At 68.2% G+C, this 56,416-nt stretch carries 52 protein-coding genes and 1 pseudogene (1 of these 53 cut by a window edge); 23 read left to right on the forward strand and 30 right to left on the reverse strand.

Features of this window, described 5'->3' with window-relative positions; genetic code table 11:
- Window positions 1–59 precede the first annotated feature (59 nt).
- On the forward strand, window positions 60–245 hold the full coding sequence (locus KUG41_RS09465) for a hypothetical protein (protein WP_216903530.1): 186 nt from the start codon (window positions 60–62) through the stop codon (window positions 243–245).
- Between the two features lie 17 nt (window positions 246–262).
- Here the strand turns inward: KUG41_RS09465 and KUG41_RS09470 are convergent, their stop codons facing one another.
- Window positions 263–982, reverse strand: a complete 720-nt coding sequence (locus tag KUG41_RS09470; RefSeq protein WP_216903532.1) for a chitin deacetylase family protein — start codon at window positions 980–982, stop codon at window positions 263–265.
- Window positions 983–1,219: 237 nt separating this feature from the next.
- Between KUG41_RS09470 and KUG41_RS09475 the strand changes: the two genes are divergently transcribed.
- From KUG41_RS09475 to KUG41_RS09485, 3 genes are all read left to right on the forward strand, one after another.
- Window positions 1,220–3,595: a S8 family peptidase gene (locus tag KUG41_RS09475; protein WP_216903534.1), complete on the forward strand. Its 2,376-nt coding sequence runs from the start codon at window positions 1,220–1,222 to the stop codon at window positions 3,593–3,595.
- Between the two features lie 711 nt (window positions 3,596–4,306).
- Window positions 4,307–4,654: a hypothetical protein gene (locus tag KUG41_RS09480; RefSeq protein WP_216903536.1), complete on the forward strand. Its 348-nt coding sequence runs from the start codon at window positions 4,307–4,309 to the stop codon at window positions 4,652–4,654.
- Window positions 4,655–4,713: 59 nt separating this feature from the next.
- Window positions 4,714–5,772: a PfkB family carbohydrate kinase gene (locus KUG41_RS09485; RefSeq protein WP_216903538.1), complete on the forward strand. Its 1,059-nt coding sequence runs from the start codon at window positions 4,714–4,716 to the stop codon at window positions 5,770–5,772.
- 98 nt (window positions 5,773–5,870) lie between these two features.
- On the opposite strand, the gene proB is transcribed toward KUG41_RS09485, so the two are convergent.
- The 6 genes from proB to KUG41_RS09515 all read right to left on the reverse strand — a co-directional run bounded on the left by proB (window position 5,871) and on the right by KUG41_RS09515 (window position 10,958).
- A complete protein-coding gene (proB, locus tag KUG41_RS09490; RefSeq protein ID WP_216903540.1) occupies window positions 5,871–7,010 on the reverse strand; it encodes a glutamate 5-kinase in 1,140 nt (379 codons plus the stop codon).
- Window positions 7,010–7,519, reverse strand: a complete 510-nt coding sequence (locus KUG41_RS09495; protein WP_216903542.1) for a YqeG family HAD IIIA-type phosphatase — start codon at window positions 7,517–7,519, stop codon at window positions 7,010–7,012. The genes proB and KUG41_RS09495 overlap by 1 nt, the downstream gene beginning before the upstream one ends.
- Window positions 7,519–8,067, reverse strand: coding sequence for a DUF3727 domain-containing protein (locus tag KUG41_RS09500; RefSeq protein ID WP_216903544.1), 549 nt, complete (start codon window positions 8,065–8,067; stop codon window positions 7,519–7,521). Before KUG41_RS09500 ends, KUG41_RS09495 begins: the two co-directional genes overlap by 1 nt.
- Window positions 8,068–8,086: 19 nt before the next feature.
- Entirely contained in the window at window positions 8,087–8,605 is a 519-nt protein-coding gene (ruvX, locus tag KUG41_RS09505) for a Holliday junction resolvase RuvX (protein WP_216903546.1), read from the reverse strand.
- On the reverse strand, window positions 8,606–9,703 hold the full coding sequence (locus KUG41_RS09510; RefSeq protein ID WP_371734101.1) for a hypothetical protein: 1,098 nt from the start codon (window positions 9,701–9,703) through the stop codon (window positions 8,606–8,608).
- A gap of 76 nt (window positions 9,704–9,779) precedes the next feature.
- Complete coding sequence (locus tag KUG41_RS09515; protein ID WP_216903548.1) at window positions 9,780–10,958, reverse strand: F420-0:Gamma-glutamyl ligase; 1,179 nt, start codon at window positions 10,956–10,958, stop codon at window positions 9,780–9,782.
- Between the two features lie 86 nt (window positions 10,959–11,044).
- On the opposite strand from KUG41_RS09515, the gene KUG41_RS09520 reads away from it, so the two are divergent.
- A complete protein-coding gene (locus KUG41_RS09520; RefSeq protein WP_216903550.1) occupies window positions 11,045–12,427 on the forward strand; it encodes a PhoH family protein in 1,383 nt (460 codons plus the stop codon).
- A 9-nt stretch (window positions 12,428–12,436) separates the two neighbouring features.
- Here the strand turns inward: KUG41_RS09520 and KUG41_RS09525 are convergent, their stop codons facing one another.
- The 7 genes from KUG41_RS09525 to hisA form a co-directional block, all read right to left on the reverse strand.
- Window positions 12,437–12,847 (reverse strand): type IV pilin protein, encoded by a 411-nt coding sequence (locus KUG41_RS09525; protein WP_371734102.1) that lies wholly within the window; start codon window positions 12,845–12,847, stop codon window positions 12,437–12,439.
- An 8-nt stretch (window positions 12,848–12,855) separates the two neighbouring features.
- Window positions 12,856–13,314, reverse strand: a complete 459-nt coding sequence (locus KUG41_RS15945; RefSeq protein WP_371734103.1) for a type IV pilin protein — start codon at window positions 13,312–13,314, stop codon at window positions 12,856–12,858.
- A 194-nt stretch (window positions 13,315–13,508) separates the two neighbouring features.
- Window positions 13,509–14,891, reverse strand: a complete 1,383-nt coding sequence (fumC, locus tag KUG41_RS09535) for a class II fumarate hydratase (protein ID WP_216903656.1) — start codon at window positions 14,889–14,891, stop codon at window positions 13,509–13,511.
- Window positions 14,888–15,481, reverse strand: a complete 594-nt coding sequence (locus KUG41_RS09540) for a thylakoid membrane photosystem I accumulation factor (protein WP_216903554.1) — start codon at window positions 15,479–15,481, stop codon at window positions 14,888–14,890. The genes fumC and KUG41_RS09540 overlap by 4 nt, the downstream gene beginning before the upstream one ends.
- A 22-nt stretch (window positions 15,482–15,503) precedes the next feature.
- Window positions 15,504–17,156, reverse strand: coding sequence for a DUF3685 domain-containing protein (locus tag KUG41_RS09545; protein WP_216903556.1), 1,653 nt, complete (start codon window positions 17,154–17,156; stop codon window positions 15,504–15,506).
- Window positions 17,157–17,246: 90 nt separating this feature from the next.
- A complete protein-coding gene (locus KUG41_RS09550; RefSeq protein ID WP_216903658.1) occupies window positions 17,247–17,612 on the reverse strand; it encodes a Fur family transcriptional regulator in 366 nt (121 codons plus the stop codon).
- A 175-nt stretch (window positions 17,613–17,787) separates the two neighbouring features.
- The gene (gene hisA, locus KUG41_RS09555) at window positions 17,788–18,549 is read right to left on the reverse strand and encodes a 1-(5-phosphoribosyl)-5-[(5-phosphoribosylamino)methylideneamino]imidazole-4-carboxamide isomerase (protein WP_216903558.1); all 762 of its coding nucleotides are present in this window, start codon (window positions 18,547–18,549) and stop codon (window positions 17,788–17,790) included.
- Between the two features lie 60 nt (window positions 18,550–18,609).
- On the opposite strand from hisA, the gene KUG41_RS09560 reads away from it, so the two are divergent.
- From KUG41_RS09560 to KUG41_RS09575, 4 genes are all read left to right on the forward strand, one after another.
- Complete coding sequence (locus KUG41_RS09560; protein ID WP_216903560.1) at window positions 18,610–18,807, forward strand: hypothetical protein; 198 nt, start codon at window positions 18,610–18,612, stop codon at window positions 18,805–18,807.
- A 91-nt stretch (window positions 18,808–18,898) separates the two neighbouring features.
- Window positions 18,899–19,582, forward strand: a complete 684-nt coding sequence (locus KUG41_RS09565) for a hypothetical protein (RefSeq protein ID WP_216903562.1) — start codon at window positions 18,899–18,901, stop codon at window positions 19,580–19,582.
- 44 nt (window positions 19,583–19,626) lie between these two features.
- Window positions 19,627–20,544, forward strand: coding sequence for an NAD-dependent epimerase/dehydratase family protein (locus KUG41_RS09570; protein ID WP_216903564.1), 918 nt, complete (start codon window positions 19,627–19,629; stop codon window positions 20,542–20,544).
- Window positions 20,545–20,595: 51 nt separating this feature from the next.
- Entirely contained in the window at window positions 20,596–21,345 is a 750-nt protein-coding gene (locus KUG41_RS09575) for a VanW family protein (RefSeq protein WP_216903566.1), read from the forward strand.
- A 5-nt stretch (window positions 21,346–21,350) separates the two neighbouring features.
- Here the strand turns inward: KUG41_RS09575 and KUG41_RS09580 are convergent.
- The 4 genes and pseudogenes from KUG41_RS09580 to KUG41_RS09595 form a co-directional block, all read right to left on the reverse strand.
- Window positions 21,351–21,500: pseudogene (locus KUG41_RS09580) on the reverse strand (CDP-diacylglycerol--glycerol-3-phosphate 3-phosphatidyltransferase); the annotation flags it as partial.
- Window positions 21,501–21,899: 399 nt separating this feature from the next.
- Window positions 21,900–23,468 carry a hypothetical protein gene (locus tag KUG41_RS09585; RefSeq protein ID WP_216903568.1) on the reverse strand — a complete coding sequence of 523 codons (1,569 nt, stop codon included), beginning with the start codon at window positions 23,466–23,468 and terminating at the stop codon, window positions 21,900–21,902.
- A 519-nt stretch (window positions 23,469–23,987) separates the two neighbouring features.
- Window positions 23,988–24,233, reverse strand: coding sequence for an integrase core domain-containing protein (locus tag KUG41_RS15830; RefSeq protein WP_216903660.1), 246 nt, complete (start codon window positions 24,231–24,233; stop codon window positions 23,988–23,990).
- Between the two features lie 33 nt (window positions 24,234–24,266).
- On the reverse strand, window positions 24,267–24,800 hold the full coding sequence (locus tag KUG41_RS09595; RefSeq protein WP_216903570.1) for a CDP-alcohol phosphatidyltransferase family protein: 534 nt from the start codon (window positions 24,798–24,800) through the stop codon (window positions 24,267–24,269).
- A gap of 50 nt (window positions 24,801–24,850) precedes the next feature.
- Here KUG41_RS09595 and KUG41_RS09600 point away from each other — a divergent pair, with 50 nt between their 5' ends.
- On the forward strand, window positions 24,851–25,318 hold the full coding sequence (locus KUG41_RS09600) for a CBS domain-containing protein (protein ID WP_216903572.1): 468 nt from the start codon (window positions 24,851–24,853) through the stop codon (window positions 25,316–25,318).
- Window positions 25,319–25,324: 6 nt separating this feature from the next.
- Here KUG41_RS09600 and KUG41_RS09605 read toward each other — a convergent pair whose 3' ends face one another.
- Window positions 25,325–25,729: a hypothetical protein gene (locus KUG41_RS09605; protein ID WP_216903574.1), complete on the reverse strand. Its 405-nt coding sequence runs from the start codon at window positions 25,727–25,729 to the stop codon at window positions 25,325–25,327.
- Window positions 25,726–26,433: a ligase-associated DNA damage response endonuclease PdeM gene (pdeM, locus tag KUG41_RS09610; RefSeq protein WP_216903576.1), complete on the reverse strand. Its 708-nt coding sequence runs from the start codon at window positions 26,431–26,433 to the stop codon at window positions 25,726–25,728. Before pdeM ends, KUG41_RS09605 begins: the two co-directional genes overlap by 4 nt.
- A gap of 101 nt (window positions 26,434–26,534) precedes the next feature.
- Here pdeM and KUG41_RS09615 point away from each other — a divergent pair, with 101 nt between their 5' ends.
- Entirely contained in the window at window positions 26,535–28,661 is a 2,127-nt protein-coding gene (locus tag KUG41_RS09615; RefSeq protein ID WP_216903578.1) for a 4Fe-4S binding protein, read from the forward strand.
- Here the strand turns inward: KUG41_RS09615 and KUG41_RS09620 are convergent.
- Window positions 28,579–29,013, reverse strand: a complete 435-nt coding sequence (locus tag KUG41_RS09620; RefSeq protein ID WP_216903580.1) for a gamma-glutamylcyclotransferase family protein — start codon at window positions 29,011–29,013, stop codon at window positions 28,579–28,581. The genes KUG41_RS09615 and KUG41_RS09620 overlap by 83 nt on opposite strands.
- A 173-nt stretch (window positions 29,014–29,186) precedes the next feature.
- Here KUG41_RS09620 and KUG41_RS09625 point away from each other — a divergent pair, with 173 nt between their 5' ends.
- Entirely contained in the window at window positions 29,187–29,825 is a 639-nt protein-coding gene (locus KUG41_RS09625; RefSeq protein ID WP_216903582.1) for a hypothetical protein, read from the forward strand.
- Window positions 29,826–29,834: 9 nt separating this feature from the next.
- Window positions 29,835–30,782 carry a bifunctional lysylphosphatidylglycerol flippase/synthetase MprF gene (locus tag KUG41_RS09630; protein WP_216903584.1) on the forward strand — a complete coding sequence of 316 codons (948 nt, stop codon included), beginning with the start codon at window positions 29,835–29,837 and terminating at the stop codon, window positions 30,780–30,782.
- Here the strand turns inward: KUG41_RS09630 and KUG41_RS09635 are convergent.
- Genes KUG41_RS09635 through KUG41_RS09650 form a run of 4 tightly spaced genes read right to left on the reverse strand, consistent with a single transcriptional unit; the run spans window position 30,759 to window position 34,236 of the window.
- On the reverse strand, window positions 30,759–31,598 hold the full coding sequence (locus tag KUG41_RS09635; RefSeq protein WP_371734104.1) for an alpha/beta fold hydrolase: 840 nt from the start codon (window positions 31,596–31,598) through the stop codon (window positions 30,759–30,761). The genes KUG41_RS09630 and KUG41_RS09635 overlap by 24 nt on opposite strands.
- A complete protein-coding gene (locus tag KUG41_RS09640) occupies window positions 31,595–32,428 on the reverse strand; it encodes a PhzF family phenazine biosynthesis protein (RefSeq protein WP_216903585.1) in 834 nt (277 codons plus the stop codon). Before KUG41_RS09640 ends, KUG41_RS09635 begins: the two co-directional genes overlap by 4 nt.
- Before the next feature lie 14 nt (window positions 32,429–32,442).
- Window positions 32,443–33,417 (reverse strand): magnesium transporter, encoded by a 975-nt coding sequence (locus tag KUG41_RS09645; RefSeq protein ID WP_216903587.1) that lies wholly within the window; start codon window positions 33,415–33,417, stop codon window positions 32,443–32,445.
- A 9-nt stretch (window positions 33,418–33,426) separates the two neighbouring features.
- Window positions 33,427–34,236, reverse strand: coding sequence for an NYN domain-containing protein (locus KUG41_RS09650; RefSeq protein WP_254217069.1), 810 nt, complete (start codon window positions 34,234–34,236; stop codon window positions 33,427–33,429).
- Window positions 34,237–34,327: 91 nt separating this feature from the next.
- Between KUG41_RS09650 and KUG41_RS09655 the strand changes: the two genes are divergently transcribed.
- The gene (locus KUG41_RS09655) at window positions 34,328–35,335 is read left to right on the forward strand and encodes an esterase-like activity of phytase family protein (RefSeq protein ID WP_216903589.1); all 1,008 of its coding nucleotides are present in this window, start codon (window positions 34,328–34,330) and stop codon (window positions 35,333–35,335) included.
- Window positions 35,332–37,503, forward strand: coding sequence for a PhoX family phosphatase (locus tag KUG41_RS09660; protein ID WP_216903591.1), 2,172 nt, complete (start codon window positions 35,332–35,334; stop codon window positions 37,501–37,503). The genes KUG41_RS09655 and KUG41_RS09660 overlap by 4 nt, the downstream gene beginning before the upstream one ends.
- A 17-nt stretch (window positions 37,504–37,520) precedes the next feature.
- On the opposite strand, the gene KUG41_RS09665 is transcribed toward KUG41_RS09660, so the two are convergent.
- Together KUG41_RS09665 and KUG41_RS09670 are read right to left on the reverse strand one after the other, a co-directional pair.
- Window positions 37,521–38,291 (reverse strand): hypothetical protein, encoded by a 771-nt coding sequence (locus tag KUG41_RS09665; protein ID WP_216903593.1) that lies wholly within the window; start codon window positions 38,289–38,291, stop codon window positions 37,521–37,523.
- Window positions 38,291–39,976, reverse strand: a complete 1,686-nt coding sequence (locus KUG41_RS09670; RefSeq protein WP_216903594.1) for a VWA domain-containing protein — start codon at window positions 39,974–39,976, stop codon at window positions 38,291–38,293. The genes KUG41_RS09665 and KUG41_RS09670 overlap by 1 nt, the downstream gene beginning before the upstream one ends.
- A gap of 113 nt (window positions 39,977–40,089) precedes the next feature.
- On the opposite strand from KUG41_RS09670, the gene KUG41_RS09675 reads away from it, so the two are divergent.
- From KUG41_RS09675 to KUG41_RS09690, 4 genes are all read left to right on the forward strand, one after another.
- Complete coding sequence (locus tag KUG41_RS09675; RefSeq protein ID WP_216903596.1) at window positions 40,090–41,106, forward strand: substrate-binding domain-containing protein; 1,017 nt, start codon at window positions 40,090–40,092, stop codon at window positions 41,104–41,106.
- A gap of 167 nt (window positions 41,107–41,273) precedes the next feature.
- On the forward strand, window positions 41,274–42,413 hold the full coding sequence (locus KUG41_RS09680; RefSeq protein ID WP_216903597.1) for a UDP-2,3-diacylglucosamine diphosphatase: 1,140 nt from the start codon (window positions 41,274–41,276) through the stop codon (window positions 42,411–42,413).
- Between the two features lie 532 nt (window positions 42,414–42,945).
- The gene (gene gghA, locus KUG41_RS09685) at window positions 42,946–45,483 is read left to right on the forward strand and encodes a glucosylglycerol hydrolase (RefSeq protein ID WP_216903599.1); all 2,538 of its coding nucleotides are present in this window, start codon (window positions 42,946–42,948) and stop codon (window positions 45,481–45,483) included.
- 240 nt (window positions 45,484–45,723) lie between these two features.
- Window positions 45,724–46,248, forward strand: a complete 525-nt coding sequence (locus KUG41_RS09690; RefSeq protein WP_216903601.1) for a mechanosensitive ion channel domain-containing protein — start codon at window positions 45,724–45,726, stop codon at window positions 46,246–46,248.
- A gap of 96 nt (window positions 46,249–46,344) precedes the next feature.
- Here the strand turns inward: KUG41_RS09690 and KUG41_RS09695 are convergent, their stop codons facing one another.
- Window positions 46,345–46,533 (reverse strand): hypothetical protein, encoded by a 189-nt coding sequence (locus KUG41_RS09695; RefSeq protein WP_216903603.1) that lies wholly within the window; start codon window positions 46,531–46,533, stop codon window positions 46,345–46,347.
- 254 nt (window positions 46,534–46,787) lie between these two features.
- On the opposite strand from KUG41_RS09695, the gene KUG41_RS09700 reads away from it, so the two are divergent.
- Entirely contained in the window at window positions 46,788–47,129 is a 342-nt protein-coding gene (locus KUG41_RS09700; protein WP_216903605.1) for an SCP2 sterol-binding domain-containing protein, read from the forward strand.
- Between the two features lie 76 nt (window positions 47,130–47,205).
- Window positions 47,206–48,429, forward strand: a complete 1,224-nt coding sequence (locus tag KUG41_RS09705) for a sodium:proton antiporter (protein ID WP_216903607.1) — start codon at window positions 47,206–47,208, stop codon at window positions 48,427–48,429.
- A gap of 32 nt (window positions 48,430–48,461) precedes the next feature.
- Here the strand turns inward: KUG41_RS09705 and KUG41_RS09710 are convergent, their stop codons facing one another.
- Window positions 48,462–49,973: a hypothetical protein gene (locus tag KUG41_RS09710; protein ID WP_216903666.1), complete on the reverse strand. Its 1,512-nt coding sequence runs from the start codon at window positions 49,971–49,973 to the stop codon at window positions 48,462–48,464.
- A gap of 289 nt (window positions 49,974–50,262) precedes the next feature.
- On the opposite strand from KUG41_RS09710, the gene KUG41_RS09715 reads away from it, so the two are divergent.
- Both KUG41_RS09715 and KUG41_RS09720 read left to right on the forward strand, forming a co-directional pair.
- Window positions 50,263–50,712, forward strand: a complete 450-nt coding sequence (locus tag KUG41_RS09715; protein ID WP_216903609.1) for a hypothetical protein — start codon at window positions 50,263–50,265, stop codon at window positions 50,710–50,712.
- 296 nt (window positions 50,713–51,008) lie between these two features.
- Entirely contained in the window at window positions 51,009–52,262 is a 1,254-nt protein-coding gene (locus tag KUG41_RS09720) for an EAL domain-containing protein (protein ID WP_216903611.1), read from the forward strand.
- 185 nt (window positions 52,263–52,447) lie between these two features.
- Here KUG41_RS09720 and KUG41_RS09725 read toward each other — a convergent pair whose 3' ends face one another.
- Window positions 52,448–56,416: the 3' portion of a magnesium chelatase subunit H gene (locus tag KUG41_RS09725; protein ID WP_216903613.1), read on the reverse strand. 51 nt of this gene lie beyond the right edge of the window; 3,969 of the gene's 4,020 nt are visible here — the last part of the coding sequence; the start codon falls outside the window, past its right edge; its stop codon occupies window positions 52,448–52,450.

Consider the following 56,416-nt stretch of genomic DNA (forward strand, 5'->3'; position numbering starts at 1 on the left):
GGCCCGGATCGTAGGTCGTGCCGGCCATGGTGGGAGCGTTCCTGCGGCGGCCCCAGGCGATGCCCCTTCCCCCGCAACCGATCGTGATCCTGGGCGGCTTCCTGATCGGCCCGGAGGCCCATGCCCCCATGGCGGCCCGGCTGGGGAAGCAGACCGGGCAGCCGGTGCGGCTGGTGCCGGTGGGCAAGCCCGGGTGGCTGCCGCGGTGGCCGAGCTGGCGCGGGACTAGCCCACCGGGAAGGTGACGCTGGTGGGCACAGGCTCAGGCGCCGGGATCGAGCAGCTCGGCCAGCGGCACGAAGCGGTAACCACGACGGCGCAGGTCGGGAACGATGCGGCGCAGGATCCGGTCGGTGCGGCCGCTGAGAGCGGGGGTGTCGTGCAGCACCAGGATGCCCCCGGGGTGGGCGTTGAGTCGCACGAACAGGGTCACGAACCACAGGGGCGGCCGCAGGGTGTCCCAGGGAAAGATGGAGCCCAGCACCAGGCGGTAGGGGCCGCCGGCGAGCCAGGCCAGCATGGGCCGGTGGAACCAGCCGCCACCGGGCCGGAACCAGCGCCAGGCCACCGCCTGCGGGGCAGCCGACGCCTCGATCGCTCGGGCGGTTCCTCCCAGCTGCTCCACGAACTCCGAACGGCAGAGGGCGGCGGCGGGCTCATCGCGCCAGAGGTGGTTGCCCAGGGTGTGGCCCTGCTGCAGGGCCCGGCGGGCGAAGCGGTGATCCAGCCCCAGGTGGGAGCCGATCAGGAAGAAGGTGGCCGGCACCTCCAGCTGCCGCAGCAGGGTGAGCAGGGCTTCGGAGCCGGGGCCGCTGGGGCCGTCGTCGATGGTGAGAGCCAGCCGCTTCTCTCCGCCCGGTACACAGAAGATCACTCCGGGGTTGAGGGGGGCGAGCAGGCCGCGGACCAGCAGGGAGGGCAGCAGCACCACAAGCGCTGGTGGCACCAGGATGAACGCCCCTAGGGCCAGCGGCAGGCTCATGGCAGGAACCGGCAGGGCCGGTCTGGGCAACAGCCTGTTTCGAGGCCGGATTCGCTGCGCTTCTGCTGCATCTGGACCCAGGGCAGGGCACAGGACACCCGGCGCAAGTCGTACGGGGGAAACGTCATGAACAGGCTGAAGAAAGATGTCCCCACCAGAGGGCCGTGGCCCCCATCCTGCCGGGCTGGCTATGGCTGAAACGGCGCCCGCGGCCATCCACCCCCCGACGGAACCTCCATGACCGCCCCCAAGAAGCCGTCCAGCCGAAGCCGCGCCTCGACGGCCGCCAGGACCGCCATGGCCACGGGGATCCCCACCGCCCGGACCGTGATCTACTGCCACGGCATCTCCAACATGCCCCCCGAGGGGGTGCTGCGCTCGGAGTGGGACCGGGCCCTGTTCGGCGCCGACCAGGGGGAACGCACCCGCATGGCCTACTGGGTCGACCGGGAGCGCTACCCGGAGGCGGCAGGAATCTCCACCCGGGCCATCGGCCAGGACCGGGCCAGCCTGCAACCGGCGGCGGAGGCCCTGCTGGCGGCGTCGATCCGGGACAGCGACGACCGGGAGGCATCGTCGGCCTTCGTGGCCGCCATGACGCAACAGCTGGAAGGGGCCGCCCAGACCGCCGCCCAGCGGGGGGCGGTGATGGGCGGTCCGGCGGCGCAATCGGTGGAGGCCAAGGGGTTGTGGAGCCCGGTGACGGCCCTGTTCACCAAGGCCTTCATGGCCGATGTGAACGACTTCCTGTTCAACAGGAGCAAGCGGGAGCGGATGGTCCAGACCGTGAAGGACCGGGTGACCACGGGCGGTGGTCCCTTCGTGGTGATCGGCCACAGCCAGGGGAGCATGGTCACCTATCAGGCGCTGATGGAACTGGGCGACCAGCTGGAGGTGGATCTGTACGTCACGATCGGCTCCCCCCTGGGCCTGCCCCAGGTGACCGACGTGCTGCGCAAATGGCACGGGAAGAGGCTGCCGATCCCCGCGGGAGTGAAGCGCTGGGTGAACATCGCCCAGGACGGCGACATCGTCTGCCTGGATCAGACCCTGGCCGATGACTACAGCGCCACCGGCAAGCCGCCGATCCGGGATGAACGGGTGGCGGGCGTCGTCTGGCCGCCCAGCAAGGCCCACTCCGCCAGCCGCTACCTCTCGCGCCAGTCCACCCAGGAGACCGTGATGGGGGCCGTGGACCGCTCCCGCTTCCAGCCGGTGAGCCCGGTGACGGTGGCCCGCAACCTGGCGGAGTCCCTCGACGAGGATGCGACGGCGCGGGTGCCTGTGCTGATCGAACTGATGGACCGCAACCCCGCGGCGCAGCCGGGACTGGCGGGGGATTCCCTCCAGGACGCCAGGGAGAAGGTGCTGGCCTGGATCCAGGACAAGGTGCTGACCGCTCCGATCACGGCCGACACGGTCTACCTGGAGGACCAGCTGGACCGCTACGTGGCGGTGAACCTGACCCGGGCCGAGGTGGAAACCCTGGCCAGCGCGATGAGCCAGCACTACGGCGCTGCATCCCCGTCGGTGTACCGGATGTTCAGCAACAGCAGGAAGAAGGCCCTGATCAGGGACTCCATCCACGCCGTGCAGGCCCGCACCGCCCAGCTGGGATACAACGCCTACGGCCAGGGGATCACCTGGGCCGTGCTGGACACGGGCATCGACAGCCGCCATCCCCACTTCCACAACCCGGCCTTCGCCCCTGGCGGCACGATCGCCGCCGAGTGGGACTGCACCACCCGAGGTCCTGTGCTCGCCGGCAGCGACGACGATGCCAACGGCCACGGCACCCATGTGGCGGGCGTGATCGCCGGGGGACTGCAGGAGGTGGGAGGCCCGAACGGGCCGGCCATGCTGGCGATGGCTCCGAAAGCGCGGCTGGTGTCGTACAAGGTGCTGGCTGACAACGGCAGCGGCTACGACGCCTGGATCATCAAGGCGATCGACCACATCTGGCAGCAGAACCAGAACAGCCGCCGCCTGGCCATCCAGGGGGTGAACCTGAGCCTGGGGGGGCCCTTCGATCCGGCCAGCTTCGGCTGCGGCGATTCGCCCCTGTGCGCCTCCCTGCTGCGGCTGGTGCGCCAGGGCGTGCTGGTGGTGCTGGCGGCGGGCAACGAAGGCAGCGGCGACATCATCGTCGACGGCTTCACCTCCACCCGCTCCTTTGACCTCTCCATCGGCGACCCCGCCAACCTGGAGGAGGCCATCGCCGTGGGGTCGGTGCATCCCACCCTGCCCCACCGCTACGGCACCTCCTACTTCTCCTCGCGGGGCCCCACCGCCGACGGGCGCCTGAAACCCGACCTGGTGGGCCCGGGCGAGCAGATCCGCTCCTGCCGCAGCAGCAGTGACCCCAACCGCAGCCCCGACCGCGACCGAGAGAAAAGCGTCGAGGAGCTCTACATCGCCCTCTCGGGAACGAGCATGGCGGCGCCCCACATCTCCGGCCTGCTGGCGGCCTTTCTCTCGGTGCGCAGCGAGTTCATCGGCTATCCCGACCGGGTGAAGCGGATCCTGCTGGCCCACTGCACCGACCTGGAGCGCGACCGCTATCACCAGGGGGCAGGCCTGCCCAATCTCTCGAAGATGCTGCTGGAGACCTGAAGCATGCAGCGATGGACCGCCATGGTCCAGGTCTGACCCCTGCGCTTCTGCTCGCCATCAGGCCATGGGGGCTCTGCTACGCCGGGCGAGGCCGACAGCGGCTGGACCTCGCCGGGCGGAACACGCCGCTGGTGAGCCGGCCCTTGGGTGGCGACCGAGCTGTTGGTTGAATCGGATGAGAAGGCAGGGCCCCAGCGGATCGGGGTGTCCCAGGCGACCCTGATCCTGCCCATTCCTTCCTGTGACCGAGCGGAACAGGGTTTTGGGCCTCGGATCCCAGCGGGCCACAGGAAAGTCGACGATCAGGACGAGCCGAAACGGATTCGACAACAGCCGCTCATAAGATGTGCTTAACAGTGCATCCAGGATTGCTCAGATCCAGCTGAAGCCCTGCGTTCTCAACGGTTGAATGTATCAGGACTGCCCGTAGATCTCCGAATCAGGTGCAATCCATCGGCAGGTTCATGATATAGTAAGTTCACTGGAAACGGGCAACCGCTCTACCTCGAGCATTTCCTCACGCTCGGCTTGCAAGCTGAGTCTGTGGGCTCGGTTCAGTGATGCAGGGAAACAGCACTTCCCTGCCCTGATGCAGTAGCCAAGCGCGTCCATCCTGACGACCGATATCCGTCGTACAAGGGCTTCGGTCCATCCGGATGTTGTCGCAGGAGGTGGCCCGTTCCAGATGTCGTTTCATTGGAGATTCACACCATGACCAGCACCCAACAACAGACCAGCACCCGTTCCTCCGGGAATATGGACAATGTCGACGAGCGCCTGCGCCAGGCCATTCTCGACAAGCGCCAGGCCCAGATCCAGGAATTGTCCGAAAAAATCGATCGGCTGCAGAACCAGGCCCGACAAGTGGCTGACGATGTCCGCAGCGAAACCCAGAGCAAGATCGACGACCTGAAGGCCGCCCGTGATGCGGCGACCGCCCGGCTGGAGGAGCTGAAGCAAGGTACCCAGGAGACCTGGTCCAGCCTGCTCGAGCAGACAGACGAGGCGTTCCAGTCGATGTCCGATCGTTTTCACTCCTTCGTCAACAATCAGGCCTGATCGTCGCTTTCCTCAGTCCTCTCGATCTTGCAGCCACCAACCCTTTCCTTCCCCTGCCTATGTCCAACGCCACCACAACCAAACCCATCCCTTCCGACACCCGCAACCAACCCCAGGTGCTCTGCTTCGGCGAAGCGCTGATGAACCGCATCAACGGACCTGAAGCCGCCAGCGAGGCAGGCAGCATGGATATCCCAGGTGGGGCCCCGGCCAGCGTCGCCTGCGGCGTGGCCCGCCTCGGCACACCCGCCACGTTCCTGGGCCGCATCGGAGCCGATCCGATCGGTGCCCAGCTGATCGATCTCTTCGAGCAGCGGCAGGTGGCCACCCCGGCCCTCCAACGGGATCCGGAGCGCCCCACCCGGGTGGCCCGGCTGTCCCGGGAGGACGGCGGTGATCTGAGTTTCGAGGAATTCCTGGGCGATCGGGGCCTGGGCTTCGCCGACACAGCAGTGGTGCCCGCCACCCTGGCCGAATCCGTGAAGCCCCTGCTTGAGGAAGCCAAATGGTTGCTCGTCAGCACCAACACCCTCACCAGCGGATCCAGTGCCATGGCCCTTGATCTGCTGCTCAAGCGAGCCACGGCCCAGGGGGTCGGCATCGCCCTCGAAATCGACTGGCGCCCGGGCTTCTGGGGGCTGGCCGCCGATGCCGCTCCTTCGGCGGAGGTGCGACGTCGCTTCCGCCCCCTCGCCGAGGCGGCCACCCTGATTCGCTGCTCCGCCTCGGAGGCGGAAGGCTTTTTCGGCAGCGCCGATCCGGCGGCCATCCACGCTGGCCTGCCCAAGCGGCCCGCCGTGCTGGTTCTCGATCCCGACGGAACGGTGAACTGGTGTCTGGGGGGCCGCACAGGCACCCTGGCGGCCGTCGACCAGCATTCCCCCAGCCATCCCCTCGGTGTCGGGGAGGCATTCACTGCAGCCGTACTCGACGGGCTCTGCCGCCAGCCGGACCTGCTTGAGGCACCAGCCCCAGGGGGTGAGGGCGTGGCCGGCCCCGGGCCGATCGAAGAATTGCTGCGCTTCGCCTCCGCCTGTGGTGCCATCGTGGGCCGTGTTGAAGGGGCGATTGAGCCCCAGCCCAGTCGTGAGGCGGTGCAGGAGTTTCTCTCCGCCTGAAACCAGCCACGTGGCCCTTCCCGCAGAGCGAGGGCTGGACACCATCGCTCCCCCTCAGCCCTCCGGCCCTGGCCGGAGGGCTTTGTCATGGGGGCCTCTCAGCTCGGCCGGCAGGTGAGCACCAGCTGATTGCGGTGCACCACCGCATCGCCCACCGTCCCCAGGCGGCGGCGCACCTCCTCGCTGCTCAGCCCCATGATCTGGCGCAGCTCCTCGCTGCTGAGGGTGCTCAGGCCCCGGCCCAGTTCCCGGCCGTCGCTGGCCAGCACCCGCACCGCATCACGCCTGGAGAAGTGGCCCTCCACCTGCCGGATGCCCACCGCCAGCAGGGAGGCCCCCTGCTGCAGCAGGGCCCGCTCAGCGCCCGCATCCACCCGCACGCTGCCCTTCACCAGCAGGGCATGGGCCAGCCAGCTCTTGCGGTCGGCCAGGGGAGTGGTGCTGGGCTGGAACACGGTGCCCACCTTGTCTCCGGCGAACAGGGCATCGAGCACCGCCGGGTCGCGACCATCGGCAAGCCGCACCCGGATGCCACTGGACGTGGCGATGCGGGCCGCCGCCAGCTTGGTGGTCATGCCTCCGGTGCCCCACTGGCCGCCGCCCTCGGCCACGTGGCTGAGGCGCTCCAGTTCGACCAGATCACGCACCTCCTCGATCGGCAGCGCCTGAGCATCGGTGCGGGGATTGCCCGAATAGAGCCGGTCCACGTCAGTGAGCAGCACCAGCTCGTCGGCGCCGATGGCCACCGCTACCAGGGCCGAAAGGGTGTCGTTGTCGCCGAAGCGCAGTTCGTCGGTGGCCAGGGTGTCGTTCTCGTTCACCACCGGCAGCACCCCCCAGGTGAGCAACTGCTCCAGGGTGCGGCAGGCGTTTCGGTAGCGGCGCCGGGACGCCAGATCGCTGCGGGTGAGCAGCACCTGGGCCACCGCCAGCCCGCGCACGGCGAAGGCGTCCTGGTAGAGCCCCATCAGCCGGCCCTGGCCCACGGCGGCGGCCGCCTGCAGGGCCACCACCTCGGTGGGGCGCTTCGTGAACCGCAGGGCCTCACAGCCCAGGCCCACGGCACCGCTGGTGACCAGGGCCAGCTGGTCGCCCCTGCGCTGCTGCCGGCCGAAGCTGGCCGCCAGATCGGCGATCACCGCCGCCGTGGGCCGCTCTGGGGTGCCCCGCAGCAGGCTGGTGCCCACCTTGATCACACGCCGCAGGCCGGCACCACCGGCCGCAGGAGTAGGCACCATCAGCCCGGAACCGAACCCACCCAGCGGGCCATGCGCAGCTCCAGGTTCTGCAGGCGGTCCTGGCGGCAGGGTTCGCCATCCGCGTCGATCGGCTTCACCAGCACGGTGAACAGGCCCATGCGGTTGCCCACCAGCACATCGGTGAACAGCCGGTCGCCCACCAGGGCCACCCGGGCCGGGGGAAGATCGAGCTCCTGCAGCACCCGCCGCAGGGCCGACCGCCGCGGCTTGCTCGCGGAGGTGGTGTAAGGCAGGCCGAGGCTGTCGGCCACGGCGCCGATGCGGCGCCGTGAGGGATTGTTGCTCAGCAGATGCAGGGGGAGCCGCTCGCGGGCGTGGCGCAGCCAGAGTTCAGCCTGGGGGGGCAGGGTGGCCTGGCGACTGGGAAGCAGGGTGCGGTCCACATCCAGCACCAGGGCTCGGATGTCACGGTCGAGCAGATCCTGCAGGGGCAGGTGGGCCAGGGTCGTCCCCGGGAGCCAGTCGGGGGTGAGCAGATCCCGCAGCATCAGTCGTCGCTCTCCCGATCGTCGAGCTCCGCCTCGATGCGGGGCTGAACCCGCTCGAATTCCTCCCCTTCCACCATCACCGCATCGGCCCCCTCCATGCGGGCCACCACGAAGAAGGGATCCAGGGGGATGTAGAGGCCGTATTCCTCCTCGCCGGCCATGAAGCTCACCAGCAGTTCGTAGGTCTCGCTGTCGTCGTCCCCCTCCTCATCCTCCAGCTCATCAGGGTCGGGCTCCTCCAGTTCACCGCTGACGGTGAGGGTGACGGCGGAACGCACCAGGGTGAGGTCGTGCTCCTGAAGCACCACATCCGCCACCGACAGCACCGGCTCAGTGGCCGCAAGGGTCTCGATCAGTTCCGGGTCGTCATCCTCCTGCAGCCGGAACAGGCACACCGGGGTATCCACCGGCGTCAGCAGGGCGTAGTCGTGCCCGTCGAGGGGGATCAGCTGTTCCAGGAAGCACAGCAACTGGCGGCCGCTGCCGTCCCTCACCAGCACGGTGGGCACGTCGCCGGAGCCCGTCATGGCAGGGGGGTCGGAGGGCATCGGGGAGGTGCGGGTGTTCTCAGAATGGATCAGCGCCTGCCGCTGCGCCCACGCCGATGGCCGCCGGGGCGACCGGATCGCCTGTGATCGCGCCTGGCGCAAGGGGTTCGGGGCCTTCCCGCAGCCACTGCTCCAGCAGCAGGGCCGCCGCCGCGCTGTCGAGGCGGCCGCTGCGGTCCCCGTGCAGCCCGCAGCGTTCGCCCGCCTCCCAGCTGCTGGCGTGCTCGTCCACCCAGGCCAGGGGCAGACCGTGACCCATGGCCGCAAGGGCGCGGCTGAGCCTGAGGCCATAGCGGCGGCAGTGAACCGCCTGGGGAGTGGGCCGCTGGCCGGCATCCAGAGGCAGACCCACCACCAGGGCCTCCACCCGCCGCTGGCGCACCAGGGTCAGCAGACGGGGCAGGTCGGCGGCGAAATCGCCCCGGGCCAGGGCCGGCAGGGGCGAGACCGTGAGCCCCAGAGGGTCGCAGCCGGCCAGGCCGATGCGACGGCGGCCCACATCCAGGGCGAGCACCGAGCGGGGCCGCGGCACTGCCATTCAGCGGGGCGCCAGGGGCAGATTCCCCAGGGGACCGCTGGGGGTGGGCATGGGCCGGCGACGGGGCTGGAGCTGCTCCAGCACCGCCCCGATGCGACGGGCGGCCCGCTGGGCCGGCTGGCCCTCCTGGCGCCGCCAGACGCTGCGGGCCATGAGCACCTCCTCGCCGTGGGCCTCTGCCCCCAGGGCCTGGAGCCAGGCCTGCCGGGCCCCGTCACTCACTTCGCAGCGCAGCCAGAGGCAGGTGCCGTCCCTGCCGATGCGATGCAGCAGGGACTCCGCTGCGGTCCCCAGCAGATGCCCCCAGCCGGGATGGACGCTGAGCTCCACCATCCGACCACCCCCGGGATGCTCATCCAGCCAGCGCACGCCGGCCACGGCCTCGTTGCGCACGGCGTCGACCAGCATCCAGCCATGGCCCCGGCTCTGGTCGAGCAGATCCTCGATGCGCCGATCCAGCAACTGGCGCAGATGGGCCGGGCAGGTGGCCTGCTCCAGATGCCAGAGCAGGGAGGCGGTGCGCCGGTTGAGCGGCCGCAGCTGCAGCTCGGCGGGAGAAGCGGCAGGGGCGACCCGGTCGGCCGCCGACTGCCAACGCCACAGCCGGTCGGTGCGCTGGGGCTGGAAGCCCTGCTCCCGCAGGGTGGCCAGCCGGGGGGTGTCAAGGCTGGAAGCGGTGGCGATCCAGCTGGCAGCGCCCTTGACCCGGCCGATGGCCTGGCGCAGCAGATCTCCGCCCAGAGCCGCCCGGCCGGGAGCGGAAGCGTCGTCGGCGGCGGCCAGGGCCAGCCGCAGGTGCTGCACCTGCCAGCAGGTGCCGCTGCGGTTGAGCCGACGGCTGACGATCAGGCCCAGCACCTGCTGGCGGGTGAGGCCCTGGCGCTGCAGCGCCACCAGCACCTGGGGTGCCAGGGGCCGCCGGCTCGTCACCGCCGCCAGCAGCTTCTCCGGCAGGGCGAGCAGCAGGGAGCGCTGCAGCAGGGGCTGGAGGGGCAGGAAGGACGGGTCATCCAGGAGGGGCAGGTGCCAGCCCTGGAGGGGCTCGACCGTCCAGCTGGGGGAGGTTCTGCCCTTGGCAGGCACTGGCACTGCAGGCACTGGCACGGCAGGAGACGTTGGTGACGAACGGAACATGAACGACGGCTGCCTATTTTGACGCCGTCATTTGATGATTCTACGCGGGACGCACCAGCACGAGCGGTGTGCGCTCATCGGCGTTGCCTGCCGGGTTCGGGCGCAGAGCACGCAGCAGCAGCCCCTCGTCGGTGCCGGCGCTGGCGGCCAGCACCTTCACCCGTCCCAGATCGTTCACATCCACCACCGCCACGGCCACCCCCAGGGCCGCCGCCATCCGCTCGCACCAGGCGCCAGGACGATCCGGGCCAAGCACGATGGTCTGGTCGTAGGGGGGGGTGGTGCCGGTGATGTCATCGATCAGGCGGGCCTGCTCACCGGCCAGCCGGTAGAACCAGCCCTTGCTGCCCACCAGCTTGAGGGCGGTACCCATCAGCCAGGCACAGAGCACCCGCGCCGGCCCGGACACATTGATCAGGGACTGGAGCCCGCAGGCCGTGGCCAGACTGCTGGTGGGATGGAACACCCGGCAGAGCAGACGGGCCAGGAAGGAGGGCTCCACGGTGGAGGGATGGTGATACCTCCCCTGGATCACCGCCAGGGGGGTCTCACCGATGGTGAGCACATCCCCGGGCTGCAGCAGCCCGTCGGTGTAGCGCTTCAGCACCTCGAGGGAATCGTCGAGCACCCCGAGCAGGTGGGTGCGAACCGGCAGCACCCGGCAGACCTCACCCTCCCGCCAGCCCGGCGCCGCCGGGTCGGCTGGTTCGGGCCGCTGCAGGGGCAGCAGGATGCCCTGACGCCGCTGCAGCCTGCCGAAGGGCCCATAGTTCACCCAGTGGATGTCCATCCAGAGGGTGTCGAGCACGGACTCCAGATCCAGGCCCGCCGGTCCGACCAGACGGAGCTGGATGTGGGCCGCCGTGGTCTTGCGGCCTTTGACGATGGTGGCCGCCCAGTAGCCATCGGGCCTGGCCTCCTGATCCGGGTGCAGAGGCGTGATGCGCAGCTCGTGGCGCGCCTGGCTCACATCGCCGCGACCCAGCAGGGTGGGCACCACGGTGATCTCCGGCACCATCACCTCCATGCGGGGATGGGGGTTGCGGATATGGATCTCACCGTTGATCTCCAGCCCCTTGGCCAGGCGCCGCACCTGGAAGGCACCCGGCCGCAACTGCAGGGGCGAAGCCGGCCGCAGCCGGTGGCGCAGTTCCAGCACCAGCAGCCCCAGACCGAAGAGGAGCAGCAGGACCAGCAGCAGAGAGAGGAGGAACGGCAAGCCGATACGTCAGGGAATGTCCGGCCGGAGCGTAGGTGCAGCCGTGGACCTAGCTTCGGCCGGATGGATCCGGCAGGGCCACTGGCATGCGCAAGACCTTCGTGCTCGACACCAACGTGTTGCTGCATGATCCCCAGGCCCTGACCCGGTTCGAGGACAACCAGGTGGTGATCCCGATCGAGGTGGTCGAGGAGATCGACCGCTTCAAGCGGGACCCCTCCGAGAAGGGGCGCAACGCCCGCCAGGTGTCACGTCTGCTGGATCAGCTGCGCGAAAAGGGCAATCTGGCCGACGGGGTGCCGATCGACGCTCAGGGCGGCGGCACCTTGAAGGTGGTGTTCTGCCGCAGCGAGACCCTGCGCCAGCTGCCACCGGAACTGAAGGCGGGCAACGGCGACAACAACATCCTGGCCGTGGCCCTGGAGCAGCGACTTCAGGAGGTGGTGGGCAGCGAGCCCCCGGTGGTGCTGGTCACCAAGGACACCAACCTTCGCATCAAGGCCGATGCGGTGGGTCTGATCGCCCAGGACTACACCACCGACAAGGTGGACATGGCCGACCTCTACCCGGGCTTCTGCGAGCGCTGGGTGAGCGCCGAGCAGATGGACCAGGTGAAGACCGGCGACGGCCTGCCGACGGCCGCGATCCCCGAGCAGCCGGGACCCGTTTCGGCGCTTCAGGCGAATGAAGGCGTGACCCTGGTGGACCTCGCCCAGCCTGCCCATACCCTGCTGGCCCGCTACAACGGCCGCACCACCAGCCTGCAGCCGCTGCTGAAATCCCCCAAGGCCAAGATGGGCCGGATCCAGCCCCGCAACCGGGAGCAGACCTTCGCCCTCGACCTGTTGCTGGACCCGTCGGTGGCGCTGGTGACCCTGGTGGGCAAGGCCGGCACCGGCAAGACCCTGCTGGCCCTGGCGGCGGGCCTGCATCAGGTGGCCGATGAGCACCTTTACGAGCGCCTGCTGGTGACCCGGCCCGTGATCTCCCTGGGCAAGGAGATGGGCTACCTGCCCGGGGATCTGGAGGAGAAAATGGCCCCCTGGATGCAGCCCATCGTGGACAACCTCGACTTCCTGCTGGGCGGCGAGGAGGCCCAGCCGGTCATCCGGGGGGGCCATCGGACCCCGCGCAGCAACTGGAGCGATCTCAAAGGCATGGGCCTGCTGGAAGTGGAGGCGATCAGCTACATCCGTGGCCGCTCGATTCCCCGCCAGTTCATGGTCGTGGATGAGGCCCAGAACCTCACCCCCCACGAAGTGAAGACCATCGTGACCAGGGTGGGGGAGGGCACCAAGATCGTGCTCACCGGCGACCCTTACCAGATCGACAATCCCTACGTGGATGCGGAGAGCAACGGACTCACCTGGCTGGTGGAACGCTTCAAGGGTCAGCTGCTGTCCGGCCACATCACCCTGATGCGCGGCGAGCGGTCCGAACTGGCCGAACTGGCCGCCAATCTGCTCTGAACCCGGTGATCAGCGAAAGATGCAGCGCATGCTGCCATCGGCGGCCACGCGGATCCTCGCCCTGCGGTGGGAGGCGCCGGCCGTCACTCCGAGGCACATGATTCCCGCCGCATCCCCCGACCAGGTGCGGCTGTTGATCTGCCGGACGGCCCTGCCGTTGCAGACCCTGTTGGCCCCGTTGAAGGGTTGCTGCACAGTCACGGGAAGGCCGGTGCGGTTCGCGAGGGCGCACTGCTCGGCGAAAGCGAGGGTTTCGGCAATGCTGCTGACGGCTTCCGCCTGGGTTCTGGCCCGGCGGTACTGGGGAAACACAACGGCACTGAGGATTCCGACAATCGCGACCGCGATCATCACCTCAACCAGCGTGAAACCTCTGACGCCTTCATGCTTAGGAGATGGATGGCCAGGATCAGTATCCACAGGCGGACCTAAATGAATCTGCAGACAACGTCTCCTGATCGGGAGACACTGGCTCTGGCAAAGGCGTTGTTGCGATCCGCAGTGTCGCCCTGGCAGACCACGCCTGTCGCATCGCCGGTCCAGGGGCGGCTTAAGATGTTACGCAGTTGGGTGCCGTCACAGCGGATCTCGCTTCCGTTGTAAGGGTTTTCAATCGTCATGGTGATGCCGCTGCGCATGCCGACGGCGCATTGCTTGGCCAGGGCCATCATTTCGCCGACATTCGCCGACGCCTCACTGACCGATCGGGCCCGCAGATAGTTGGGGACAGCTACAGCTGAAATGATTCCGACGATGGCGACGACCACCATCAGCTCGATCAAGGTGAAGCCGTTGCGCCCTGACCTTCGGCGGCGAAGGGGAATGGATGAATGGATCCGCAAGGGTGAATGAAGTCGGGGCGTATAGGGGAAAGGATCCGGAAGCAAGCCTTAGAGAAGGATTGGAGCCGGAAACCCGAAAGAGTGGTACTACTCTCACACCATAACAAATCAAGGCTTATTTTCCCCGTCGCTGACAGCTCCGGAACATGCTTGCAGCGGTGTAATGCGTATTGTCAGAACCATTCAAGCGAATCCGAGACTTCAGATCAACCCCCGACCCCCTCCGGCCGGGCTCCCACTCACACCATCCGTTCCGGCCTCACCCAGCGGTCAAACTCCTCGCCGCTGATCTCCCCGAGCACCAGGGCCGCTTCCCTCAGGCTGAGCCGGTGCCGGTGGGCGTGGCGGGCGATCGCACAGGCCCGGTCGTAGCCGATGGCCGGGGTGAGAGCCGTCACCAGCATCAGACTGCGGTCGCGCTGGGACTCGATGTGCTCCACGTCGGCCCGTAGCCCATCGATGCAGAGCTCCCGGAAGCTGGAGGCGCTGCCTGCCAGCAGGCCGATGCTCTCCAGCAGGTTGTGGGCGATCAGGGGCTTGAACACGTTGAGTTCGAAGTTCCCCTGGCTCGCCGCCATCTGCACGGCGGTGTTGTGGCCCATCACCTGGACAGCCACCATGGTGAGGCTTTCGCACTGGGTGGGATTCACCTTGCCGGGCATGATGCTGGAGCCCGGTTCGTTCTCCGGCAGCACCAGTTCACCGAGGCCGCAGCGGGGGCCGCTCGCCAGCCAGCGGATGTCGTTGGCGATCTTCATCAGGCTGCCGGCCAGCACCGTCAGCGCCCCATGGGCCGCCGCCAGTCCCTCCTGCCCGGCCAGCGCCTGGAACTTATTGGGGGCACTGGTGAAGGGCAGGCCGACGCGCTCGGCCAGCCGGTCGGCCACCGCCTCGCCGAAGCCGGCGGGTGCATTCAGCCCTGTGCCCACCGCCGTGCCGCCGATGGCCAGCTCAAACACCAGGGGCAGGGTGGCTCGCAGGCCGGCCAGCCCCAGCTCCAGCTGGGCCGCGTAGCCGCCGAACTCCTGACCCAGGCTGAGGGGCACCGCATCCTGCAGATGGGTGCGACCGATCTTGATCAGCCCGGCGTAGGCCTCCGCCTTGAGGCGCAGGGCCTTGACGAGGGCCTCCAGGCTCGGGATCAGGCGCCGGTGCAGTTCGATCGCCACCGCCATGTGCATGGCCGCGGGGAAGGTGTCGTTGCTCGACTGGCTCAGGTTGACGTGGTCGTTCGGATGGACCGGCGTCTTGCTGCCCAGCACCCCGCCGGCGGCCGCGATGGCCCGGTTGGCGATCACCTCGTTGACGTTCATATTCGTCTGGGTGCCCGAGCCGGTCTGCCAGACCCGCAGGGGAAACTCCCCGTCGAGGCGGCCCGCGGCCACCTCCTCGGCCGCCGCCACGATCAGGGCCGCCAGGGGCTCGCTCAGCACACCCCGGGTGGCATTCACCTCGGCGCAGGCGGCCTTGAGCTGGCCGAAGGCATGGACCACGGCGATCGGCATCAAGGCCCCGAAGGGAAAGTTGCGGAGCGACCGCTGGGTCTGGGCGCCCCAGAGATGGTCGGAAGGAACCTCCACCGGGCCGAGGCTGTCGGTTTCGGTGCGGGTGGCCGGCATCAGCGCGAGGCCACCACTTCGCTGTTGAGCTCGTTGAAGCTCAGGGTGGCACTGCTGCCGGAGCCGGGCGCCATGGGGATCCCGGTGGCTTTGCTCACGGCGGTGTTGATCGCATCGACGCTCACCTGACCATGACGATCGAAGACGACCCGGCCGTCGGCGTCGATCACGACGACCTGGGGAATCAGACCATCCCAGTAATGGGCCGGATCGGCCGGCCCCCCCTCGGGCCGGTTCTGAAGCGGATCGGTGACCAGGGGGATCAGGTCGATGGCGTTGCCCCAGAGGCGCTGCAGCTCGGACACCACCGGGGCGAACTGCTTGCTGACGCCGCTGTCGTCGAGGTAGTAGACCACCACCGCCACCCGATGGGCCGCCAGGGCCTGGGCCAGGGTGCTGCGCGGCGGCACCAGGGACCCGTTCCCGGCATAGAGCGCGAAGATGTTGCCGTCGTAGCGGTCGTTGTCGAGGCTGGCCTGGGCAGGTCCCGGCGCCCACACCAGCCCCATCGCCAGGATCAGCATCAGGGCCCAGAGGCCGGCGCAGCACCGGGTCAGCGAAGGGGGCAAGGGGGAGGCGGCAGCTGGGGTCATTGTGCCGTGGGGCCAGACCGCTTCAGCCGCGGTTGAGGCTGCGGCCCATCCCCTGAACGATGCCGCGGCCCACCAGGCCGATGGCCTTGCCCACCACCTGGGTGAGCAGCACCACCAGCAGATCCCCCAGGCGCCTGAGCAGACCCTGCAGCTGGGGCGCCAGGGCGTCCCGCGCCTCCAGAGCGAGGGTGACGACCTGCTGCACCCAGCCCAGCTGCCGCAGTTCGGCGTCGCGGGGTTCGGTGAGATCGACGCAGTCGATGGCGGCGACGCCGAGGCGGAACAGCGGACGACGGCTTTCGTAGAGGTGGATCGGCCGGTCGAACCAGCTGCTCCAGCGCTGCTGGGCATTGAGCTGGTTGCGCATCCGTTCCAGGTTGCGGGTGGCCAGCAGGTCGGGACGCAGCAGGTAGCGGCGCAGCTCGGGCCATTCGGCACAGGCCGCCAGCACCTCGGCACTGATCAGTTCGGCGCTGCGCACCAGCCAGTTGCTGAGCAGCAGTTCCAGGTAGAGCACGGCCTGGGGTTCATCCGGGGCCAGCAGCTGGCCTTCCACCAGCAGGGGCCGGGCCTGCAGCAGGGGGGTCAGCATGGCCAAGGGGTCGGGGAGCTCCTGGTCGTCCCCATCCAGCAGGCTGCGCCGCAGCAGGGTCTCGGCCACCGGGCAGAGCTTCCCCTCCATCGGCAGCTGCACGTAGGAACCGGCCATCTGGCGCAGGGCCTGCTGGCGCAGCTCCGGCTGGAGTTCCCGCCAGAGCCGCTCCAGCCGTTCCCCGCGGGGATCGTCCTGGAGCAGGCGGCTGCGCAGCCGTTCGAACTGCTCCAGCAGCCCGAGCAGCAGATCACTGCGCCGGGAGGGATGGAGACCGTCGAGAGCGAGCAGCTGGCCGCTCTGGTTGCTGGGTCCGGCGGCGGCAGCCTCGGTGAGCCGACCTCGCAGGGCCTCCCATAATCCATCGGCGGTCCGCTGCCGCAGGGTGATGGCCACCCCAGGCCGGGCAGCGGTGGCCTGTGGAGCAGGGAAGACCGCAGCCAGCGGCTGCTCATCGTGGAGAGTCCCCCAGGCCAGGGCGATCGGCCCCCAGAGCCAGAGCAGCAGGCGGCGGGCCATCCTCAGCTCCCGTACCCGACCCTCAAGCAGCAGCAGGGGCAGCAGCTGGGTGGGGCGAGGGTCGAGCAGGGCCAGGCAGAGGCGCAGTTCGGCGTCGATCTGCTGCAGACCGCTCAGCAGCAGCCACTGGCCCAAGCCCAGCGGAGCGGCGGCCGAAGGCGTCTCCGCCTGGGACGCCGGGCTGATGGCCAGAACCCTGCCTCCGGCCAGCACCGTGGTCACGGCCTCCCGCAGGCCCTCGGCATCCATCTGCTCGAGCAGCCCCTGGGCCGGGAGTTGCAGCAGGACGTCGGGGGCGTAGCGATGCCCAGGAGGGAGCAGCAGCAGCAGTGGCGCGGGATGCCAGCGCTCCAGCAGACGGCGCACCTCGGCATCGAGGGCCTGGGGCTCCGGGGGGCTGCCCAGACACCAGACAATCAGCTGGGGGGACAGCTGGGGATCCTCACTGGCCACCACCTGGCCGCAGGGGGGATCCATCTGCAGCCAGCTGACGATCCCGGCGCGCTGAAGGGGGTCGGCGAACAGCAGCAGCTGGGGGAGGGGCTGTGCCGGTCGAGGACTCACGTTGCCTGGATGGTGGTGACCCGACGGTACCGAAGCCGGAGACTTTTCTCCAGTGCCGATGGCTCGCCTCCCGTCTGCCGGACCGACGCCTCAGCTGCTCCGACGGCGCCCGGACAGATGCAGGGTGTAGGACTCGATGGCGAAGCCCGTGTGCTGTTCGATCCGGCGCAGCAGGTCGTCGGGCAGAAGCACATCCAGGTCCAGGATCTCACCGGACTCGATGCAGGTCAGGTGGCTGTGGGGATCGGAGCGGTAGCCGTAGAGGCGGCCATTGGCTCGGTCCAGGCATTCGATCACTCCTGCCGATTGCAGCGCCTCCAGGTTCTGGTAGACGGAGGTGTGGCCGATGTTGCGGCCCTGATCATTGAGCTTCTCGAAGATGTCCCGGGCACTGAGATGGCTCTTCTCGGCCCACAGCAGATCGAGCACCATGCGCCGCTGGCGACTCAGACGCATCCCCAGTTCGCGGCAGCGCAGGTAGACCTCGTCCACCCCGGCCAGAACCGGCGCCTGGGGAACCGGCGATGGATCGGTGGTCAGAACGGGGAGCAAACGGTGCCGGTATGCACATTCTCTCTGTTATAGGGCAGTTGACCCGGCAACGGTATGGCCAAGCACTCCCCCTGATCCTTCAGGCGATCGGCAACCGGAGCGGATCCTGCAGCCGCTGATCACCGATGGCCTGAAGGGCTTCGGCCAGGTCCACCCGGCCGTCGTAAAGCGCGCGGCCCACGATCACCCCCTGCACGCCGAGGGGCTCCAGGCTCAGCAGGCTGAGCAGGTCGGTCAGGCAGCCCACACCCCCGGAAGCGATCACCGGGATCGAGGAGGCCAGGGCCATGGTCCTCAGAGCCGTCAGGTTGGGACCCTCCAGGGTGCCGTCGGTAGCGATGTCGGTGCTGATGATCGCCGCCACCCCGGTGCCTTCCAGGCCGGCCGCCAGGTCGGTGGCCGCCACCGTGCTCTGCTCGATCCAGCCGCGGGTGGCCACCCTGCCGTCGTTGGCGTCGATCCCCACCACGATCCGGCCGGGATGGCGGGCGGCCAGGCGGCGCACCAGCTCAGGCTGCTCAACGGCCACCGTGCCCAGGATCACCCGGTCCAGGCCCCAGGCCAGCAGCTCCTCCGCCCGCTCGGTCGAACGCACGCCGCCTCCCAGCTGCACCGGGATCGAGAGGGCCGTGACGATCGCCCGTACCGCAGCGTCGTTGCAGGGCACACCGCGCCGGGCCCCGTCCAGATCCACCAGGTGCAACCGCGGAGCCCCCTGGCGCTGCCATTCCAGGGCCTGGGCCACAGGATCGTCGCTGAAGCGGGTGACCCGGTCGTAGTCGCCCTGATGCAGACGCACGCAATGCCCGTCGAGCAGATCGATGGCGGGAATGACTTGCATGGGGAGAGAGAGAATGCCGGCCAGGGGTTCCATCTTCCGCCAGCACCCTGCCCGCCACCCATGAGCCTGCCCCCTCCTGTGCTCAGCAGCGACGACTGGCGCCGCCTCAGGGATGCCCTCCGCTATCAGGGCCGCGATCTGCACCATCGCTCCTATGCGGTGGACGCCCGCCGCCGCGAACTGCTCTGGGAGGAGATGGATCGGTGCCTGGCCCTGGCCGATCGCATCGAGCGGCATCTGGCGGATGCCGACGGCTGAGCGGCGACGGGGTCGTGCCCGGTGACGGGAACGGGCCTAGCTTCTGGCTGTTCGCCGGCGACGACCCTCGCCAGGCACCCAACCTCCCTCGATGTCGCTGCTGCGGCTCTCCGGTGTTCTGCTGCTGATCGGCTGCTGCCGCCCGGCCGCGGCCCAGCCCCTCACTCCCCCACCCCTGAAAGCCCCGGTGCCCCCCGGGCCGGTGATCCCGCCGATCAGCCGTGCCGATCCCCAGCTGGAGGCGGCGCTGCAGGCCCGGCTGTTCGCCGGCCCGGTTGCGGCGACGCCGACGGCGGCCGGCGATCCGGATCAGACCGAATGGGAACAGGCCCGGGCCACGGGCCAGCATCCGTCGTGCAACGAGGTGGGGCCGCTGCGCTACATGCACAACCGGATCGATCTGGACGGCGACGGCCGGCTGGAGACCGTGGCGCTGGTGGTGGGCTCCTACGCCTGCTCCAGCGACGGCTGCACCCTGATGGTGTTCCGTGACGGGGCCGGGGGCCTGGAGCTGGTGGCGGAGAACGGCCTGTTCCAGTCACCCCTCAGGGTGATCAGCCAGCGCCATCGCGGCTGGCTGGATCTGACCATGCCCGCCAGCCTGCACGGGGCGCCCGAGGGGCTGATGGAGCTGGTCTTCAACGGCCACACCTACCGGCCGCTGGCGGGTGGGGCGGCCCGGTACGCCGCAGCCACGCCACCCGGAACGGTGGTGCTGGAGCTGCTGCCCCTGCCCTTCGAACAGCTGGGCCAGCCGCTGCCCTGCGGCTCCTGACCCCTGCCGGCCGCTTGAATGGCACGCACCGACGCGGCATGGCGATGAGGATCCTGGTGATGGGCGGCACCCGCTTCGTGGGCCGGCCCCTGGTCAGCCGGCTGCTGGCCGCGGGCCATGAACTCACCCTCTTCACCCGCGGCCGCAACCCGCTGCCGGAGGGGGTGGAGCACCTGCAGGGCGACCGCAGCAGCGCCGAGGGCCTCGCCGCGCTGCAGGACCGCCCCTTCGAGGTGATCATCGACAGCTCCGGCCGCAGCCTGGACGACACCCGCCGGGTGCTGGAGCGGACCGGTGCGCCGTCCCACCGGCTGGTGTACGTGAGTTCGGCGGGGGTCTACGCCGACAGCGAGCTCTGGCCCCTGGATGAGGACGCCCCCATCGACCCGGCCAGCCGCCATGCCGGCAAGGCCGAGACCGAGACCTGGCTGCGCCAGGAGGGCATCCCCTTCACCAGCTTCCGGCCCACCTACATCGTCGGGCCGGGCAACTACAACCCGGTGGAGAGCTGGTTCTTCGATCGGATCGTGCACGGGCAACCGGTGCCCCTGCCCGGCGACGGCAGCACCATCACCCAGCTGGGCCATGTGAGCGACCTGGCCGCCGCCATGGCCCGCTGCATCGAAGTGGATCCGGCCGCCAACCGGATCTACAACTGCACCGGCTCCCAGGGCGTCACCTTTCTGGGCCTGGTGCAGGCGGCGGCCCGGGCCTGCGGCAAGGATCCCACCTCGGTGGAGATCCGCCGCTTCGACCCGGCCGGCCTCGACAAGAAGGCACGCAAGGCCTTTCCGCTGCGCCTGGCCCACTTCCTCACCGACACCCACCGGGTGCGCAGGGAGCTGGCCTGGGAGCCGGCCTACGACCTGGAGGCCACCCTGGCGGACAGCTACGCCAACGACTACGCCAAGCGGATGCCCACAACCCCTGATTTCAGTGGCGATGCGGCGCTGCTGGGGTGACGCTATGTCCGGTGGCCTGAGGATGGTGAGGTTTCCCGCAGGGCCTGATCCATGCCCACCATCCAGGGGTCACCTGTGAAACGCCTGCGGCGTCTGATCCCCCTGGCCCTGCGCCAGGACATCAAACATTCCCTGCGCCAACTCCACGACGGCCTCAAGGGGATCAGCTTTGACGGCAGCGTCGGCGCCCTGGGAAGCTGCCCCCTGATCAGCCTCGTTCAGCCGATCCCGCCTAGCACGTTTTTCGAGAACAAGATCATCAATCTGACCCGTGGCGCCGCGCTGCTCGATGGCAACATCATCGGCGTGCGGCAGAACTGGTCGTTCTGGCATCGCATCCGGCATCCCAAGGCTGCCAATGGCTTCGTCGAAGGGCGAAACCTCGTCAACGGCAAGCTCGTGGCCCTGAGCGGTGGGGGGCTCTGCCAGCTTGCTTCCATCACGTACCACCTCGCCCTGCTCGGGGGGCTGACCATCCTCGAGCGCCATGCCCACAGCCTGGATCTCTACTTGGACCATCAGCGATTCACACCTCTGGGCGCCGATGCCACGGTGGTCTGGGGATTCAAGGATCTGAGGCTGCACAATCCCCACCCCGTTCCCATCTCCCTGCGTTTCCGGGTGGTGGAGAACCGGTTGATCGCCGAACTCCTGGCCGATGGGCAGTGGCCAGCCCAGCACGTTGATTTCGTGCAGATTCCGCTGGACGCCCCTTACATTCAGGTCAGCACGATGGTCAACCATCAGGTTCATGACGTGACCATCTACGAGCAACGGCACGGCATGCAGGTCGCCGGTTAGCTGTGCAACAGGGAAAGGAACTGCAGGATCGTCTTGGTCTTGCCCGCCACCGAGGCGGGGCCGCCCGAGCCCTGAGAGGCCCGGCAGCCGGAGATCAGCAGTTCCCGGGCCAGCAGCAGGGGCATCTGCAACCATCCCAACAGCAACGGCAGGAGCGAGTTCACGGCAAAGCCTCGAAATCGTTGCTCCGGAGCATCGGCTGAAGCCGCGTCAGGTTTCGCGACAACAACGCCCCAAGGGGGCGGCAAGGAAAGCCCGCTCACGACGGTGGTGAGGATCACGGCGTGGAGGAAGGAATCCGCCATCGGGCAGGTGGGCGGGCCCGTGGCCCCGGCACACCGCATCTGATGCCGTTATCGGCGAAGCGACACGCCGATGATGTCCCGGGACTCACGGTCACCATGGCGCCATCGAGGCCCCGTCGGATGAAGGGAGAAGGTGGCGGGCTCCCTCGCGGCCGTTGTGGCAGTGCATCTTGTCAAGGCCGGCTCACCATCGCCATTGCTGAGCCTGGTCCGGCTTTGCCGAGGCTGGACACGCCGATGGAACTGTCGTCAGGGGGGAGTCTCATGGGCAGGCGGCCCGGCCCCCACGGCCCGCCACAGCCGGCCGAGAGCGTGCATGAGAAGACGGAGCAGGATCTCAAGGGCAAGAATGGCCAGGAGGATGCCGACCCACTCCACAGGGTGGAGATAGCGGGAAACGGCATCGCCGACGGCAAAGACCCCCAGGATGTAGAGGCCTGCCGGCAGCAACAGCAGTGCGGCACGCCGGAGCAAAGAGGGCCGCAGGCTGATCAGCACACCCAGCACCATCAGAATCCCGAATGGCCTGAGCCGCAAGGAGGCGAGTCCGCTTTCATGCGCCCCAGCCGGCCCAGCAGGCTCCACCCATCGGAAGTGTTTGTCGACGGCATGGAGAAAACCTGTGAAGCGATAGTTCCTCAGATCGCCCGCACGGGCCAGCCGCTGAAACTCCCCTGCGTCAACGCGGAAAGGCAAGGAAAAATAGGATGGTTTCTTGATCCAACGATTGCGGGTGTTCAGCAGCTGCTCCCTCCAGAACTCCGGTGGATCAAAGCGGTGATTGACGAGGCTTCCTGACATCGCAATCCCCGTGGTAGTGACAGTGAATTGCAGAAACTTCAGGGGATGATCGCGAATCGCATCCATCGATAAGCTCCGTGCCACCTGGGAAAACCTCAGCTCATCCTTGTTCAATTCGGCCCAGATGGGATGGATTGCGCTGGAATCCTTCGAGTTGAATCGTTTTTTGAAGTTCTGCGCCACCCATGGATAGCTGTTACCCGCGGCACGCGCTTCCAGAACTACAGGCCGCAGCGCTTCTCGGTAACGCCGATGGGGCTCCCCCGACTCCCGCACCATCGGCAGGACGGAGTTGAGCAGAAGCCAGTACCCCTGTGAACTCTTGCCAACGGTGATCGCCAGGAGCAGCGCCGTCAAGCCAGCCAGGCCACTGCGCCAGGTCCAGGCCCACCGGCGAGGGTCGCCGGCATGGATCACAAAGCCGATGATCGCGCCCAGCCACAGGAAGCGACCGGCTCCCTTCATCCCGGCGAGCAGAATGGTGGCAATGGTGAGCAGGAACAGCCCCTGGCGACTGGTGAACACACCGGGAGTGAGAGCCACCGCGACCGTGAACACGAAGGCCGCAAGCAGAAGAGTCTCGGCGATGAACTCATGCTCATACCAGAGCATTCTTGGCCAGACGGCACAGATCAGCGTCACGAGGGGAACGCTGAACCGCGGTCGCAGGCTGAGGTAGCGGGCGATCCAGCCGATCCCCACGATGGTGGCGAGCCCGATCAGATGTTGAAGTAACGGCAGAACGTACCAGCAGGGTGCCGGTATGGCGGTGACGAGGGCCAGAAAGATCGGATACAGCCAGCGTCGCTTTGGCGAGAGATCGAATTCGCCTTTGGTAAAGAGTTGATGGGCAAATTCGTAATAGGAACCACTGTCGGCACCGAAGTAGCCCTGTGGAGTGACCCAGAGGAAGTGGCTACGTAGAGCGAAGCCAACCAGCAGAGCGGGTGCGCACAGCCAGAGGAACGTCCTCAGGTCAACAGGTTCGGATGAGAACAGCGAGAGCAAACGTTTCACGAATTACTAGCTGTTGTGTATGCCTATGGCTATGGCTATGGAAGCATGCCCTCCTGCTTGTGGAGCCCAACCGAACGTTCCATTGGCTGCGGCCCGGCTCGTTTGGAGCCTGCTCCCTTCTGTCTGTCAACCTCCGTGGCCCAGTTTCTCCGTTCATACCGTCCAGGCGACTCCCTGGCATCGGCGGTCAGGACGCCCTGGGTACTGCCCCGATCGGACTGAACCGGCTCCCAGCAGGAGTCTCCCGGATGCCCCCGTAGCATCTGACCGATGAGTTTCTGTTCACCTTGGAGCCCTGCGAAGGGCAGGGGCGCTTCCCCCCTGCAGGCGTCACCCTCCAGCTTCCCGGCCCGGCGCACATCGTTGCCATCGAAGTAGGGACGCAGACGCGACTTGCGGGCCGTCTCGCTCGAGCAGCCCGCCCCGCAGACCCCCTACCGGCCCAGGAATACGACGAGGGCCCTGGAGTTCTCCATTGGACGGATCCGGGCCGCTAGCTGTGCTTTCCCACCAGGTTGTTCATGCCTGCAGCTGAGCGAGCCACTGCTGGGGGGTGAGGCCACCCAGCGCCATGGGGCCCCTGCGGCCGTTATAAATCCGCAGGTAGGCCTGCAGCAGCTCATTGCGAGCCGCTGAGGTGCCGTAATGCATCACGTAGGCCCTTTCCTCCAGCAGGATTTTGATGAATCGCTCTGCCTTGCCGTTGGTCCGACCCTCTTGGCCCCCGCTGATGGCCTTCCCGGCCGGATGGCGATGACGATGCAGCGGGAGTGCCGCTGGCTGTTGGAGCGTTCTTGATCAGTCTCGATCGGTGGCCAGCAGATACCCCAGCGCCGAGCTCAGAGCCAGCAGCAGGGACGGCCAGAACAGCCACCAGCCGATGCCATGCAGCCGCGGCGCCAGCGCCAGGCCGCTGCCCAGCCCCCAGCGATCAGGCCAGAGCAGCAGCAACAGGGAAATGAACTGCAGGATCGTCTTGGCCTTGCCCGCCGCCGAGGCGGGGCCGCCGGAGCCCTGAGAGGCCCGCCAGCCGGAGATCAGCAGCTCCCGGGCCAGCAGCAGCCACACCGCCCACACAGGCAGCCCGCCGGTGTGGGCCAGCCAAAGCAGGGGGGCGCTGATCAGGATCTTGTCGGTGAGCGGGTCCAGGCGGGCGCCCCACACCGAGCCGCCGCCGGCCCGACGGGCCAGGACGCCGTCGGCCCAGTCGCTCAGGCCCCCCAGCAGCAGCAGGCCCCAGGCCAGGCCGGGCCGACCGCCGGCCAGGGCCAGCAGCAGGGGCAGTCCCAGCAGGGCCCGGGCGACGGTGAGCAGATCGGCGAGGCGTCGCATGGGGGGTCGGTCCGGCGCACCAGCAGAATGCAGCCATCCGTGAGAGTCCCATGGTCGTCGAGCGCAGCGTGGCCGAGGTGATGAGCACACCGGTGCTGAGCGTGACCACCACCACGCCCCTGCAGGACGCGGTGAAACTGATGAGCGAGCACCACATCAGCGGCCTGCCGGTGCTTGATGCAGACGGCGCCCTGGCAGGGGAACTCAGCGAACAGGACCTGATGGTGCGGGAGAGCGGCTTCGATGCCGGCCCCTACGTGATGCTCCTCGATGCGGTGATCTACCTGCGCAACCCCCTCGACTGGGACCGCCAGGTGCACCAGGTGCTGGGCAACACGGTGGCGGACGTGATGGGCTCCCAACCCCACAGCTGTCCGGCCGACACCAGCCTGCCGGCAGCGGCCCGCCTGCTGCACGAACGGGGCACCCAGCGGCTGTTCGTGCTCGACGACCAGCAGAAGCTGGCCGGGGTGCTCACCCGCGGGGATGTGGTGCGGGCCCTGGCGTCCCAGGGCTGAGGCCCGTCAGGGCAGCGCCAGCGGCGCGGCAGCAGTGCCGCTTCCGCCGGCAGGGGTTGGCTGCGGCTCAGATCCCGCTCCTGGCGCCGTTGCACCGCCGTCCGCGGCGGCGTAGCGCTCGTACATCGGCCCCGAAACAAAGGCGAGGGCCGAACGATCGGCATAGGCCTCCTGCTCCCGGTCCCAGCCCGTGAACAGATCGATGCTCACCTGGCGGGGATCGAAATCGAGGGCGTAGACCTCCCCATCCGGGAGGTAGCGGAAGCCCTCGCCGGAGGGGGCTGCAGCCGCGGAACGATGGAGAGGGAGGGGTTCGCTCAGGGGCGGGGCGATGGCCACCAGGCCGGCGAAACCCAGCACGGGCAGGCTTCCGGCAAGCCAGCGTTTGCACCCCCTGAGCCGCGGCCTCACGCCGCGGGATTGACGCCGCGGGGCCTCAGGCTGGGGCGGGGACGATTCCGGGGGCGTGGGGAAGGGTTCCAGGGAACGATGGCACCGTCGGCCACGAGCCAGAGCGCCTCACCTTGTGAACAGGGATGGCCTCCAGTCAAGAGGCCGAAAGCCGGCAGGACCAGCTGCTCCGCCGTCCGGTCGTAGGCGAAGCAGGGCAGGCGCAGGCGGTCGGCGCCGTCGCCCACCAGGGCCACCGGATGGCAGTGGCCGCAGACATTCAGCTGACCTGGCCGGGGCTCGGGGGCGTGGCTGAGCCAGAGGGGGCCGGTGGCCGTTGAGGGCTCCTGCACCAACCCCTCCAGCCAGCAGCCCCGCTCGTGGTTGCCGCCGATCAGGCGCAGGGGGCAGCCCATCAATGCGGGCAGGGCGAGCAGCTTCTGGCGCAGCTCCCGGGTGAGGCCCAGGCGGCTGTGGATCAGGTCGCCGAGCACCACCACCTCCCTGGGCTGATGGTGATGGGCCAGGGCCAGAAGGGCGTTGAGGGTGGCCCCATCCCCGTCGCTGGGCAGGGGGATGCCCTGGCTCTGGAAGGTTTCCGCCTTGCCCAGGTGCAGATCCGCCACCAGCAGCAGACCCTGCTGCGGATCCCACGCGGCTCGTCCGGCCAGCAGCTGCAGCCGATGGCCCCGCCACAGGAACTCGGCGCAGGCCGCGCCGCTCATGGCTGCACCGGCGGCCGGCGGGGGAGGGGCATGGAGCGGGGGAAGGGAATGGAGGCGCGTCCATCTTCTCCGACGAGAATCAGCGCAGCACGGGGTCGCCGATGACATCCAGCCAGAGCGATGCCGCCACGGACGCCCGGGCCTGCCTGCTGCGGCTGGCGCCCTATCTGCTGGGCCGGGCCCGACGGGGCGTCGTCGGCAGCAGCCGCTACGCCCAGAAACTGCGGGACGCGATCCGCACCGCCGCCGCCGATGGCACGGCCCGGCCGGTGCTGATCAGCGGCGAACCGGGCCTGGAGAAGGACAACCTCGCCGCCCTGATCCACTTCGGCTCGGCGGCCCGCAAGCAGCTGCTGGTACGGATCAACTGCGCCCTGCTGCGTCCCGACGGCGCCGAACTGTTCGCCGCCGCCGGCGATGGGGTGGCCCTGCTCGACTGCATCGGCAACGGCGGCCTGCTGCTGGATCAGATCGATCGCGCCGCCCCTGCTCTGCGGCCGGCCCTGCTGGAGCTGGCCCGCAGCGGCCGCTGGCGGTCGCCGGAGGGGGGCCGGGCCGAACACGTCTTCGCCGGCCGGGTGTTCCTCACCGCCGAGAAGAGCGAGCCCGACTTCGATGCGATCTGCTGCCACATCCGGGTGCCCCCCCTGCGGGTGCGGCGCCAGGACCTGGGCGAGTGGCTGCGCTACGGCGTGCGCCAGAAAGCCCTCAGCCTGGGCTGGAGCCGGCCACCCAGCGTGGGCGAGGGGATGGTGAAGCGGCTGCAGGGCTACGACTTCCCCGGAAACGTGCGGGAGCTGCTGGTGCTGATCGACCGGGCCCTGCGCCAGTGCAGCGGTGCCCATCCCGAGGAACTGCCTGAGGACGTGTTCTGGACCGAGCGGCGGCCCCAGCGGGCCCGCTTCGACCTCTGGCGCTGGAAGCCCCAGCTGCGGGAGTCGATGCGCTCACCCCGGTTCTGGAACGCCCTGCTGTTCGGCCTGGTGAGCTGGGTGTTCGTGCTGGTGAACCTGTGGCTCTGGTGGGGTCCCCAGGACCGGGCCCACAACGGCGGCCTCAACCTCTTCTGGGCCTGGTGGTGGCCCCTGATCCTGCTGAGCTTCCCCCTGGTGGGCCGACTGTGGTGCTCCTTCTGTCCGTTCATGGTCTGGGGGGAGATCAGCCAGCGGCTGGGCCGGCACCTGGGCCTGCAGCCCGCCCGCTGGCCGCGGGGCGACACGGACCGCTGGGGGGCGCCGGTGCTGGCGGCAGGTTTCGCGGCGATCCTGTTGTGGGAGGAACTGGGCGACCTGCGCAACAGCGCCTGGCAGAGCAGCACCCTGCTGCTGCTGATCACCGCCGGCGCCGTGGTCGGTTCGCTGCGCTTCGAGAAGCGCTTCTGGTGCCGTTACCTCTGCCCTGTGGGGGGCATGAACGGCCTGTTCGCCAAGCTGGCCATCAGCGAACTGCGGGCAGAGGCGGGCACCTGCAGCGGCAGTTGCAGCAGCTATGCCTGCTTCAAGGGCGGTCCAGCGGAAGGGGAGGGGCTGGCGACAGCCGGCTGCCCCCTGGGCACGCACCCGGCCCACCTCGACGACAACCGCAACTGCGTGCTGTGCCTCACCTGCGCCCAGGCCTGCCCGCACCGGTCGGTGCAGGTGCGCCTGCGGCCCCCCGCCGCGGACCTGCAGAGGGACATGGCCCCGCCGACCGGGGAAGCGGGTCTGATCCTGGTGCTGGCCGGGGGCTTCAGCCTGCACTACTGGCAGCAGCTGCTGGGGAGGCTGTCCCTGGCGCCGGCCTCCCTGGCCGAGGGCGCCCTGCTGCCCAGGCTGGCGTTCGCCGCCCTGGCCCTGGCCCTGCCCGCCAGCCTGTGGCTGGTCCTGCGGCCCCTGGTGAGCCGCCTGCGGCCGGCAAGCTCCAGCTGGCTGCTGCTCTACGGCCTGCTGCCCCTGCTGTGGTCCCTGCTGCTGGCCCAGCATCTGGCCACTGGCATGGCGGAGGCGGGGCTGCTGCTGCCGGTGAGCACCCGGACGTTGTGGCCGGAACTGGCCGCCGGGCTGCCCGCCTGGCGCGCCGATCCCCACGTGATCGCCTTCTGCCAGAGCCTGGCGGTGCTGGTGGGGGCAGCCGGATCGCTGCTGATGCTGAAGCGTCTGTTCCAGCTCAGCCTCTGGAGCGGCCCGACCCTGGCCCTGACGGGCCTGGTGATCGGCCTGGCCACGGCGGGCCGCTGGCTGGTGGCCTGAGCGCGGGCCAGCGGCCATCTAGGAGGGCCGGCACGAAGCGCACCTGGCGCGGGCGGCCCACGTAGACCCAGGCCCAGCGGCCGTCGGCAAGGGCCATGGGGAGGCGGTCGTAAAGCCGGGGGTAGCCCTCCAGCCGGTCCAGCCGCGCCAGGGCCTCCCCCATGAGGCGAAAGACCTCCCCCCACACCGCGCCACCGCCCGGGATCGCCATGGGGAAGGGGCCCAGGTCATGGAGCACCAGCCCCTCGATCGCCGCTTCCCCCTCGAAGCTGCAGCCAGCCAGCCAGTGGTGGTTGCAGAAGCCGCGCTTGAGGGTTCCGTAGACGAAGACCAGCTCCGGGTTCCGGTTCACGGGTGGGGCCAGGGAAGGGGGAACCGGTCGCCATAATGAACTCGCTTTGCCCGACTTTCCATGACCATCGCCCTTCTCGTGGCGCTGCTGGGCTCGCTGGTGTTGATGGGCTGGATCGTCAAGCGCCTGGAAAAGGCCTCCTGATGCGGTAGCTCTCCCCCGGGGGATACTGCGTGAACCACCTCCCCCGGGCCCTGCAGGGCCGGCGGGGCCGGCTGGCCCTGCGGCTGGTGAGTCTGCTCACGGCCATGGTGGGGCTGATCGATCTGCTGGCGGCGATGACTCCCGCCCTGCCCGAGCGGATGGCCCTGCTGGAGGAGCTGTTCCCGCTGGAGGTGCGGGTGGGGGCGCGGCTGTTCGGGGCCTTTGCCAGCTTCCTGCTGTTCAGCCTCGCCTTCCACCTGCTGCGCCGCAAACGCCAGGCCTGGCAGCTCACCTGCCTGCTGCTGAGCGCCTCGATCGTGTCCCACCTGCTGACGGGCCTGGACGTGGAGGAGAGCCTGGCCAGCGGCGGCCTGCTGCTGTTGCTGCTGTGGATGCGGCCGTTGTTCACCGCCGGATCCGACCGGCCCTCGGTGGTGCAGGGGGTGCGGGTGCTGGTGCTGGCGGTGCTGTTCACCCTGGCCTACGGCAGTCTCGGCTTCTACCTCCTCGACCGTCACGACGCGGTCAACTTCAACGGGGTGGAAGCCATCGGCCAGACCCTGGCGATGTTTTTCGGAGACGACGCCACCGGCCTGGTGCCGCTCACCCCCCATGGACGCCACTTCGCCGGCTCGATCCAGCTGATCGGGGTGGCCACCATCGGCTAGGCCCTGGTGATGGTGCTGCGGCCGGTGCTCCAGCCGGCCGGCGCGAGCGAGGCGGAGCACCGGGAGGCGGCCGCCATCGTGGAGGCCCATGCCCAGGCGTCGCTGGCGGCCTTCACCCAGCTGCCGGACAAGACCCTGTTCTTCAGCCCGTCCCGCCGCAGCCTGGTGGCCTACGGAGCCCGAGGCCGGGGAGCGATCGCCCTGGGGAATCCGGTGGGGCCCGCCGAGGAGCGACGCGAAACGATCGCCGCCTTCCGCGACCACTGCTTTGGCAACGACTGGCAGCCCGCCTTCTACCAGACCCTGCCGGACCACCTGGATCTCTACCGGGAGCTGGGGTTCCGGACCCTGAAGATCGGTGAGGAGGGGATCGTCGATCTGGCGGCCTTCAGCCTCAAGGGAAAGGCGGCCGGCCCCCTGCGCACCCCCCTCAACAAGCTGCGCAAGCTCGGCCACAGCGTGGAGGTCCATGGGGCGCCGCTGGGCGATCCACTGATCGAGGAGCTGCGGCCGATCAGCAGGGAGTGGCTGCAGCGGATGAAGGGGGCGGAGAAGATGTTCTCCCTGGGCTGGTTCGATCCCGACTACTTGCGCGGCACGGAGATCGCCCTGGTCCGCACCCCGGCGGGGGCGATCAGCGCCTTCGCCAGCCTGCTGGTGGGGGTGCGCCCGGGCGAGGTGGCGATCGACCTGATGCGCAGCCGCACCGACCTGGAGCCCGGCACGATGGACGTGCTGTTCATCTCCCTGCTGCAGCACGACCAGGAGGCCGGCTTCAGCCGCTTCAACCTGGGGCTCTCGGCCCTCTCCGGCCTCGGCGACAGCCAGGAATCCCCGCGGCTGGAGAAGGCGATGGCCGGGCTGGCGGATCACCTCGACCGCTTCTGTGGTGCTGGCGCTGGTGCGGCTGGATGCAGGGGACCGGCTGCTGGATTACCTGCGTCTGGGCTGATCTAGCCCCTCGGCGGCAATCCAGTCGACGATGGCGCTGTTGACCACCTCGGCCTGCTCCACCATCAGCACATGGCCGGCGTCCGGACGATGCAGGTGACGGCCCCGCACGAAGCGGGCCGCCAGGTCGTCCCCCATGGCCTGGCTGAACATGGGATCGCGACCGCCGCTGAGCACCAGGGCCGGAACGTCGCTCCAGGGGCCCGGGTCGGGGCGGCGGTGGAAGTCGTAGCCCCAGAAGATCTCCATGGAGCGGTAGGGCTCGGCGGTCACCGGGATCGGCGATTCGGCGCAGAAGCGATCCAGCCGGGGATTGCCCGGGTTGCCCATGCCGCGGCGATGGAGAGCCTGGAACGCGGGCAGCCGGAACAGGTGCCGTCCCGCCGACCCCATGGCGCGCACCAGGGGCCGCTCCCACCAGGGATCCAGCTCGTGGGTGCCGCCGGCGATCAGCACAAGGCCCCGCACCGGCCGGCGCCGGGCCCACTCCAGGGCGAGCGGCACTCCATAGCTATGGGCACAAAGAAGGGGAGCGTCGATGCCGAACCGTTCCAGCAGCCGGGCCAGATCGCGCCCGTGGCGGCCGATCGAATAGCGGCGGCTGGGGCTCGACTGGCCGTGGCCGGCCAGGTCGCAGGCCAGCCACTGCCAGCGCCGCTCCCGGCAGAGCTCCACCTGGGGTCGCCAGTTGAAACGGTTGCCGAGGGCGCCGTGAAGGAACACCAGGGCCGGGGGGCCACCCGGGCCGTGGGCCACCTGGAGCGTCATCCCCCGGCGCAGGCGGCAGGCTTCCCCCTGCAGGGGATCGGAGGAGGCCGTCACCCGTCGAGGGGGCGGACCTGGCCCGCCACCCGGATCGAGCCGCCGGGTTCTGCCGGGATGCCGGCCTCCAGCAGGGAGCGGCAACCCATGTCCTCCCCCTGCACCACCGTGATCCGGCCGCCATGGGGCCAGCCCCGCTGCTGCAGATAGCCGGCCAGGGCGGCGGTGGCCGCACCGGTGGCCGGGTCCTCGTAGACCCCGCCGATGGCGAAGGGGTTGCGGCTGTGAAACCTGCGTGGATCTTCCGCCCACACCAGCAGGATCGTCAGCACCCCCGCCTCCCGCATCAAGGCGAGTCCCGCCGTCATCTCGTAGTGCATGGCCGCCAGGGCGCGGCGGCTGCCCAGGGGCAGCAGCAGGTGGTCGGCGCCGCCATGGACGATCGCCGGCGGCAGGGCGGGATCCAGATCGCCTGTGCCATAGCCGAACAGGGCCAGGGCCTCCGCCAGCGGCTCCGGCTCCAGGGGGCGGCTGCGGGTGGGGGGCGACTGGAGGGCGGCGCTCCAGCGCGCTCCCTCGCGCCGGCCTTCCACGGTGATGGCGGCGTCGTTGAGCATGAGGGGAAAGATGCCGTCGCCCAGGCGCTCGGCCAGGGCCGCCCCCAGGGCGACGGTGGCGTGGCCGCAGAAGGGCACCTCGGCAGCGGGGGAGAAGTAACGCACCCGCCAGCCCTCCCCCTGCGGGGCGGCGAACACGGTTTCCGAATCCCCCACCGCGGCGGCGATGCGCTGCATTTCCGCCGCTTCGGGCAGGTGCTCGCCGATCACCACCCCGGCGGGATTGCCGCCCCGGTCGCCGTCACTGAAGGCCGCCAGGCGCTGGACGTTCATGGCCGCGGGGGTACTCAGAGCAGTCTGCTGGCCAGGCCGAAGTAGAGGGCGATCGAGGTGATGTCGGCCACCGCCAGGGTGAGGGGGCCGGAGGCGATCTTCGGGTCGATGCGCAGGGCGTGGAAGAGGGCGGGGATGGTGAGGCCGTAGAAGCAGGCGGCCGCCACGCTGAGCACGATCGTGGCGGCCACGATCAGGGCCGCCGGTCCCATGCCCAGCCACAGCATCAGCACCAGGGCCACCAGGGCGGCGCAGGAGAACCCCAGCAGCAGGGCGGTGGTGAGCTCCCGCCGCAGGGAGCTGCGGTACCAGCGCCAGGTGGGCGGCGAGAGCTGCAGCGACTGGATCGAGACCGTCATGCTCTGGATGCTGACGCTCTCGCCCAGGGCCAGCACCAGGGTGAGGAAGAAGGCCAGGGCGATGCTGCTGGCCAGGGTGAGCCGGAAGACACTCACCAGCAGGGCACAGGCCAGGCCGCTGGCGATGGTGGCCAGCAGCCAGGGAAAGCGGAAGCGGAAGGCCCGCAGGGGCGAGGCGCCGCGCACCTGGGAGACGCGGAAGCCCAGGGTCTCGAACAGGGCCGCCGCCTGGGCGGGCTGGTCGGGCAGGAAGTCCTCCTCGCTGAACATGGTCACATCGACCACGCCCACCACGTGCTGCTGGGCGTTCACCACCGGCAGGGCCAGGAAGCGGTGGTCCGCGAAGGCCTCGTGGGCCTCCAGGATTGTGGCGTCCTCCGCGATGGTCACCGGCCGGCGCACCATCAGGGCGGCCACCAGCGTGTCCTCTGGGGCCGAGAGCAGGCGCCGCAGGGGCAACACACCGATCAGGCGCCGCTCCTCGTCGAGCACGTAGAAGTAGACGATCCGATCGGCGATGTCGCGGCGGCGCAGGCTGGCCAGCGCCTCCGCCACGGTCTGGCGGGACTCCAGGCAGGCCACGGCCCGGCGGGCGATGCTGCTGATCGGCTGGTGGAGGGTGTCGAGCACGGGGCGGCCTCAGTCGTCCTCCCGGGCGCGGACGTACACCACGGTGCGGTTGCCGCTGGGGGCCTCCCGCTCGTCCACGTCGAACAGGGAGGGGCAGCCCCGGACCAGATCGGAGAGCTTCTTGTAGCCGTAGAGGCGGGTGTCGAAATCGGGCTGGATCTTCTGCAGGTAGCTGCCGAAGGTTCCCAGCTGGGTCCAGCCCGATTCATCCACCGAGCGATCCAGGGCCTCCATGAGGAAATCGGCGGGAATCAGCGGATGGCCCGCCTCGGGCCGCTCGGCCTCTCGCTGCTGCCGGGGTTCCTCGGCTTCGGCGGCGCTCTCCTCCCGGCGGGCGGCGGTGCGCAGCACCTCGGTGAACAGGAACTTATGACAGGCGTTGCGGAAGGCGGCCGGTGTCTTCTCCTCGCCGAAGCCATAGACCAGCAGCCCCTCCTCCCGCAGCCGCACCGCCAGGCCGGTGAAATCGCTGTCGCTGGTCACCAGGCAGAAGCCATCGAAGCGCCGGGTGTACAGCAGATCCATCGCGTCGATTATCATTGTGCTGTCGGTGGCGTTCTTGCCCACGGTGTAGGCGAACTGCTGCATCGGCTTGATCGAGAACTTGTTGAGCAACTTCTTCCAGGAGGCGCTCTCCGGCGAGGTGAAATCGCCATAGATGCGGCGAACGATCGCCTCCCCGAAACGGGCCACCTCCTCCAGCACCGCCTCGATCACCGCGGCGCGGGCGTTGTCGGCATCGATCAGCACCGCCAGGCGCTTGCCGATGTCCTCACCGCCGCCGCCTCCCGCCGTCATGGCACCGGATGGGGATGTCATCCCTCTGCCCCCAAGGGCTTTCGACCCTACCCGCAGGGCCGCGTGTTCCCCGATGCCGCCGTCGCCCCGGGGGCCACGGAGAATCTGTGGGATGGTTCTGCCGCTCGCCGCCGCACCGCCACCCCTGCTGCCCTGTCCTGCGGCGGCGGGCTGGGAGCTGGTGGCCCGCACCCGGCTGCCGCGAACGGACCGTCAGGGCCAGCCTTCCGGTGGCTTCTCCGCCGCCAGCTACGCCCCCGAGCAGGATGCGCTGCTGCTGCTCAGCGATGCACCCGGGGGCAGCGTGAGCGCCTGGAGCGGCCTGCGGACCATGGACCGCCTTCCCCTGAGGCCCCTGTTCCGGCTGGAGCTGAAGGGATCAGCGGAAGCCGCGTTGCCGGCGGAGATCGACGGCGAGGGGCTGGTGGTGCGCGCAGGCCGCCTCTGGGTGGCGAGCGAAGGGCGGCGCAGCGCCGCCAGGGAGGCCCAGCTGCTGGCCTTCGAGGCGGCAAGCGGCGAGCTGGTGGCGGCCTACCCCCTGCCGGCGGATTGGCAGCCGGCCCCGGGGCGGGGGCTCGCCGCCAACCGGGGCCCGGAATCCCTGGCCCTGCTGCGCCGGCCCGGGCAGCCGGACGCGCTGCTGATGGCTGCCGAATCGCCCCTGCTGCAGGATCCGCCCGGGCAGGTGAGGCTGCTGGCCTGGCGCCTGGGGCCCACCGGACCGGCGGCCCGCCCCCTGGCCCGCCTGGCCATTCCCGCCGCTGAGGGCTGGGGACTCACCGATCTGCTGGTGAGCGGCGGCTCCGACTCGCCGCCGGGGTTGCTGGCCCTGCTGCGCCGCTTCCAGGCGCCCGATCGCTGGCAGGCGCTGCTGGCCCACTATTTGCTTCCCGAGGGCCGGGCCGATCCGGAGGCGGTGCTGGAGCCCCTCAGTCGCTGGGATCTGCTGGAGGCCGGGCTGCCGCCCGACAACTGGGAAGCCCTGAGCCCAGGGCCCCTCCAGGCGGATGGGCGGCCGAGCCTGCTGCTGGCCGCCGACGACAACTTCAACCCGTTCCAGGACAACCATCTGGCCCTGCTGGTGCCCCGCCGCAGCACCCCCTGCCCTGCGATGCCATGAACCGCCGCGACCTGCTCTCCCTGCTCGGCCTCGGCGCCGCCTCTCTGGCCGCCACGGCCAGGCCGTCGACCGGCGCCCCGGCCGGCCGCGCCCCCTTCCCGCCGGTGCCCACCCCCCTGCCCGTGCCCAGCGACGGGCTGGATGCGGCCGGCCAGCGACGCCGCTACGCCCGCGTCGAACTGGAGGACCGGCTGGTGCTGCCGGAGGGCTACCGGGCCGAGGTGCTGGCGGTGTGGGGGGATCCGGTGGCCGACGGCCGCTTCGGCTTCAACAACGACCACCTCTCCTTCCTGGCCCTGGGGCCGGATCAGGCCCTGCTGACGGTGAACTTCGAGTACATCAGCCCCAGGACCTGGCGCGAGGGCTACACCGAAGCGGTGGGCGAAGCGGGGGGCGGGGATCTGCCCTTCGAGGCGCTGATCGAGGCCCTGTCGCCCGCCGGCGGCCGGGTGGACGCCAGCTCCCTTGCCGAGGATGACCCCCTGCTGGGCCAGATCCGCCGGGTGGCGGCGGCGGCCATGGCCGATCTGGGCGTCGGCGTGATCGAGCTGGAGCGGGAACCGGAGGGCCCCTGGCGGCGACGGCCGGGCATCTTCGATCGCCGGATCACGGGCCTGAGCGGCTGGCGCGATCCCGCCGGGCGGCTGGGGGTGACGGGGCCGGCGGCGGCCGTGTTCCGCAGGTGCGCGCGGCTCGGCTACGACGACGGCCTGGGGGAGGCGATCATCGGCAGCTTCGCCAACTGCGCCGGCGGCGAGACCCCCTGGGGCACGGTGCTCAGTGCCGAGGAGAATGTGCAGAGCCAGGTGCCGGAGGCCGTGCACGCCGACGGCTCCTCGGTGGCCCCCGCCGCCCGGCCCTTCGCCTGGGACGGCCAACGGCTGGACGGCCTGGGCAATCCCTTCGGCCTGGCGGGCAACAAATACGGCTGGATGGTGGAGATCGACCCGCGCCGCCCCAGGGCAGCGGCGCTGAAGCACAGCTGGCTGGGCCGCTTCCGCCACGAGGCGGTGGCCGTGAAGGCCGAGGCCGGCCAGCCCCTGATCGTCTATTCCGGCTGCGACCGCCACGGCGGCCACCTCTACCGCTTCGTGAGCAGCGGAACGATCATTGATCCGGCCGACCCGGCCAATTCAGGCCTGTTCGCCCAAGGACGCCTGGAGGTGGCCCGCTTCGATCCGCCGGCCGCCGGTACCGGCGGTGAGGGCCGGGGCCGCTGGCTGCCCCTGGAGCCCTCCACGCCGGTGGACCCGCTGACGCCCGCCCATTTCGCCCGCTTCGGCCTGGAGCAGGCGGTGCTGCTGCCCCACAGCGACCGCCGCCAGCCGGGAGCCGAGGCCTTCGCCAGCGAGGCGGCAGTGGCGGCCTACCGGCGCCGGTTCCCCTCCCTGGCCGAGCTGTATCCCGGCGAAGGGGAGGAGCAGATGGGGGCGATCCTGATCGATGCCCACCTGGCCGCCTGCGCGGCGGGGGCCACCCCCGGCGCCCGGCCGGAGGACACGGTGATCGATCCGACCAGCGGCGATCTGCTGATCGCCTTCACCGCCGGCGGCGGCAGCGACGACGGCCGGGCCGACCCCGCCATCTTCCGCGGGCCCCAGGGCCAGCCGACCTGGCCCTACGGCTGGATCATGCGCCTGGCGGATGGCGGGCCGGCCCGGGGCGGGAGCTTCCGCTGGCGGATGGTGGCCACCGGCGGGGCGCCCTGGCAGGGGGGTCTGGGCTTCAGCAATCCCGACAACCTGGCCGTCGACCGGCGGGGGCATCTGTGGATGACCACCGACCGCTCCACCAGATCCGCCGATCTGGACCTGTTCGGCAACAACAGCTGCTGGGTGCTGCCCAGCCGCGGACCGTCCGCCGGCGAGGCCTTCTGTTTCGCCACCGGGCCGATGGAGTGCGAACTCACCGGCCCCTGCTTCGATGCGAGCGAATCCACCCTGTTCCTCGCCGTGCAGCACCCGGGCGACGACCACGGCAGTCGGCCCTCCCTCGAGGCCCGCGAAGCCCAGTCCCACCGGCTGGTGGACCGCTCGGGGCGACCCTTCGAGCAGCTGCGCTGGGTGCCCCTGGGCTCCAACTGGCCCTCCGGCGTGCCCGGCCGCACGCCCCGCCCAGGGGTGGTGGCGATCCGGCGCCTGGCGGGCGGGCCGCTGCTGGATGGCTGAGCAAGGACGGATCGGGCTCAGACCGCCCCGGCATCCAGCAGCCGCTCGATCTGATCAAGAGCGTCATCGAGGGGTTCGATCGCCGTCGCCATGGCGGCATCGCTGGCCTCGGTGCTGGGCCACTGGCGATCGATCAGCCGGCGCAGCTGCTGCAGGCCGCCGTCGATGGCCTCCAGACGGGTGGCCAGGGCCAGCAGACGGGCCTCCCGTTCGTCCATTCCGCGGCGGGCCGCATCCAGATTGCGGCGCAGCTGATCGCTGAGCCGGCGTCGTTCCTGCCGCAGGGGGCCCTCGGTCTCCTTCCTGAGAGCCTTCTCCTCCCGGGCCAGGCGCCGGGCCAGAGCATCGGGATCCAGGCGCACCCCCCCGCCGGATTCCAGCAGGGGTCGGCGCTGCTGCAGCCGTTGGGGAAGCTGCTGCAACCGCTCGCAGCACAGCTGGACGCTGCCCAGGGCCTCCAGATGGCCCGGATCGGTGAAACGGGCGATGGCCTCCTCCTGCAGGCCCACGGCCACCGCCCCCAGGTCAGCGGCGCGGGCCAGGGCCCCATCGAGGGCCGCATCGAGCCGCTGGTCATGGAGGCGCTGGCTTCGGCTGCGGCTGCGGCGGCCGGCCGCCCCCCGCCGGCCCAGCAGCAGGCTGAGGCCGAAGCCCACGGCCAGGGCGAGCGGGATCGCCAGCGGCAGGCCCAGCCCGGCACCCCGCACCAGCAGCACCAGGCAGAGGCCACCACCTGCCACCGCCAGGGGATGGTCGAGGGGGTTGGACCAGCCGGGTGCTGCCGCCATCAGAAGGCCATCTGGAGATCTTCCATGCGGCGACGGATGCTGTCGGGGGTGCCGCTGGCGAAATCGCCACCGTTGCTCTCGGCGATGCGGCGCAGCACCTCGGCGTCGAAATCCCCCTCGTTGCCGTATCCCATGGTGAACACACCGATGCGTTCATCGGTGGCGAAGCCACTGCTCCTGAGCTCACTGCCCAGCCCGTCGAGGCTCAGGCGCGAACCGTTGTCCTGGCCGTCGGTGAGCACCACGACCGCCAGGATCTCGCCGGGGCGCCGGGTGCTGCGCAGCCAGTCGCGACCCTGGCGGATGGCGTCATAGAGCACCGTGCCACCCTCCGCCTGCAGATCGGCGATGAAGCGTGAGCTGCGCTCCGCATCGGCGCCGTTCCCTGTCACCACCACCGGCGGGCGCAGGCGGTTGTCGAAATCGAACAGGCCCACGGTGTCGCGGGGGCCGATCTGGGCCAGGTAGGCCTGCAGGCTGCGCTGGGCCGCCGGCAGCTTCTCTCCCTTCATCGACCCGGAACTGTCCACCACCAGGGCCACCCGCGACGGTTTCTTGGCCTGGTTGCGCCACAGGGTGATGATCGCCTCCACCACCTCCGGTCTGGGCGCACGCAGGGAGTCGTAGACGGCACGGGGATCGGCACCGTAGGCCGACGTGACACGGCTGGCCGGCACCGCCGGGTTGGCGGGCCGCAGGCCCTGCTCCGCCGCGAGCCGCTGGATGTCGTCGCGCTGCAGGCGCTCGATGAGCTGCAGGGCCGCCTGTTTCTCGGTGGGGGACACCCAGGGGGCATCGGGCAGGATCGCCCGCATGGTGCTGGAGTAGGTGGCGCGGGGATACACCGCCTGCATCGGCTCCTGATCGGCACTGCGAGCGGCGTTCACCGCCACCACCGACGACTCGTAGACCGATCCCACCGAGGCCCAGAAGGGCCCGTTGCGCTGCATCGCCCGGGCCAGCTCGTCGGTGGAGCTGCCGTAGCGGGTCACATGGCGCTCGATCGCCGTGACCTGCTCGCCGTGGGTGCGCACATCGGCGAGGGTGAGGGCCTCGGGGCGTTTCCCGGCAACCTCCGCCACCATCGCCACCAGGGTCTGGAGGCCTGAATTGGAGCGGGTTGGGGCGGTATGGACATAGCGGATCGGCTGGGAGGGACCGGCCGGATCCAGCTGGCGATGGTCGGTGCTGCGGGCCAGGGCAGCGAAGGGGTCGGGGCGATCCAGGCCCTTCGCCAGCGCCGGGGTGGTCATGAACACCATGGGGCTGGAGGCCAGGGCGGGCGCATCCGCCGCGGCGGGAATCAGCTCCCGGGTGGGCGCCAGCCGCTGCAGGCGATGGCGCAGCAGATCGAGATAGATCTCGCCATCCACCGACAGCAGGCTGGGAATGCGGGGGTCGTCGGCCGCCTGACCGCCCTGCAGCACCCCCCGGGCATGGGTTTCCATCTCGCTCACCACATCGCCGCTGCCGGCGGCGCGGCAGCGCAGCTGCACGGGGGTGCGGTCGGCCAGTCGCGGCGGGTCCAGGGCGATCGCCTTGGCCGCCTCATTGCAGAAGCCTTTGAGGGCGCTGCCCACCAGCATCTCCAGCTCCAGCGGCGGCGGCGCCAGCAGCTGGCAACCGCTGATCGGCAGGCCGAGGAGGGCGGCGGCGACAGGGGCCAGCCGCAGGGGCCGTGCCATGGGGCGGATCGAGGGGGTGGGCCCATTCTGCGGCGAACCGCCGGCGCGGCTCACCGAGCCGGTGGCGCCGGCCGACCGGCCGAGCAGACTGGCGGACCCATGGATGGCCGGTCTTGAGCGCGACCCTCACCCGCCGTCGCCTGCTGTCGGTGCTGATCGGCGCCGGGTCCCTGATCCTGGCCGCCGCTCCCCTGCCGGGCCTGCGGCGGCCCCTGGTGGTGGCCGTGGGATCGGAGCTGGCCGCCGCCATGGCCGAGATCGAACCCCTGTTCGAGCGCCGGCAGGGAGGCGTCGATCTGGTCTGGCGGGTGCAGGGCTCCCAGGACATGGTCAACAGGGCACAGGAAGAGAACCCGGAGCGGCCGCGGGTGCTGATCCCCGCCAGCAACGAACTGCTCGAGCTGCTCGCCGCCGCCGTGACAGGACGCGGTGAGCCGAGCCCGTTTCTGCAAACGCCGGAGCCGATCGCCCGCACCCTGCTGGTGGCGGTGGCCTGGCCGGAGCGGGCCCGGAAGCTGTTCGCCGATGACCGCTTCTCCTGGACCCTGCTGCGCCGGGCCACGCAAGCGGGGCAATGGGGCGACCTGGGCGCCCCGGCCGGGTGGGGCAGCGTCGATCTGCGCAGCACCGATCCGATGCGCTCCAACTCCGGCCAGCTGACCCTGGCCCTCTGGTGCCGGGGCCAGGACCCCCGGGCCTGTGCCGCCGGCCTGCGCCGGGCCGTCTACCGCCCGGCCCGCTCCACCGACATCCTGCTGCAGGAGTTCATCAGCGGCGGGCCGAACGAGGGCGACTTGGCGATGGTGTACGAAGCCTCGGCTCTGGCCCGCCGGCAGGAGGCCAGCCGACAGCGGCCGGGGGGCTATGTGCTGCTCTTCCCCGACCCCACCGTCGAGACGGTTCTGGCGGCGGCGGTGCTGCGGGGACAGGCGGCGGGCCGCCCGGACGACGGCGAGCGCTTCGTGGCCTTCCTGCGCTCGAGCGAAGGCCAGGCGGTGCTGGCCCGCCAGGGCTTCCGCGGCGCCGATGGCCGGGGGGGCAGCCCCGCAGCGCAGGGGGTGCGGCGTCTGCCGCCGCCCACGCCGCAGGAGCGGGAAGAGCTGCTGCGCTTCTGGCAACAGGCCGGCTGAGATGGGCCTGGGGCCAGCATGTGGTGTCGGCGATCACCGGAGCAGGTGCGAAGCGCTATGGACAGAAGTGCCCTATTCCCGGCGGCAAGGCCTATCCATCTGGAGTCAATATTCTCACTGTGGTGTTCTCCGCAGGAGAGAACTTTGCAGATCAGAACCGTGTCACTATGGCGGCGATTGGCCGCACCGACGTGCTCCGCTGCGACGCCCTGTTCATCTCCGATCTGCACCTGGGCTCCAATCAGTGCGAGGCCGGCCACCTGGCAGCCTTCCTGGGCTGCATCCGGCCCCGGGAGCTGTTTCTGGTGGGCGACATCATCGACCTGCAGGCGATCCGATTCAACGCCCATGTGGACGAGAGCTTCCTGACGGGGCTGATCGACGACCTGATGACGGGGAAGGGTGAAGGGCTGCTCGACGACAGGCGACTGAAGCGCCAGAACCTGCTGCGAACCTCCCACCGGGAGGTGCTGAATGGTCTGCGGGATCTGCTCCGCGCCGGCACCCGGATCACCTACATCCCCGGCAACCACGACGCCTACCTCCGGCGCTACGCCGGATACGACACCGGCGGCCTGGCGATCCGCAGGGAAGCCGTCTACACCACGGCCACCGGGCAACGGTTGCTGGTGCGCCATGGGGACGAATATGACGGCCTGGTGCATCTGCACGGACATCTCGCCGGCGCCCTGGCGCACCTTCAGGAGCACTACAGCGGCTGGGTGAACGGCGTGCTGGGCCTGCTGGATGGACGTCGACACGTTGGCGACGACGCCGGCCGCAGCGCCGAGCTGATTCTCCAGAGCGCCGTGGACCTGCTGGCCCGCCATCGGGAATGGCCGATTCCTGTGAGCCGGGGGCTGAGTTCTTCAGGCGGCTTCTCCCTGGCCTTCGCCCTGGAGAGCGCGCTCAAGGGCCGCACGGGCCACGATCGGCTGATCAAACGGCGGATCGTGCGCCATCTGCAGCGGGAGGGGCCGGCAGCCCCCGCCCTCGACGGACTGATCAACGGCCACACCCACATCCCCGAAGCCACGGCCCTGGCCCTGCCGACTCCAACAGGCGGTAACGGAAACCAGGGCCCCTGCCACATCAGTTACTACAACACCGGCAGCTGGGCGCGCAGCCAGCGCCGCCTCGGCCGCACCGGCCTGGTGGTGGCCGAGAACGGCACCATCGGCATGGTGCGCTTCGATCGCCGCCAGGGCATCGAACCCTTCCAGCCGCCACGCTTTCCGTTCAACACCTATCCGATGCGGCCCTGCCCTGGATGCGGGCAGGGGGTGGTGGATCTGGAGGGGGGTTAATGGGGGGTCTGATTCGACTGGGGCCGGGTGGATCACGGACCCCGCATGCTCCAGCTGGCCGAGCCAGATCCTTCCCAAGAGAAATAGACAATATTCACATGTATGCCCTTGCAGTCAGCACGTACTCAGAACGGATAGGGGATTCTATGTATAATGACAACGGCCATTTTCGGTTTTCGTCGAATGGCCTGCAACCTGATTCAGCTGTGCAGCTGGCCATAAGACCGTGGAGGCAATGGCGTGTACAGCCGTTGGCACTGAGGTATGACAAACGGGGACGATCACGGGGCCCAATCCGGCCCGAAACCATGGAACTCAGGCCAACTGATGTCCTCACAGGGCTCGATCAGCGAACTGGAACAATGAGCCCCGTCATGGGAGCGAAACGCGTGTCTGGAAGGCTGTAGCGCAAACTCGCCGCCCAAGGGGCTGCCGGTTCCATCGGCAACCCTCAACCCAACCGTGTCACCCTGAGGCTGCAGGTGGGGCGGCTGGCGGCCTGCCTGCGATGTGATCCCGCTCCGCAGACACCGTGTCCGAAGGCTCCTGTGCTCCCGTTTCCCTGGCTCCGGTCACACTCGAGGCCGGGCCCACGGCCGAGCTGCTGGCCTGGGCCGCGGCGATCGAGAGCAGCGACGCCACCACCCTCGAGAAAGCCCGTCATTTCGCCACCCGCCTCGGCGCCCACTGGCAGCCTGGCGGGCTCACCACAATCGGCTTCTGGACTCCGGAGCTCGCCGGGGACGTGGTTCAGCCGCGCAACATCCTGCTGGAAGTGTTCACCCCGCTGGAATCGATCGATCCCAGGCGCCCTGAGCAGATGGTGCGCTTCCATCGCCACGCCGTGCAGCTGGAGAAGCAGGGTGACTACCGCTGGGGAGTGGTGAGCGGCCTGCAGGCCGGCGACGCCGACACGATCGGCTCGCTCTACTGGCTGCGCTACCTCTCCCCCGACACCAACACCGTGCGCGTGGTGGGTGATCCCCTGGCGGCGTCCTACCCCTTCGGGGTTTACGCACCAGCAGAGGTCTACGACCTTGAGGGGCTGCAGCGGCGCCGGGCCGACCGTTCCTACTACGAAGCCATGGCCGCCGAGCTGGCAGCCCAACCGGTCGAGGATCATGGCAGCGTCCCGTCGGTGCATGGGATTCCCGCGCCAGGAAACATCCTGCAGCTGCATGTGCGCACCGCCTCCCCGAACGGGTACGTCTCCGGTCTCACCGCCCTGTTTCAGGAGCTGGCCCGCAAAGTGCAAGCCGGGGAGTCTCTCACCCCCGCCGAGACCAATCTTGTGGGGTACGACGCCGTTCAGCTGCTGCCCATCGAGCCCACGGTGGAGCTGAGGGCCGGCACGGGTGTCGAAGATGAAGCCTTCAGCCTGCGGCCCGAGGACGAGACCAGCCTGGATCCCGAGACCGAGATGATCCTGAGCACCTCAGGAGAAGTGAGGGTCAGGCTGCGCCGCCCGGAACTGCAGAACTGGGGGTACGACGTGGTGATCTTCGGCAGTGCCGCCACCAATCCGGCCCTGCTGGAGACCCTGCGCCCCGATGAGCTGGTGGAGTTCATCGCCACGTTGCACAACTTCCCTACCGGCCCGATCCGACTGATTTACGACCTTGTGTTCGGCCACGCGGACAATCAGGCGGTCGATCTGCTGAATGGACGCTACCTCAAGGGGCCCAACATGTATGGACAGGATCTGAACCACCAGAACCCTGTGGTGCGCGCGATTCTGCTGGAGATGCAGCGCCGCAAGGTGAACACCGGTGCCGATGGGGTGCGAATTGACGGCGGCCAGGACTTCAAATATTTCAATCCACTCAGTGAGCGAATGGAGTATGACGATCCCTATCTGATGGCCATGGGTGATCAGGTGCAGGACATCGGCCCGGCCCGCTGGCGGGCCTTCGTGATCTACGAAGACGGGAGGCCCTGGCCGGCGGAGGGCTGGGAGGAGATCTCCACCTACCGCGATCTGGTGGAGCTGCGCCCGGAGGCCTACCAGTGGGGACCGCTGATCTTTGCCCACAACACGCCGGCGTTGCAGGGGTTCTGGGCGCGGAAGTGGCGGCGGGTATGTGAAAAAATGAAATTCGGTTCGCGCTGGGTCACCGGCTGCGGCAACCACGACACCCTGCGCCGCGGCACCCAGGTGGCGACGACGGAGGCGATCAACCCCCGCCTGGGCGACACGCTGCCTGACGTGCTTGCCAATGCCTACGACAACCCGGCGATCGGGGCCCTCACCTACGGATTCGGCCCGGGGTTGCCGATGGACTTCATCCACTGTCTGATGCGAGCGCCCTGGGGATTCTTCCGCAACACCGATGACCGCTACGGCGTGAAGGTGGTGGCGGAGGAAGGGCCGGGATTTCTCGACTGGCAGATCAGCGCCGAGCAATTCAGTGATCCTGGCCTGTTTCCCACGCTCAAGCAGCTGGGGTTCAAGGAGTTCGAAGCGCTGCGACAGTTCCTTGCCGCTCTCGGTGAGGCGATCTCGGCCGTCGACTATGACCTCGAACGCATGGCTGCGGCCTGCCGGAGCGTCGCGCCGGTCGGTGCCGACGGCGCTGCCCCCGTGGTGGATGTGGCCTGGCTGAAGGCCTTCGCCCTCCGCTTCATGGAGGACATGCACGGGGCCTGCAACATCTGGCGGCACGAAGATCGGGTGAAGCCCGAGCAGGCGACCTACAACCTCGCCCTGCGCCAGTTCCGCCATGCCAGGCCCTGGCTGCGCGAGAACCTGGCGGGCAGCGACGACCGGCTGGATCTGCTCACCACACCCGCCACCACCATCTTCTATGGGTTGCGGAGGCCACCCCTGCAGGGCGAAGAGGCCGTCCCCCCGCCCGGCTTCGGCGGAGGCTCAGCGGTGGCCCTTGTCGCCCATATGGGCGGGGAGGCGATGGCCATCCGGCTGCCGGAATTGTTCCCGGATCAGACAGCCGGGTGGTCACTGCGGCTGGGCTCCCCTGGACTGGAGATCTCGGCAGGCCAGCTGCTCGGAGAACCGATCATCCTGGAAGACAGCCAGGCGCTGCTTCTGGAGCCCCTGGCCGCCCCCTGAGTGGCTGGGGAACAGGGGGCAGGTCCCCGGATCTGAATCCATTCATACCAAGACCCAGACGATTCAGGCCTAAGTCAAGGAGGGAGCTAGCCCCCAGCTGCAGGCTGTGGTGATCTGCTGCGGTGCAGTCGACCTTCACGGTGTCAGCAGCAGGCCCCCCATCGCCGACCAGACCTTGCAGGAACCAAGAGGCTGGCGACTTCACCTCCCAAAGATCCGCTACCGATCCACTCCAATCCAATGGAACAGTATTCCACCCAGATTCTTGAGACCCTTGCCATCATGCTCGCTGCAGCAGTGGCACGACTGATTTTCGTTGCGGCAATCAAAGCTACCCAGCGAAAATACTCGTACGGGAAACCCAGGGCAACAGTGATCACAAAGATTCTGGACTTTCTGCTCTTCTTTGTAGCTGTTGGCGGCTGCCTCTCGATCTGGGGCGTGGAACGGTCTGATCTGATCTTCTTCCTGTCGTCAATGCTGACAGTCATTGGGATCGCCTTCTTTGCGCAATGGTCCATTTTATCCAATGTTACATCAACAATAATCATCTTCTTCAGTCATCCTGCTGCCATCGGCGACAAGGTCAAGATTCTTGATGTTGAATTTGCCGTAGAAGGTACCATCGTCGATATTGGACTGTTCTTCATCGTGTTGCAGGCAGGCGACGGTTCCGTGCTCTCCATCCCAAACAATCTGTTCATGCAAAAAGCAGTTGTCAGACAGAAGAGGCCGAGGCCAAGCCTGAAGATGAAGGAGGCTTGAGATAACACAAGCCTCAGTATTCCTCAATATTGTTTTCTCATTCTAGGCAGTCTTGGGCTGCAAGGAAAGCATGGAAATCACAGGGGGTTGCCATGCCTATGGCAGGGATGCTTCGTCCAACGGGATTCCGATGGCGTTGCCGGCCAGCTCACCAAACCGGGTCGGGATGAAGCCCAGCGTGCTCTGTGTCGCTCTGAGTCTGGAGGCCGCCGGCACCGCACAGTCGTGCTCGGCAAGAACCGTGAAGAGTTTCATCGCTATTCCGCTCTGGGAGATGGTTGGCATGAACCGGACCCTTATGCCCGGTAACCGGACCCTAAAAAGCTCACTGACAACACCACAACGTTGCAGCGTGCAGCAATCAACAACACTTTCTGAAGTCACTACATGCGGTTCAGCACGTAGAGCTACGGAAGCCCTTTCGCATGGAATATGGGCAGTTCTGTCCCGTGGCGAAGGCCACGGAGTTCATGGGTGAGGTGGGCACGTCAACACCTCACAGACACTGACTTGACCTGGACCTGGACCTGGACCTTTTGATGCTTTATCTGCAGCGCAGCGTGGTGCCAGAAAACCTGATCGGCCATCAGACCGTGGTGCGCTTCACGTTCACCGACATTGCCGACATGTCCGACTGGTGGCTGCTGGTGGTGGACGAAGACGTGGAGATCTGTGTCAGCGATCCAGGCAAGGACGTTGATGTCTATCTCACCACCAGTGTCCGGACCATGGCAGGGATCTGGATGGGGGATACCACCTACCGAAAGGCTATCGCCTCCGGTGACCTCAAGGTCGACGGCCTCAGGGCGCTGACGCGTAACATTCCAGCGTGGCTGGGAAACAGCATCTTTGCTGACATTCCTTCAGCCAGCGAGATTTGATCTCTGGCCTCAAGGGCCGCCATGCCCACCAGCACCAAGACTTGAGGAACTGCAGCCGACGACGCACGCGCCCCCCATGCTCTCCATTGAATCTATCGAACTGCTGCTCCTGGTGGCGGCGGTGGTGGCCATGGTTGCCCGCAGACTGAGGCTCCCCTACAGCGTGGGGCTGGTGCTGGGTGGCATCGTGCTGGCCTGGACGCCTTTCGCCCCTGACATCCCGCTGACGCGGGAACTGATCTTCAACGCCTTTCTGCCGCCGTTGATCTTTGAGGCGGCGATCTACATCGCCTGGCCCTCGCTGCGCAATGACCTGCCGGTGGTGCTCACCCTGGCCACGGTGGGGGTGGTGCTCTCCGCCGGCATCACCACGGCGGGCATGCACTACATGGCCCACTGGAGCTGGCCGGCCGCACTGCTGTTCGGTGTGCTGATCTCGGCCACCGATCCGGTGTCGGTGATCGCCACCTTCAAGGAGGCGGGTGTGCACGGCCGGCTGCGGGAGCTTGTCGAGGCGGAGAGCCTCCTCAATGACAGCACCGCCGCCGTGGGCTTCGGAATCGCGATTGCCTTCGCCACCGGCGCCACGATCACGCCGCTGGGCACCGTTCAGTTCCTGGCGGTCACGATTGTGGGTGGCGTGGCCTGCGGTGCTGCTGTGGCAGCGGCCTTGCTGGTCCTGGCCGGCCGAACCGAAGATCCCCTGGTGGAGATCACGTTCACCACGATTGCCGCCTACGGCTCCTTCCTGCTGGCGGAGCACCTGGAGGTGTCGGGGGTGCTGGCCACCCTCACCGCCGGCATCATGCTGGGCAACCTCGGGCCCCTGGGCGCCATCTCCCCCAAGGGGCGGGAGGCTGTGCAGTCGTTCTGGGATTACGCCGCCTTCGTGGTGAATTCGCTGATCTTCCTGCTCATGGGGATGCTGGAGGCGCACCAGAACTTCACCAGGGTGCTGCTGCCGATCGGCATCGCCATCGCCCTGGTGACCGTGGGACGGGCCCTGTCCACCTACCTCTGCTGCAGCCTGTTCAGGGGCTCACCCCTGCGGGTGAAGGCCAGCCACCAGCACGTTCTCTTCTGGGGAGGCTTGCGCGGCGCCCTGGCCCTGGCCCTTGCCCTGGGCCTGCCGAGCAGCCTCCCCTACCGCGACGCCGTCGTGACGGTGGCCTTTGCCGTGGTGGCCTTTTCAGTGATCGTGCAGGGGCTGTCGATCACTCCGCTGATGCGCTCCCTCGGCGAGATCGGACCGACCGGCACCGACACGGCTGGGGACATCGCCGTGGATGCCAGCCTCTGAGAGATGCTGGATCATGGCTGAAACAAGACGACTTACCAGACATTCTCTATCGCATTCATGACTCTCAGGTAGGCCGGCACCTCTTTGCTGTCACCACCATCCTCCTGGCCGCTGTCGTCGGGGATGGCCCGCCTGGCTGTGTCAGCGATGACAGCATTGGCCAGCAGCTGCAACGCCTCAGGGCGATCCAGATTCTGCAGAGCCTCGGAATAGCGACGGCTGTGGGAAGGACGGACCGATTCCTGACAGTAGTTCGACAGCTCACGGCTCTCAGTCATCACCAGGAAGGCGAACGCCTTGGTGTCGCTCTTGCCAAAGATCGCCATGTAGAGGAGGTTCACCATTGAGGCGTCATGCACCTGGATGCTGTAATTGATCAGAATCTGTGGCCAGTAGCGCAGGGCCTTAAGACCTTCGAGCCCCCCTTTCTTCACACCCGCCTGTTCACACCACTGCTCGAATTCATCAACATCATTGGGGCAGCGTCCCAGCATTCGCATGCCCTCCGCCAGGATCTGCCCAGCCTGGAAGTTGCGTGTGGGTTTGCCGAACACTGGCAACATCATGCTGCCGCGTACATCGGCCACGATGGCGGTGAGCTGGGTGAAGGTGTGGTCGCGCACCTTCTCCATGTCACCACCACGGTTCAGGGTGGCTTCAATTCGTTGCACCCCGTAGCCAAGCTCGGTGAGTGGAAACGGCTGGCGGCCATAAAGCTGTGGGCGATCTTCCCGGCGCATTGAAACCGTGGAGGCCTGATCCAGGCATTGGTCCAGCAGCAGGGTCAACAGGGTGGGCAGAACACCTGTATTCTCAGCATGGTAGCTATAGCCAAATCCCGCAAAGATTGAAGAGATGTTTTTTGCGGCCTTGATGTACTGAGCCTCCACGTTGTGAACTCCCGGAGACACCTGGATGTTCGGCGACAGCCGGTCGAGCAGTCGGGCTCCAAGCAGGGCGGTGATCGCACTGGGATGGCAGAAGTTGGCCGTGAAGCTGTCCACGGGATCCCGCAGGGCGCCGTGGCGATGGAAACCTGAGAAGAACGCCAGGTTGGGCTGGCGCTCGCAGAGCACATAGGATTCGTTGCGGAGAGGGTCGTGACTGAACGACCCCGCCAGGCAGGCCAGCACCACCTGCTCCCGGTCCAGCTCACGCCGGAGCTCACAGGCTTCAAACAGGTCCTGCTCCATGTGGTTGCTGTTCGCGGTCAGCACCACCAGATCGCAGAGCTCGATCAGGTCGCGCAGGGTGTACTCCTGCAGGCGGCCATCACGCTCGTGGCGAGCCATCTTTTCCAACGTGGCGACGTGGGTCGGATCCATGCCCGACAGGTCAGTCGGAGAGAAGGCCCCGAGCAGGGAACGACCCGGTCGTGGCGCCAGCAGCAAACGGTCCCCGCCACCATGCATGGCGCTGTTGTAGGCCAGGGAAGCCGGGTAGAGGCCGATGCTGTAGAAGCCCACCAAGCCCTGCTCGAGGTCCAGGATCCTGTTCCTGACGGTGGCCTGCTCAAGGGTGTCGGCGAAGAAGCTGTTGCGCATCGGCTGGGTGTTTCGTGCTGACAGGTTGTTCAAGCCGACAATATGGTCTGAGGCCGACAAGGTTTTGGTGAGGCTCAGCAGCCAAGGACCTCCCATCCCTCTGCCCGCCTACCACCGATCGGTCTCAACCGCCTGCTCTGGCAGCATCTCCACCAAGGCAGAGGCTTTACTCAACTGGCCGCTGAGCAAAGAGTCAGTGAAGGCAAGGCATGGAAGTGGCTGCCACGCTTCTGTTCTAGGTGAGGAAACGGCACTGGCCGAGTGACGGAGGGTGCCGCTGGAGCAGGCCGTGAAGCTCAGGAACCAGCGCTGCAGCCTCCCGAGGACCACCCGGAGCGGAACCGGCCTGCGGGATCTGCACCGCCATCTGGCCGGCGCCCCGGCGGACCTGCAGGATCACTGCAGGGGCTGGGTGAACGGGGTGCTGAACCGGCTGGATGGGCCCAGGCAAGGGGGCAACAGCAGCGGTCGCAGCGCCGAGCTGATTCTCCAGAGCGCCGTGGAGCTGCTGGCCCGCCACTGGGAATGGCCGATTCCGGTGACCCGGGGCCGGAGCTCCTCCGGCGGCGTCTCCCTGGCCTTCGCCCTGGAGATCATCCTCAAGGGCCGCTCGGGCCACGACCGGCTGATCAACGGCCACACCCCCATCCCCGAAGCCACGGCCCCTGCCACATCGCGTCCTCCAACACCGACAGCTGGGCCCGCGGCCAGCGCCGGCTCTGCCGCACCGGCCTGGTGATGGCCGGGAACGGCACGATCGGCGTGGTGCGATCCAACCGCCACCAGGGCATCGAACCCTTCCGGCCATCTCACCAGCCCCCTCCAGAAGGGCCACAGAACGGGCGATGAGTTAAGGGATGGCTAACGAACTGACGAATGACAAATCAGATGGCAAGATAATGATGCCGGTCTTACGGCTTTTCGACCATAAGCAGACATGTGGATAGCCGAGTCAGGACTCAGATTGGCAATGGCCTTCCTTAGAGAGTCGGGAACGTCAGATAGTGGTCGAGAGCGCCATTGACGACGATGCAAGTGAACGACTCCCTCTCTGATTTTGTAGGCCTGGATGCCGAATCGTCCGGCACGCTCTCCGACGATCTGCGACGGCTGCTGCGCGCGATCCGGGATCATCTCGAGATGGACGTGGCCTTCGTCTCCGAGTTCACGGGCGGCCAGAGGGTGTTCCGTTCCATCGACTCTTCCAATGACACACCCCCGATTCGGGTGGGGATGGGACACCCGTTAAACGAAAGCTATTGCCTCAGCGTGGTCAATGGCCGACTGCCGGAGCTGATTCCCGACACTGCGGATGTGCCAGAGACACTGAAGTTTCCAGCGACTCTGGCGTTACCCGTGGGGGCTCACATGAGCGTTCCCATTCGCCTCAAGGACGGTCGCGTTTACGGAACATTCTGCTGTTTCAGTTTCGCTCCGAATCATTCGCTCAATGATCGTGACATCAAACTGATGCGCGTCCTGTCGGACACCGTCGCCCACCGGATTGACCAGGACGCCATTGCCAACAAGCTGAGCCAGGACATGCAGCAGCGGATACGGGTCGCACTGGCCACCGATTCCCTGTCTATTGCTTACCAGCCCATCTTCGATCTGAACCGTGGGGCGGTGGCCGGTTTTGAATCTCTCGCGCGCTTCAACATCGCCCCTCTACGCACTCCTGATGTCTGGTTCGCAGAGGCTGCGGTCGTCGGCAGCCGTATCGAACTGGAAATGAAAGCCATCGGAAAGGCATTAGAGGGTTTGCAGAGTTTGCCATCGGAGGTCTACGTGTCTTTGAACGTCTCGCCCGAGAGTGTGATTCGTGGCGATGTCGAGCGGAGTCTTCAGGGGATGCCGCTGAACCGCGTCGTCATCGAACTCACGGAGCACACAGTGATTGCAGAATATTTGAAGCTAGCGGAAGCGTTAGCACCTCTGCGGGAACAAGGTGTTCGTATTGCAGTCGATGATGCAGGGGCGGGGTACGCCAGTTTCCGGCACATCCTCAATCTCAAGCCGAACCTGATCAAGCTCGACATTGATCTCACGCGTGATATCGACAAGGATCCGGCGCGCCAGGCCCTGGCAGCGGCATTGGCCTCGTTCGGCCGCGATACGGGCAGCGACATCGTTGCCGAAGGCGTTGAGACAGCCTCCCAGCTGCGGGTCTTACGAGCGCTGGGTGTGAACAAGGCACAGGGCTACTACCTGGGCCGCCCGGTTCCGCTTGCCGTCGCTATGGAGTCCTGCCCTCCCGATCGCACCAGTAGAGATGGCTCAACAACCTGACAGCCAGACAACGTCTGGCCACCCTGATCGAGGGAAGGGACCACCTTCCTTCTGCCTGGAGACTCGTTCCATTCGTTTCCACTCCCGTTAGGGCTTCAGTGGGGTGACCACAATGAGGAGTTACGAGGGCGCAGACTCCTTCGTGATGAGACCTGATCGAGGTTGACTCACGGCCCAAGGGCCCGTCACCCTCTTGGTGCGGTCACCCCCTCGATCCGATCCTCGATCTCCTGGTAGATCTCCTGGAGCTGGGCGATGTTCTCGTCGGAGGTTTCCCAGTATCCGCGGCCGTTCACTTCCAGCAGGGTGCCCACGATGCGGCGGAAGCTGTGGGGGTTGAGGTCCATCAGCCGCTGGCGCATCTCCGGGTCGTTGATGAAGGTGTCGTTGGCCTCCTCGTAGACGAAGTTGTCGACCGCGCCGCTGGTGGCGCTCCAGCCCAGGGTGAAGTTGAGCCGCTTGGCCACCTCCCGCACACCCTCGTAGCCGGAATTGAGCATGCCCTCATACCACTTGGGGTTGAGCAGCTTGGTGCGCGAATCCAGGCGGATCGTTTCGCTCAGCGAACGCACCTGGGCGTTGGCGGTGGTGGTGTCAGCGATGTAGCTGGTGGGCGCCTTGCCGTCGTCGCGCAGGCCGGCGATCAGCTTGGTGGGGTCGGAGTCGAAGTAGTGGCTCACATCGGTGAGGGAGATCTCCGCCGAATCCAGGTTCTGGAAGGTGACATCGGCGGTCTTCATCGCCGATTCGAACACCTGCCGGTTCTGGTTCATCTCGCCCGGGTTGTCGGCGTTGAAGGCGAAGGTTTTGCGGGAGAGATACATCTCCTGCAGTTCGCCCTCCTCTTCCCAGGTGCTGTTCTCCACCGCCAGGTTCACATTCGAGGAATAGCTGCCGCTGGCGTTGGAGAACACCCGCGTGGCCGCCTCCCGCAGGGAGATGCCCTGCTCGGCCGCCTGCTCCTGGCTGTGCTTGCGCACGAAGTTCATCTCCAGGGGCTCCTCGGCCTCGGCGGCCATCTTCACGCCCTGGTCGATCAGGGCCATCTGGTTGATGAACAGATCCCGGAACACCCCCGAGCAGTTCACCACCACATCGATGCGGGGCCGGCCCAGCTCCTCCAGCGACAGCAATTCCAGTTTGTTGACCCGGCCGAGGGAATCAGCCACGGGGCGCACGCCGATGAACCAGAGGATCTGGGCGAGGGATTCGCCGTAGGTCTTGATGTTGTCGGTGCCCCAGAGCACGCAGGCGATCGTTTCCGGCCAGGTGCCCTGCTCGGCCTTCTGGCGTTCGATCAGCCGGTCGACCACCACCTTGGCCGCCGCAATCGCCGCCCGGGTGGGGATCGACTGGGGATCGAGGGCGTGGATGTTCTTGCCGCTCGGCAGCACACCGGGGTTGCGGATCGGATCCCCGCCGGGGCCGGGCAGCACATACTCGCCATCGAGAGCCCGCAGCAGGCTCTCCATTTCCATGTCGGCGCAGATCTGCTCCAGGCAGAAGCGCAGGTAGGCGAACTGGCGATCGAGCTCGCCGATCTCCACATCCGGGAAGCCCGCGGCCCGGCAGGCGCTCAGCCAGGGGCTGGGCAGCCGGTAGCCGAAGCGCTCGATCAGTTCGAAGAACCAGGAGAAGCGCCGCTGCAGGCTCACCCGCCCGTCGCTGCCGGTCACCTGGCGCACCATGGCCCCCACCGCCGAGCGGCAGGCCTCGGTGATCACCTTGTTGAGCTCCACGTCGGCCAGCACCCCTTCGTCGTTGCCGCGGTACACATCGGTGATGGTGCGGCCCCGGCTCTCGGCCAGCAGGGCCGGCAGGGAGCGGATGCCCTCCTCCTCCCGCTCCAGGGCGGCGATGCTCACCAGGGTGGCGATCGCCTCCTCGGCGGTGGGGGGCTTGCCGATGGTGTGCAGGCCGCAGGGAAGCAGCCGGCTCTCGATCTCCATCAGCTGGCGATACACCGCCCCCACCACCCCGTCACGGCCGTCGATCTCCAGCTCCGAGGCATCCAGCTCGGGCAGGGTCACGTCCTTGTCGAGGTTGCACTGGCGGGCGGTTTCGATGATCGCGTTGACGATCTGCACGCCTCTGGAGCTCTCGCGCAGCTGCTGGTAGGAACCCACCAGCTCACCAAGCTCCTTGAGCCCCTTGTAGAGCCCGGCGTTCTCCGCCGGCGGGGTGAGGTAGCTGATGGTGGAGGCATAGCCCCGCCGCTTGGCGATCGTGGCCTCCGACGGGTTGTTGGCGGCGTAGTAGTAGAGGTTCGGCAGGGCGCCGATCAGGGAATCGGGGTAGCAGGTTTCGCTCATGCCCATCTGCTTGCCCGGCATGAACTCCAGGGAGCCGTGGGTGCCGAAGTGCAGCACCGCATCGGCGCCCCACACCTTCTCCAGGTAGGTGTAGTAGGCGGCGAACCCGTGGTGGGGGCTGGCGCTGCGGGAATAGAGCAGCCGCATCGGATCGCCCTCGTAGCCGAAGGTGGGCTGCACCCCCACGAACACGTTGCCGAAGTGGCGGCCGTAGATCAGCAGGTTGGTGCCGTCGGAGTTGAGGTTGCCGGGGGGCTTGCCCCAGTTCTCCTCCAGCCGCTCCGAGTAGGGCGTCAGCCGCTCGTACTCGGCCACGCTCATGCGGTGGGCGATGGCCAGCTCGGGAGCCCCCTCCAGGGCCTCCGGATCGCTCAGCACCGCCTCCATCAGCTCCTTGGCGTTGCGGGGCATGCCGTCCACCGTGTACCCCTTCGCCTTCATCTCCTCCAGCACCCGGTAGATCGAACCGAACACGTCGAGGTAGGCGGCGGTGCCCACGTTGCCCTTGTCGGGGGGGAAGCTGAACACGGTGATGGCCAGCTTCTTGGTGGCCCGGGGCTTGATCCGCAGCGAGGCCCAGCGGATCGCCCGCTCGGCGATGGCATCCACCCGGTCCTGCAGGGTGTGGGCCTTGCCGGTGGCGTCGTCGCGACCCGAGAGCACGATCGGCTCAATGGCGCCATCCAGTTCGGGGATGGCGATCTGCAGGGCCACCTGCACCGGGTGCAGGCCCAGGTCGCTCTCCTCCCATTCCTGGGTGGTCTGGAACACCAGGGGCAGGGCCACCATGTAGGGCCGGTTGAGCCGCTTGAGGGTCTCGATCGCCTTGGGGTGGTCCTGGCGGGCCGGGCCGCCCACGAGGGCGAAGCCCGTGAGGCTCACCACCCCATCCACCAGGGGCTGCTCCGGCCTGAGGGGGTCGTAGAAGAAGGTCGACACGGGCCGGGAGAAATCCAGACCGCCGCAGAACACCGGGATCACCGTGGCGCCCCGGTACTCCAGCTCCTGGATCACGGCCACGTAGTGGGCGTCGTCGCCGGTGACGATGTGGCTGCGCTGCAGCACCAGCCCGATCACCGGCCCCTGGCGGGCCTGCTCGCTCAGGTCGGGCCGGCTGGCGCTCCAGTTGAGGTATTCCTTGAGGTCTTCGAACATCCCCGGCGCCAGAGGGTGCCAGATGCCCAGATCCGGGAACACCACCGGGTCGGCCACGGTCAGCTGGGGCCGGTCCGTGTCCCCGCGGGGGAACACATATTTGTCGGCCAGCATCAGCAGGAAGTTGCGCAGGTTGTCCGGCGTTCCCCCCAGCCAGTACTGGAAGCTGAGCATGAAGGAGCGGGCGTCCTGGGCCTTCTCCACCGGCAGGTACTTGAGCACCGTCGGCAGGGTGTTCAGCAGCTTGAGCATGGCGTCCTGGAAGCCGGCCCCATTGGCTTCCTTGCGCTTGCGCATGAACTGGGCGATGGCGCTCTTGCTCTGGCCCAGCTGGGCCATCGAGAAGCTGCCCAGCTTGTTGAGGCGCATCACCTCCGGCATCGAGGGGAACACCACCACCGCCTTGAGCCGGTCGCGGTGGGGGGCCACGGCCTCCACCACCTTCTGGGCCAGGTCCTCGAGGAAGATCAGCGAGGCGATGAACACATCGGCGGCGGCCACATCAGCGCAGAAATCGGCGTAGTTGGCCGGATCGCGCAGCTCCTCGATCAGGTAGCCGCTCAGCTCCACCGCCAGGGGGCCGTTCTGGTCGTTGAGGCCGGTGGCGGCGGTGGTGAGGGCGTTCTGGTACTGGGGTTCGAGCACCACGTAGACGGCCTTCATCACCACCCGGTCTGTGGCGCCATC

The sequence above is a fragment of the Synechococcus sp. CCY 9618 genome (assembly GCF_019038415.1).
Taxonomy (GTDB): domain Bacteria; phylum Cyanobacteriota; class Cyanobacteriia; order PCC-6307; family Cyanobiaceae; genus Cyanobium.

Bases quoted from the DNA above. Each gene is read 5' to 3' on its own strand.
- KUG41_RS09465 (WP_216903530.1), top strand. From the start codon at position 60: ATGCCCCTTCCCCCGCAACCGATCGTGATCCTGGGCGGCTTCCTGATC.
- KUG41_RS09470 (WP_216903532.1), bottom strand. From the start codon at position 982: ATGAGCCTGCCGCTGGCCCTAGGGGCGTTCATCCTGGTGCCACCAGCG.
- KUG41_RS09475 (WP_216903534.1), top strand. From the start codon at position 1,220: ATGACCGCCCCCAAGAAGCCGTCCAGCCGAAGCCGCGCCTCGACGGCC.
- KUG41_RS09480 (WP_216903536.1), top strand. From the start codon at position 4,307: ATGACCAGCACCCAACAACAGACCAGCACCCGTTCCTCCGGGAATATG.
- KUG41_RS09485 (WP_216903538.1), top strand. From the start codon at position 4,714: ATGTCCAACGCCACCACAACCAAACCCATCCCTTCCGACACCCGCAAC.
- proB (WP_216903540.1), bottom strand. From the start codon at position 7,010: ATGGTGCCTACTCCTGCGGCCGGTGGTGCCGGCCTGCGGCGTGTGATC.
- KUG41_RS09495 (WP_216903542.1), bottom strand. From the start codon at position 7,519: ATGCTGCGGGATCTGCTCACCCCCGACTGGCTCCCGGGGACGACCCTG.
- KUG41_RS09500 (WP_216903544.1), bottom strand. From the start codon at position 8,067: ATGCCCTCCGACCCCCCTGCCATGACGGGCTCCGGCGACGTGCCCACC.
- ruvX (WP_216903546.1), bottom strand. From the start codon at position 8,605: ATGGCAGTGCCGCGGCCCCGCTCGGTGCTCGCCCTGGATGTGGGCCGC.
- KUG41_RS09520 (WP_216903550.1), top strand. From the start codon at position 11,045: ATGCGCAAGACCTTCGTGCTCGACACCAACGTGTTGCTGCATGATCCC.
- KUG41_RS09540 (WP_216903554.1), bottom strand. From the start codon at position 15,481: ATGACCCCAGCTGCCGCCTCCCCCTTGCCCCCTTCGCTGACCCGGTGC.
- KUG41_RS09550 (WP_216903658.1), bottom strand. From the start codon at position 17,612: ATGCGTCTGAGTCGCCAGCGGCGCATGGTGCTCGATCTGCTGTGGGCC.
- hisA (WP_216903558.1), bottom strand. From the start codon at position 18,549: ATGCAAGTCATTCCCGCCATCGATCTGCTCGACGGGCATTGCGTGCGT.
- KUG41_RS09560 (WP_216903560.1), top strand. From the start codon at position 18,610: ATGAGCCTGCCCCCTCCTGTGCTCAGCAGCGACGACTGGCGCCGCCTC.
- KUG41_RS09565 (WP_216903562.1), top strand. From the start codon at position 18,899: ATGTCGCTGCTGCGGCTCTCCGGTGTTCTGCTGCTGATCGGCTGCTGC.
- KUG41_RS09570 (WP_216903564.1), top strand. From the start codon at position 19,627: ATGAGGATCCTGGTGATGGGCGGCACCCGCTTCGTGGGCCGGCCCCTG.
- KUG41_RS09575 (WP_216903566.1), top strand. From the start codon at position 20,596: ATGCCCACCATCCAGGGGTCACCTGTGAAACGCCTGCGGCGTCTGATC.
- KUG41_RS09595 (WP_216903570.1), bottom strand. From the start codon at position 24,800: ATGCGACGCCTCGCCGATCTGCTCACCGTCGCCCGGGCCCTGCTGGGA.
- KUG41_RS09600 (WP_216903572.1), top strand. From the start codon at position 24,851: ATGGTCGTCGAGCGCAGCGTGGCCGAGGTGATGAGCACACCGGTGCTG.
- pdeM (WP_216903576.1), bottom strand. From the start codon at position 26,433: ATGAGCGGCGCGGCCTGCGCCGAGTTCCTGTGGCGGGGCCATCGGCTG.
- KUG41_RS09615 (WP_216903578.1), top strand. From the start codon at position 26,535: ATGACATCCAGCCAGAGCGATGCCGCCACGGACGCCCGGGCCTGCCTG.
- KUG41_RS09630 (WP_216903584.1), top strand. From the start codon at position 29,835: ATGGTGCTGCGGCCGGTGCTCCAGCCGGCCGGCGCGAGCGAGGCGGAG.
- KUG41_RS09640 (WP_216903585.1), bottom strand. From the start codon at position 32,428: ATGAACGTCCAGCGCCTGGCGGCCTTCAGTGACGGCGACCGGGGCGGC.
- KUG41_RS09650 (WP_254217069.1), bottom strand. From the start codon at position 34,236: ATGACATCCCCATCCGGTGCCATGACGGCGGGAGGCGGCGGCGGTGAG.
- KUG41_RS09655 (WP_216903589.1), top strand. From the start codon at position 34,328: ATGGTTCTGCCGCTCGCCGCCGCACCGCCACCCCTGCTGCCCTGTCCT.
- KUG41_RS09660 (WP_216903591.1), top strand. From the start codon at position 35,332: ATGAACCGCCGCGACCTGCTCTCCCTGCTCGGCCTCGGCGCCGCCTCT.
- KUG41_RS09665 (WP_216903593.1), bottom strand. From the start codon at position 38,291: ATGGCGGCAGCACCCGGCTGGTCCAACCCCCTCGACCATCCCCTGGCG.
- KUG41_RS09670 (WP_216903594.1), bottom strand. From the start codon at position 39,976: ATGGCACGGCCCCTGCGGCTGGCCCCTGTCGCCGCCGCCCTCCTCGGC.
- KUG41_RS09680 (WP_216903597.1), top strand. From the start codon at position 41,274: ATGGCGGCGATTGGCCGCACCGACGTGCTCCGCTGCGACGCCCTGTTC.
- KUG41_RS09690 (WP_216903601.1), top strand. From the start codon at position 45,724: ATGGAACAGTATTCCACCCAGATTCTTGAGACCCTTGCCATCATGCTC.
- KUG41_RS09695 (WP_216903603.1), bottom strand. From the start codon at position 46,533: ATGCCAACCATCTCCCAGAGCGGAATAGCGATGAAACTCTTCACGGTT.
- KUG41_RS09700 (WP_216903605.1), top strand. From the start codon at position 46,788: ATGCTTTATCTGCAGCGCAGCGTGGTGCCAGAAAACCTGATCGGCCAT.
- KUG41_RS09705 (WP_216903607.1), top strand. From the start codon at position 47,206: ATGCTCTCCATTGAATCTATCGAACTGCTGCTCCTGGTGGCGGCGGTG.
- KUG41_RS09710 (WP_216903666.1), bottom strand. From the start codon at position 49,973: ATGCGCAACAGCTTCTTCGCCGACACCCTTGAGCAGGCCACCGTCAGG.